The 57,671-nt window shown below is 45.9% G+C and carries 59 protein-coding genes and 1 riboswitch (2 of these 60 cut by a window edge); of the genes, 29 read left to right on the top strand and 30 right to left on the bottom strand.

Annotated elements, in window-relative coordinates; translation table 11 throughout:
• A protein-coding gene (locus B5F53_RS04735; protein WP_087220525.1) for an ATPase crosses the window boundary here: on the top strand, positions 1 to 385 show its 3' portion. It extends 236 nt beyond the left edge of the window; only the last 385 of its 621 coding nucleotides appear in the window; the start codon falls outside the window, past its left edge; the stop codon is at positions 383 to 385.
• Here the strand turns inward: B5F53_RS04735 and B5F53_RS04730 are convergent.
• Positions 371 to 1,309: a hypothetical protein gene (locus B5F53_RS04730; protein WP_087220522.1), complete on the bottom strand. Its 939-nt coding sequence runs from the start codon at positions 1,307 to 1,309 to the stop codon at positions 371 to 373. The genes B5F53_RS04735 and B5F53_RS04730 overlap by 15 nt on opposite strands.
• Positions 1,310 to 1,418: 109 nt before the next feature.
• Between B5F53_RS04730 and B5F53_RS04725 the strand changes: the two genes are divergently transcribed.
• The 25 genes from B5F53_RS04725 (at position 1,419) to rsfS (ending at position 23,601) form a co-directional block, all read left to right on the top strand.
• Positions 1,419 to 2,876: an aminoacyl-histidine dipeptidase gene (locus B5F53_RS04725; protein ID WP_087220519.1), complete on the top strand. Its 1,458-nt coding sequence runs from the start codon at positions 1,419 to 1,421 to the stop codon at positions 2,874 to 2,876.
• 74 nt (positions 2,877 to 2,950) lie between these two features.
• On the top strand, positions 2,951 to 3,772 hold the full coding sequence (locus B5F53_RS04720) for a M23 family metallopeptidase (protein ID WP_242970245.1): 822 nt from the start codon (positions 2,951 to 2,953) through the stop codon (positions 3,770 to 3,772).
• 65 nt (positions 3,773 to 3,837) lie between these two features.
• Positions 3,838 to 4,650, top strand: coding sequence for a GTP pyrophosphokinase (locus B5F53_RS04715; protein WP_087220516.1), 813 nt, complete (start codon positions 3,838 to 3,840; stop codon positions 4,648 to 4,650).
• A 13-nt stretch (positions 4,651 to 4,663) separates the two neighbouring features.
• Entirely contained in the window at positions 4,664 to 5,332 is a 669-nt protein-coding gene (locus B5F53_RS04710) for an HAD family hydrolase (RefSeq protein ID WP_087220513.1), read from the top strand.
• Complete coding sequence (locus B5F53_RS04705) at positions 5,329 to 7,227, top strand: YgiQ family radical SAM protein (protein ID WP_087220510.1); 1,899 nt, start codon at positions 5,329 to 5,331, stop codon at positions 7,225 to 7,227. Before B5F53_RS04710 ends, B5F53_RS04705 begins: the two co-directional genes overlap by 4 nt.
• Positions 7,228 to 7,235: 8 nt before the next feature.
• Positions 7,236 to 7,841 carry a hypothetical protein gene (locus tag B5F53_RS04700; protein WP_087220507.1) on the top strand — a complete coding sequence of 202 codons (606 nt, stop codon included), beginning with the start codon at positions 7,236 to 7,238 and terminating at the stop codon, positions 7,839 to 7,841.
• A gap of 9 nt (positions 7,842 to 7,850) precedes the next feature.
• Positions 7,851 to 8,921, top strand: coding sequence for an RluA family pseudouridine synthase (locus B5F53_RS04695; RefSeq protein ID WP_087220505.1), 1,071 nt, complete (start codon positions 7,851 to 7,853; stop codon positions 8,919 to 8,921).
• Positions 8,830 to 9,387: a signal peptidase I gene (lepB, locus tag B5F53_RS04690; RefSeq protein WP_087220502.1), complete on the top strand. Its 558-nt coding sequence runs from the start codon at positions 8,830 to 8,832 to the stop codon at positions 9,385 to 9,387. Before B5F53_RS04695 ends, lepB begins: the two co-directional genes overlap by 92 nt.
• 21 nt (positions 9,388 to 9,408) lie before the next feature.
• Entirely contained in the window at positions 9,409 to 9,942 is a 534-nt protein-coding gene (locus tag B5F53_RS04685) for a Holliday junction resolvase RecU (RefSeq protein ID WP_087220499.1), read from the top strand.
• Between the two features lie 71 nt (positions 9,943 to 10,013).
• Complete coding sequence (gene hisZ / locus B5F53_RS04680) at positions 10,014 to 11,126, top strand: ATP phosphoribosyltransferase regulatory subunit (RefSeq protein WP_087220496.1); 1,113 nt, start codon at positions 10,014 to 10,016, stop codon at positions 11,124 to 11,126.
• Positions 11,127 to 11,765, top strand: a complete 639-nt coding sequence (gene hisG / locus B5F53_RS04675; RefSeq protein ID WP_087220493.1) for an ATP phosphoribosyltransferase — start codon at positions 11,127 to 11,129, stop codon at positions 11,763 to 11,765.
• A gap of 1 nt (position 11,766) precedes the next feature.
• On the top strand, positions 11,767 to 13,065 hold the full coding sequence (gene hisD / locus B5F53_RS04670; RefSeq protein ID WP_087220490.1) for a histidinol dehydrogenase: 1,299 nt from the start codon (positions 11,767 to 11,769) through the stop codon (positions 13,063 to 13,065).
• A gap of 1 nt (position 13,066) precedes the next feature.
• Positions 13,067 to 13,651 (top strand): imidazoleglycerol-phosphate dehydratase HisB, encoded by a 585-nt coding sequence (gene hisB / locus B5F53_RS04665; RefSeq protein WP_087220487.1) that lies wholly within the window; start codon positions 13,067 to 13,069, stop codon positions 13,649 to 13,651.
• A gap of 23 nt (positions 13,652 to 13,674) precedes the next feature.
• A complete protein-coding gene (hisIE, locus tag B5F53_RS04660) occupies positions 13,675 to 14,958 on the top strand; it encodes a bifunctional phosphoribosyl-AMP cyclohydrolase/phosphoribosyl-ATP diphosphatase HisIE (protein WP_087220484.1) in 1,284 nt (427 codons plus the stop codon).
• A gap of 26 nt (positions 14,959 to 14,984) precedes the next feature.
• Positions 14,985 to 16,850 (top strand): TIGR03960 family B12-binding radical SAM protein, encoded by a 1,866-nt coding sequence (locus B5F53_RS04655; protein ID WP_087220481.1) that lies wholly within the window; start codon positions 14,985 to 14,987, stop codon positions 16,848 to 16,850.
• Positions 16,834 to 17,541, top strand: coding sequence for a TIGR03936 family radical SAM-associated protein (locus tag B5F53_RS04650; RefSeq protein ID WP_087220478.1), 708 nt, complete (start codon positions 16,834 to 16,836; stop codon positions 17,539 to 17,541). The genes B5F53_RS04655 and B5F53_RS04650 overlap by 17 nt, the downstream gene beginning before the upstream one ends.
• Entirely contained in the window at positions 17,534 to 18,754 is a 1,221-nt protein-coding gene (locus tag B5F53_RS04645) for a ribonuclease E/G (RefSeq protein WP_242970244.1), read from the top strand. The genes B5F53_RS04650 and B5F53_RS04645 overlap by 8 nt, the downstream gene beginning before the upstream one ends.
• Entirely contained in the window at positions 18,747 to 19,112 is a 366-nt protein-coding gene (locus tag B5F53_RS04640; RefSeq protein WP_087220476.1) for a VOC family protein, read from the top strand. Before B5F53_RS04645 ends, B5F53_RS04640 begins: the two co-directional genes overlap by 8 nt.
• A gap of 183 nt (positions 19,113 to 19,295) precedes the next feature.
• Entirely contained in the window at positions 19,296 to 19,601 is a 306-nt protein-coding gene (rplU, locus tag B5F53_RS04635; protein ID WP_087220474.1) for a 50S ribosomal protein L21, read from the top strand.
• A gap of 16 nt (positions 19,602 to 19,617) precedes the next feature.
• The gene (locus B5F53_RS04630; RefSeq protein ID WP_087220471.1) at positions 19,618 to 19,938 is read left to right on the top strand and encodes a ribosomal-processing cysteine protease Prp; all 321 of its coding nucleotides are present in this window, start codon (positions 19,618 to 19,620) and stop codon (positions 19,936 to 19,938) included.
• Positions 19,939 to 19,942: 4 nt separating this feature from the next.
• On the top strand, positions 19,943 to 20,233 hold the full coding sequence (gene rpmA, locus B5F53_RS04625) for a 50S ribosomal protein L27 (protein ID WP_087220468.1): 291 nt from the start codon (positions 19,943 to 19,945) through the stop codon (positions 20,231 to 20,233).
• Between the two features lie 120 nt (positions 20,234 to 20,353).
• The gene (obgE, locus tag B5F53_RS04620) at positions 20,354 to 21,643 is read left to right on the top strand and encodes a GTPase ObgE (RefSeq protein WP_087220465.1); all 1,290 of its coding nucleotides are present in this window, start codon (positions 20,354 to 20,356) and stop codon (positions 21,641 to 21,643) included.
• A gap of 14 nt (positions 21,644 to 21,657) precedes the next feature.
• Positions 21,658 to 21,948, top strand: a complete 291-nt coding sequence (gene yhbY, locus B5F53_RS04615) for a ribosome assembly RNA-binding protein YhbY (protein WP_087220462.1) — start codon at positions 21,658 to 21,660, stop codon at positions 21,946 to 21,948.
• 19 nt (positions 21,949 to 21,967) lie between these two features.
• Positions 21,968 to 23,233, top strand: coding sequence for a nicotinate-nucleotide adenylyltransferase (nadD, locus tag B5F53_RS20675; protein ID WP_330396156.1), 1,266 nt, complete (start codon positions 21,968 to 21,970; stop codon positions 23,231 to 23,233).
• Between the two features lie 5 nt (positions 23,234 to 23,238).
• A complete protein-coding gene (gene rsfS / locus B5F53_RS04600) occupies positions 23,239 to 23,601 on the top strand; it encodes a ribosome silencing factor (RefSeq protein ID WP_087220460.1) in 363 nt (120 codons plus the stop codon).
• A 241-nt stretch (positions 23,602 to 23,842) separates the two neighbouring features.
• Here the strand turns inward: rsfS and lexA are convergent, their stop codons facing one another.
• Positions 23,843 to 24,478, bottom strand: a complete 636-nt coding sequence (gene lexA / locus B5F53_RS04595) for a transcriptional repressor LexA (RefSeq protein ID WP_087220457.1) — start codon at positions 24,476 to 24,478, stop codon at positions 23,843 to 23,845.
• A 276-nt stretch (positions 24,479 to 24,754) separates the two neighbouring features.
• A complete protein-coding gene (gene glyA, locus B5F53_RS04590; protein ID WP_087220455.1) occupies positions 24,755 to 25,993 on the bottom strand; it encodes a serine hydroxymethyltransferase in 1,239 nt (412 codons plus the stop codon).
• A gap of 173 nt (positions 25,994 to 26,166) precedes the next feature.
• Here glyA and rbr point away from each other — a divergent pair, with 173 nt between their 5' ends.
• Together rbr and B5F53_RS04580 are read left to right on the top strand one after the other, a co-directional pair.
• Positions 26,167 to 26,772, top strand: coding sequence for a rubrerythrin (gene rbr / locus B5F53_RS04585; RefSeq protein ID WP_087220452.1), 606 nt, complete (start codon positions 26,167 to 26,169; stop codon positions 26,770 to 26,772).
• Positions 26,773 to 26,854: 82 nt separating this feature from the next.
• On the top strand, positions 26,855 to 27,910 hold the full coding sequence (locus B5F53_RS04580; protein WP_087220449.1) for a tyrosine-type recombinase/integrase: 1,056 nt from the start codon (positions 26,855 to 26,857) through the stop codon (positions 27,908 to 27,910).
• A gap of 52 nt (positions 27,911 to 27,962) precedes the next feature.
• On the opposite strand, the gene B5F53_RS04575 is transcribed toward B5F53_RS04580, so the two are convergent.
• From B5F53_RS04575 to B5F53_RS04560, 4 genes are all read right to left on the bottom strand, one after another.
• Positions 27,963 to 29,309 carry an alanine/glycine:cation symporter family protein gene (locus B5F53_RS04575; RefSeq protein ID WP_087220756.1) on the bottom strand — a complete coding sequence of 449 codons (1,347 nt, stop codon included), beginning with the start codon at positions 29,307 to 29,309 and terminating at the stop codon, positions 27,963 to 27,965.
• A 162-nt stretch (positions 29,310 to 29,471) separates the two neighbouring features.
• A riboswitch (glycine riboswitch) is annotated at positions 29,472 to 29,575 on the bottom strand.
• Between the two features lie 201 nt (positions 29,576 to 29,776).
• The gene (locus B5F53_RS04570) at positions 29,777 to 32,371 is read right to left on the bottom strand and encodes a peptidoglycan DD-metalloendopeptidase family protein (protein ID WP_162610525.1); all 2,595 of its coding nucleotides are present in this window, start codon (positions 32,369 to 32,371) and stop codon (positions 29,777 to 29,779) included.
• 31 nt (positions 32,372 to 32,402) lie between these two features.
• Entirely contained in the window at positions 32,403 to 32,852 is a 450-nt protein-coding gene (gene dtd, locus B5F53_RS04565) for a D-aminoacyl-tRNA deacylase (protein WP_087220443.1), read from the bottom strand.
• Positions 32,849 to 34,144 carry an AI-2E family transporter gene (locus B5F53_RS04560; protein WP_087220440.1) on the bottom strand — a complete coding sequence of 432 codons (1,296 nt, stop codon included), beginning with the start codon at positions 34,142 to 34,144 and terminating at the stop codon, positions 32,849 to 32,851. The genes dtd and B5F53_RS04560 overlap by 4 nt, the downstream gene beginning before the upstream one ends.
• A 185-nt stretch (positions 34,145 to 34,329) precedes the next feature.
• On the opposite strand from B5F53_RS04560, the gene B5F53_RS04555 reads away from it, so the two are divergent.
• Positions 34,330 to 35,064 carry a tRNA lysidine(34) synthetase gene (locus B5F53_RS04555; RefSeq protein WP_087220437.1) on the top strand — a complete coding sequence of 245 codons (735 nt, stop codon included), beginning with the start codon at positions 34,330 to 34,332 and terminating at the stop codon, positions 35,062 to 35,064.
• On the opposite strand, the gene B5F53_RS04550 is transcribed toward B5F53_RS04555, so the two are convergent.
• The 23 genes from B5F53_RS04550 to mutL form a co-directional block, all read right to left on the bottom strand.
• On the bottom strand, positions 35,039 to 35,671 hold the full coding sequence (locus B5F53_RS04550; RefSeq protein ID WP_087220434.1) for a cytidylate kinase-like family protein: 633 nt from the start codon (positions 35,669 to 35,671) through the stop codon (positions 35,039 to 35,041). The two genes, B5F53_RS04555 and B5F53_RS04550, sit on opposite strands and share 26 nt — an antisense overlap.
• A gap of 64 nt (positions 35,672 to 35,735) precedes the next feature.
• Positions 35,736 to 36,656 (bottom strand): RluA family pseudouridine synthase, encoded by a 921-nt coding sequence (locus B5F53_RS04545; protein ID WP_087220431.1) that lies wholly within the window; start codon positions 36,654 to 36,656, stop codon positions 35,736 to 35,738.
• 12 nt (positions 36,657 to 36,668) lie between these two features.
• Entirely contained in the window at positions 36,669 to 37,175 is a 507-nt protein-coding gene (gene lspA, locus B5F53_RS04540) for a signal peptidase II (protein ID WP_087220428.1), read from the bottom strand.
• A 1-nt stretch (position 37,176) separates the two neighbouring features.
• Positions 37,177 to 38,277 carry a 3-dehydroquinate synthase gene (aroB, locus tag B5F53_RS04535; protein WP_087220426.1) on the bottom strand — a complete coding sequence of 367 codons (1,101 nt, stop codon included), beginning with the start codon at positions 38,275 to 38,277 and terminating at the stop codon, positions 37,177 to 37,179.
• A 1-nt stretch (position 38,278) separates the two neighbouring features.
• A complete protein-coding gene (locus tag B5F53_RS04530) occupies positions 38,279 to 39,031 on the bottom strand; it encodes a YlmH family RNA-binding protein (protein ID WP_087220423.1) in 753 nt (250 codons plus the stop codon).
• Positions 39,032 to 39,036: 5 nt separating this feature from the next.
• Positions 39,037 to 39,669, bottom strand: coding sequence for a cell division protein SepF (locus tag B5F53_RS04525; protein ID WP_087220420.1), 633 nt, complete (start codon positions 39,667 to 39,669; stop codon positions 39,037 to 39,039).
• A gap of 2 nt (positions 39,670 to 39,671) precedes the next feature.
• On the bottom strand, positions 39,672 to 40,385 hold the full coding sequence (locus B5F53_RS04520; RefSeq protein WP_087220417.1) for a YggS family pyridoxal phosphate-dependent enzyme: 714 nt from the start codon (positions 40,383 to 40,385) through the stop codon (positions 39,672 to 39,674).
• A gap of 23 nt (positions 40,386 to 40,408) precedes the next feature.
• A complete protein-coding gene (locus B5F53_RS04515; protein ID WP_087220414.1) occupies positions 40,409 to 41,893 on the bottom strand; it encodes an HlyD family efflux transporter periplasmic adaptor subunit in 1,485 nt (494 codons plus the stop codon).
• Between the two features lie 155 nt (positions 41,894 to 42,048).
• Positions 42,049 to 42,468: a twitching motility protein PilT gene (locus tag B5F53_RS04510; RefSeq protein ID WP_087220411.1), complete on the bottom strand. Its 420-nt coding sequence runs from the start codon at positions 42,466 to 42,468 to the stop codon at positions 42,049 to 42,051.
• Between the two features lie 158 nt (positions 42,469 to 42,626).
• Entirely contained in the window at positions 42,627 to 43,724 is a 1,098-nt protein-coding gene (locus B5F53_RS04505) for a D-alanyl-D-alanine carboxypeptidase family protein (protein WP_242970243.1), read from the bottom strand.
• Positions 43,721 to 44,869 (bottom strand): FtsW/RodA/SpoVE family cell cycle protein, encoded by a 1,149-nt coding sequence (locus tag B5F53_RS04500; RefSeq protein ID WP_087220408.1) that lies wholly within the window; start codon positions 44,867 to 44,869, stop codon positions 43,721 to 43,723. Before B5F53_RS04500 ends, B5F53_RS04505 begins: the two co-directional genes overlap by 4 nt.
• An 8-nt stretch (positions 44,870 to 44,877) precedes the next feature.
• Entirely contained in the window at positions 44,878 to 45,123 is a 246-nt protein-coding gene (gene minE / locus B5F53_RS04495; protein ID WP_087220405.1) for a cell division topological specificity factor MinE, read from the bottom strand.
• A gap of 14 nt (positions 45,124 to 45,137) precedes the next feature.
• Positions 45,138 to 45,926 (bottom strand): septum site-determining protein MinD, encoded by a 789-nt coding sequence (gene minD / locus B5F53_RS04490; RefSeq protein ID WP_087220402.1) that lies wholly within the window; start codon positions 45,924 to 45,926, stop codon positions 45,138 to 45,140.
• Positions 45,927 to 45,982: 56 nt separating this feature from the next.
• Positions 45,983 to 48,880 carry a penicillin-binding transpeptidase domain-containing protein gene (locus tag B5F53_RS04485; protein ID WP_087220399.1) on the bottom strand — a complete coding sequence of 966 codons (2,898 nt, stop codon included), beginning with the start codon at positions 48,878 to 48,880 and terminating at the stop codon, positions 45,983 to 45,985.
• Positions 48,865 to 49,392, bottom strand: coding sequence for a rod shape-determining protein MreD (gene mreD, locus B5F53_RS04480; RefSeq protein ID WP_087220397.1), 528 nt, complete (start codon positions 49,390 to 49,392; stop codon positions 48,865 to 48,867). The genes B5F53_RS04485 and mreD overlap by 16 nt, the downstream gene beginning before the upstream one ends.
• The gene (gene mreC, locus B5F53_RS04475; RefSeq protein WP_087220394.1) at positions 49,382 to 50,269 is read right to left on the bottom strand and encodes a rod shape-determining protein MreC; all 888 of its coding nucleotides are present in this window, start codon (positions 50,267 to 50,269) and stop codon (positions 49,382 to 49,384) included. The genes mreD and mreC overlap by 11 nt, the downstream gene beginning before the upstream one ends.
• A 26-nt stretch (positions 50,270 to 50,295) precedes the next feature.
• Entirely contained in the window at positions 50,296 to 51,309 is a 1,014-nt protein-coding gene (locus B5F53_RS04470) for a rod shape-determining protein (protein ID WP_087220392.1), read from the bottom strand.
• A gap of 36 nt (positions 51,310 to 51,345) precedes the next feature.
• Positions 51,346 to 52,044, bottom strand: coding sequence for a RadC family protein (gene radC, locus B5F53_RS04465; RefSeq protein WP_087220390.1), 699 nt, complete (start codon positions 52,042 to 52,044; stop codon positions 51,346 to 51,348).
• An 89-nt stretch (positions 52,045 to 52,133) separates the two neighbouring features.
• Entirely contained in the window at positions 52,134 to 53,723 is a 1,590-nt protein-coding gene (locus B5F53_RS04460; protein ID WP_087220386.1) for an NAD(P)/FAD-dependent oxidoreductase, read from the bottom strand.
• Positions 53,720 to 54,910, bottom strand: coding sequence for an NAD(P)/FAD-dependent oxidoreductase (locus tag B5F53_RS04455; RefSeq protein WP_087220383.1), 1,191 nt, complete (start codon positions 54,908 to 54,910; stop codon positions 53,720 to 53,722). Before B5F53_RS04455 ends, B5F53_RS04460 begins: the two co-directional genes overlap by 4 nt.
• A 12-nt stretch (positions 54,911 to 54,922) precedes the next feature.
• Positions 54,923 to 56,215, bottom strand: a complete 1,293-nt coding sequence (locus B5F53_RS04450) for a methionine gamma-lyase family protein (RefSeq protein ID WP_087220380.1) — start codon at positions 56,213 to 56,215, stop codon at positions 54,923 to 54,925.
• Positions 56,212 to 57,162, bottom strand: a complete 951-nt coding sequence (gene miaA / locus B5F53_RS04445) for a tRNA (adenosine(37)-N6)-dimethylallyltransferase MiaA (protein ID WP_087220377.1) — start codon at positions 57,160 to 57,162, stop codon at positions 56,212 to 56,214. The genes B5F53_RS04450 and miaA overlap by 4 nt, the downstream gene beginning before the upstream one ends.
• Positions 57,163 to 57,179: 17 nt before the next feature.
• Positions 57,180 to 57,671 carry the 3' portion of a DNA mismatch repair endonuclease MutL gene (gene mutL / locus B5F53_RS04440; protein ID WP_087220374.1) on the bottom strand. It continues 1,377 nt past the right edge of the window, so 492 of the gene's 1,869 nt are visible here — the last part of the coding sequence; the start codon falls outside the window, past its right edge; the stop codon is at positions 57,180 to 57,182.

Raw genomic sequence — 57,671 nt, 5'->3', positions numbered from 1 at the left:
GCAGGCCAAAGCGCAGCAGCTGGTAACGGAACATGAAGTTATGCAGAAAGCTTATGCACAGGCCAACGAAACCATTAACTCTGCCAATAAACAGGCGCAGGAAATTCTGGATTCTGCAACTTCTGACGCCAACAGTATCCGCTTAAGTGCGATTACGTATACCGACGATATGATGGCGAATATCGGCAATTTAGTAAGCAATACCCTGGAAGACGCCGGAGAAAAATATAAAGTATTCATTGATTCTCTTCAGTCCTGTCTGGATGTAGTGAACCAGAACCGCCGTGAGCTGGCGCCTCAGACTGCACAGGCAGCCGCAATTTCCGGAAATCTTCAGGAAGACGACGACACCGACGATCTTCTGGACTCTTTAGAGGATGAATAAAGCAAGAATGAACGTAAGGATTCCGTTTAAGCATTTCCCTGCCAGACAGGGCAGAATGCTGAGATGGTTTTCATAGAGCACTCCTTTGGTCTGCGCCAGAATACATAAGCCCCCAAAGGAGGTAAAAGCCAGGGCAAGGGGGCCCAGAAGCTGACTGGAAAATCCGGACTGCCCCAGGAAAGAAAGGCCGGTGGAAATCTCGGTAAGTCCAAGTACCAGATATTTTCCTGTCAGAGAAAAGGGCCAGAATTTGGAAAGGAAGGCGGCTAAAACAGAAAATAGAAGAATATAACCGCCCAGCCTTGTAATGGTTTCAAATCCGTTCATGATGGAGGCATCTGCAAGTGCAGTCAGAGACTGTACGGAAGATGTCTCTTTTTCTTTTGGGAAAATCTCCGGACTCTGCATGGATTTTTTCTTTCTCCGGGAAAAGTAAACGCGGAAGATGAGGGAACATAAAAAGTCGGAGAGATAGATAATTCCCAGACTGCGTCCAATCAGATCCTCACGGTTCAGACAGTTTACAGCTACATAAGTGGAAATGAAAACAGGGCTGGCATTGTTGGCAAAGGTCAGAAGATATTTGGCCTCTGTTTTAGACAGTTTCCGGTTCCGGTAAAGATCTCCCGCCAGTTTGGCTCCCATGGGATAACCGCACAGCATTCCCAGAAGAAAGACATAGGCGCCATAAGGAGACAGACCCAGAAGGAATTTCCAGAGAAATCCCAGAGGTGATAAAATCTTCTCGATAAAATCGCTGTGTATTAAAAAATTAGACAGGATCATAAAGGGGAGCAAAGTGGGAAGAAGGGTAAAGAGCCAGAGATTTAAGCCCTGCCTGGACGCGGCCAGGGCCTCCCGGGGATATAAAAATAAAAACAAAAGCAAGAAAATAATACATGCAAGACTAACCTTTCGACCCATGGCGTTCTCCCTCCTTTCTATTCATTATATGAACCTTGAATTTATACATGAGTTGTGACATAATATTTTTTACTGTCATGTACATTTTATAGAAAAGATGGAGGAAATTATGTCAATCGCAGAAAAATATCAGCCAAACAGAGTTTTTCACTATTTTGAAGAAATTTGTAAAATCCCGCATGGTTCCGGAAATACGAAAGAAATCAGCGACTATCTGGTAAATTTCGCAAAAGAGCAGGGACTTTCTTATTATCAGGACGAGGCAAATAATGTGATTATCTATAAACCGGGAAGAAACGGGGGAGAAAATGCTCCCGTGGTTATCCTTCAGGGACATATGGACATGGTATGTGAAAAAGAGCCGGAGACAGAGCATGATTTCACAAAGGATCCCCTGGAATGTTATGTGGAAGACGGACGTATCCGGGCCAGAGGAACCACTCTTGGAGGAGACGATGGGATTGCCCTGGCGTACTGTCTTGCTCTCCTGGAGAGTGATCAGCTTGTACATCCTCCTTTGGAGGCGGTATTTACCACGGACGAAGAAATCGGTCTTCTGGGGGCTGACTTCCTGGACTGCAGCCTCTTAAAAGGGAAAACCATGATTAATCTGGATATGGAAGAAGAGGGTTCTATTTATACCGGCTGCGCCGGAGGTGTGACCGGAATCAGCGAAATTCCGGTTCGAAGAGTTAAAGCAGAAGGAATGAAAATTTCTATTACCATCGGAAACCTTACAGGGGGACATTCCGGATCGGAAATAGATAAAAACCGGGCAAACGCTAACATTCTTATGGGGCGTCTTCTGTATGAGCTCTCCAGAGAAATTCCGGTTGGAGTAGAAGAATTATCCGGAGGGCAAAAAGATAATGTAATTCCCCGCCAGTGCCGTGCAGTCTGCTGTATTGCGCCGGAAGATAAGGAGGCTCTGGAAGAGTTTCTGAAAAACTCCTGCAGGACCTTTAGGAGAGAATATGCGGGCAGCGATGAGAATATAGAAATTCAGTGTACGGTTCTTCAGGAACTGGAAGAGGGAGAAATTCTTCATCCTTCCAGTCAGGAGAAAATTCTGTTCTATCTGAGAAATCTTCCCTGGGGTGTGCAGAAAATGAGCGGCCTTATGGAAGGGCTGGTGGAGACTTCCACAAATCCCGGGGTTGTGTCCCTGAAAAAAGAGACGTTTTGTGTCATTTCCGGCGTCCGCAGTTCGGTTCTCAGCCAGAAAGAAGAGCTGTCGGGACGGATACAGTATCTCACAGAATTTCTGGGAGGGGACTATACGGAAACCGGAAAGTATCCGGCCTGGGAATATAAACCGGAGTCTCCTTTAAGAGAACGTATGGTTTCCATCTTTGAGAAGGAAAACGGATATGCGCCCCGGGTGGGGGTTATCCATGCAGGACTGGAGTGCGGAATTTTTTATAACCGGATTGAAGATCTGGACTGCGTGTCCATCGGTCCGGATATTTATGATATTCATACTCCAAAGGAGGCTCTTGACATTGCATCTGCCAACCGGGTCTGGGAGTATCTGCTGAAAGTTCTGGAAAATCTTTCACTGGAATAAAACAACAGAGGAGTTCTTTTTTCCTCTTCTTATGCATATCCTTTATAGGTACGGATTAGAAGGTGGGATCCACAATGAGTCGTCGCAAGAGTATCTGCCTGCAGATTTTTCTCCTGTGTTTGCTTCTCGTTTTTCTTACACCCATACGGCTGTATTTAAAGGAGCGGAGTAAGGTATCCGGATTCGAGGCGACATCCAATGAGACAGATTCCTTTCGCAGACAGGAAATCTCCCTTTCCCTGCTGGAAAAAATTGACCGGGAGTGTCAGAAAGAAGGACTTGACTTTTCAGAAGGAATTACGCTGACCATGCTTCACGGGGACTTTGAACCGGATACTGTATTTCTGCAGGATGAACTGTATCTGAAATATAAGGAAGAAGCCTATCTGTCCATGCTGAACAGTTACCAGGGAATCTGGGAAGACGTTCAGTGTTTCCCGGTACTTATGGAAGAGGGCTATTATGAGGATACCTGGATGGCGCCCAGGAATTATCGGGGCGAACGGACCCATGAAGGCACAGATATATTCGGCGATGTGGAACTTGCAGGGTATTATCCGGTCGTGAGCATGACGGACGGTATTGTGGAGAAAGTTGGCTGGCTGCCTCTGGGCGGATACCGCATCGGGATTCGGAGCCCTTCGGGAGGCTACTATTATTATGCCCACCTGGATTCCTATGAAAAAAATTTTCAGGAAGGGGAGGCGGTAACGGCAGGACAGATTCTTGGATTTATGGGAGACAGCGGTTATGGAACCGAAGGTACCAAAGGGAAGTTTGCAGTTCATCTGCATTTGGGAATCTACATCCGGACAAAGCACCATAAGGAATTAAGTGTAAATCCTTATCCGGTTTTAAAGTACACAGAAAAAAATATACAAAACAGTAAATTTTGAAGATTTTTTTTACTATCTATGATATACTAAATCTTAATGTATGGAAATGGTAAGGAGAGAGTTACATGGAAATACAATTATGGCGAAATATTTTATGCCCATATGAATTGGCAGTAAAAGAATTAATTCTGAAATTTGAACATCTGATTATTGAGCATAAAGAAAACGATTTGTATTCCCCTATTGAACAGGTGACGGGAAGAGTAAAAAGTGTATCCAGTATCCTGGAGAAAATACACCGTAAAAATATTCCCATGGAAAAACTGGAGCAGGAAGTAGAGGACATTGCAGGAATCCGTATTATCTGTCAGTTTGAAGAAGACATTGACGCAGTAGCTTCCATGATTCAGAAGCGTTCCGATATGGAAATCAAAAGTGAAAAAAATTATCTGAAACATATTAAACAGAGCGGTTACCGCAGCTACCATCTGATTATCTATTATACGGTGGAAACCGTGCACGGGCCGAAAAAACTGCAGGTGGAAATTCAGATTCGGACGCTGGCCATGAATTTCTGGGCCACCATCGAACATTCCCTGCAGTATAAGTATAAGGGGGATATGCCTCCTCATGTGACCGAACGCCTGGCAAAGGCGGCGGATGCGATTGTATCACTGGATCGGGAAATGTCTTCTGTCAGAAGCGAGATTATGGACGCCCAGATTTCTTCCCAGATTCAGTCTAATTTAGTGGCGGATATTCTCAATAACATTGAGAATTTATATAAGGTATCCAATCAGCGGGAAGTGATGAAAATCCAGGATGAATTTTTAAGAGTGTTTCAGACCAAGGATATTCGTCAGCTGGAACGGTTCCACAGACAGCTGGATATTATTGCGGAAGGATACCGGGCGCAGTCTGTATCTTCCAAACTTTAACACAGGAGAAAATATGTTAGAAAACAAGAAAGCGGTTATATTTGATTTAGACGGAACTTTAGCGGACTCTATGTGGGTATGGCCGGAAGTGGATCTGGAGTTTCTGGGAAAGCGAAATCTTACCGTGCCGGAGGATCTTGCCGACGCCGTGGAGGGGATGGGATATACCGAGGTTGCGGTCTATTTTAAGGAGCGGTTTAACCTGGAAGAGTCTGTAGAGGAAATAAAGGAGATATGGACGGCGATGGCTCTGGACTGTTACCGCAGACGGGTGCCCCTGAAACCGGGAGTAAAGGAATTTCTGGCCTGGTTAAAAGAGCGGGAATTTCAAATCGGGGTGGCCTCCAGCAATTACATCGGTCTGATTGAGGCAGTTTTGGAAAGTCATCAGATTTGTTCTTATTTTGATGTAATTCTGACAGCCTGCGATGTAAAAAAAGGAAAGCCTGCGCCGGATGTGTACCTGGAAACAGCCAGACAGCTTGGGGTACAGCCGGAGGAATGCCTCGTTTTTGAGGACATCTGCGCCGGAATCCGGGCAGGGAAGGCAGCAGGAATGGACGTATGCGCTGTCCATGATTCTTTCAGTGTATACCAGGAAAAAGAGAAACGAAGCCTTGCGGACTATTACATACATTCCTATTTGGAAGTAATCAGCCATCAGTATGAGGAATTAAGATGAAACAGGAATTTTTACCAATCAGCCGGAAAGAAATGGAAGCTCAGGGTCTGTCTCAGATGGACTTTGTCTATATCACCGGGGATGCCTATGTGGATCATCCCTCTTTTGGTGCGGCCATTATCAGCCGTCTTCTTCAGAGCAGGGGATATTCCGTGGGAATCATCCCTCAGCCCGACTGGAAAAATCCTGAGAGTATCCGGGTGTTCGGCGAGCCTCGCCTGGCTTTTCTGGTTACGGCAGGAAATATGGATTCCATGGTTAATCATTATACGGTTTCTAAAAAACACCGCCAGAAAGACGCCTATTCTCCCGGGGGAAAGATGGGTCTTCGACCTGACAGGGCAGTTACCGTTTATGGAAATCTGATTCGTCAGGTCTATAAGCACACCCCTGTGATTCTGGGCGGAATAGAAGCCAGTCTTCGGAGACTGGCTCATTATGATTATTGGGAAGATAAACTGAAACGCTCTGTTTTGCTGGACAGCGGGGCGGATCTGATTTCCTATGGAATGGGGGAACATTCCATTATAGAAATTGCAGAGGCTCTGGACAGCGGGCTTTCGGTGAAGGATTTAACTTATATTCCGGGAACCGTCTGCCGCTGCCGGAACCTGGACCATATTTACGATCCCCTTCTTTTGCCTTCTTTTGAGGAGATGAAAAAAGAAAAAAAGATCTATGCTGAAAGTTTCCGTATTCAATATGAAAACACAGATTCCATAACCGGAAAAATTCTGGCGGAGTATTATGAAGGGCAGGGTTATATTGTACAGAATCCCCCGGCGCGTCCCTTAACTACCCGGGAAATGGATGATATTTATGAGCTGCCCTATACCAGAACCTGGCATCCCGTTTATGAGAAGGACGGAGGTATTCCGGCTCTGGAGGAAGTAAAGTTCAGCCTGACCAGCAACCGGGGATGTTTCGGAGGCTGTTCTTTCTGCGCACTGACTTTTCACCAGGGAAGAATTCTGCAGATAAGAAGTCAGGAATCTCTGGTAAAAGAAGCGGAAAGCTTTGTGAGAGATCCGGATTTCAAGGGGTACATCCATGATGTGGGCGGGCCTACGGCGGACTTTCGTATCCCATCCTGTAAAAAACAGCTGACCAAGGGCGTCTGCAAAAACCGGCAGTGTCTCTTTCCGTCTCCCTGTCCCAACCTGGAGGCGGATCATGAGGATTATCTGCAGCTTCTGGAGAAACTGCGTCAGATTCCGGGGGTGAAGAAAGTCTTTATCCGATCCGGAATCCGGTTTGACTATGTAATGGAAGATAAAAACAGAAAATTCCTAAAGGCCCTGGTGGAACATCACATCAGCGGACAGCTTCGGGTGGCTCCGGAGCATGTGTCGGACTCGGTTTTATATTATATGGGAAAGCCCAGGCATCAGGTTTATCAGAAATTTATAAAGGCCTATGAAAATGAGAACCGGAAAACAGGAAAGAAACAGTATGCACTTCCGTACTTTATGTCTTCCCATCCCGGCAGTACGGTCCGGGACGCGGTGATACTGGCAGAATACATCAGAGATATGGGATTTACCCCGGAACAGGCTCAGGATTTCTACCCGACTCCTTCCACACTGTCTACCTGTATGTATTATACCGGTCTGGATCCCCGTACGATGGAACCGGTTTATGTTCCCCGTTCCCCAAAGGAAAAAGCCATTCAGAGGGCTTTTATTCAGTATCGGAAACCGGAAAACCGGAAACTGGTTACAGAAGGGCTGAAAATGGCTAAAAGAGAAGATTTGATTGGCTTTGACAGCCGCTGTCTGATCCGCCCTTCAAAAGAGGAGAGGGGCCTGACAAAGGAAGCAGGGAAAAGAGAACGAAAAAAGAAAACCATACGAAACATACATAAGAAATCCCAGAAAAACACCAGAAAGAAGTGAGGAAACCCATGCAGAAAGTACACAAAGGCGATTATGGATATTTTCAAAGTGAGAAAAAGAGACGACTTATCATTACGGCAGTTCTGTTTGCAGTTCCCCTGCTTATATTTTTTACGGGTTGGATTTATTTTCAGTCCCGGGCCAGTATCTGTACAGTTATCGCAGTGGTGGGCTGCCTTCCGGCCTGCAAATCTCTGGTTGGCCTGATTATGATTTTCCGGTGCGCCAACATGGATCCCAAACGATATGAAACCATTCGGAACCGGGCCAAAAATCTGACCATGAGTTATGAAATGTACGTTACTTTTTATGAAAAAAGCGGGTACATCGACGCTTTTGCCATCTGCGGAAATGTGGTTGCCGGATACAGCAGCAGCAAGAAAATTGACGCGGCGTTTATGGAAAAGGAAATTGAGAAAATTTTAAGAAAAAACGGATATGCAGTTACTGTTAAAATATTTACCGGCTTAAATTCTTATCTGGAACGGTTGGATTCCCTGGTGGAACATAAGGATTCTCTGGAAAGCAAAATCGAATTTAAGCCCAATGAGCAATATCCGGATTTGTCCCGAAACGAGCTGATTAAACATACGATTCTGGCTATCAGTCTGTAAGGAGTTTTCATGAAGGAATTTATCATAAAAGAAAACGAGGCAGGACAGCGGTTCGACAAATACCTGGCCAAGCTTCTTTCAAAAGCCCCCAAAGGGTTTGTCTATAAAATGCTTCGCAAAAAGAATATTAAATTAAATGATAAAAAAGCATCCGGAGGAGAAAAGCTTCAGCCCCGGGACAGAGTATCCGTTTATTTAAGCGATGAAACCTTTGCAAAATTCAGCCCCTCCCGGGAAGTTTCTTATGAATCAGGAGAAAAGCTGAACATCCTTTATGAGGACGCTCACATTCTTCTGGTAAATAAACCGGCGGGGATGCTCTCTCAGAGGGCATCGGGCAAAGAGCCCTCTCTGGTAGAATATCTCATCGGCTATCTGGTTGAGAGCGGACAGCTTACCAGGGAAGAGATGGCGACCTTTCACCCCTCTGTCTGCAATCGTCTGGACAGAAATACCAGCGGAATCATAGCCTGCGGGAAAAGCCTGACCGGTCTGCAGGAATTGGCCCGTCTGTTTTCCGGGCGGCTTCTGCATAAAAAATACCTTTGTATTGTGAAAGGGGTTATTAAAAAAGAAAAATTTATCAAAGGATATTTGCATAAAGATGAAAAATGTAATAAAGTAAGAGTGTATCTTCAGGAAAGGGAGGATGCAGTTCCCATTGAAACCCAATACACACCGTTAGGGGACAATGGATCTGTCACCCTTCTTTGCGTTACCTTATTTACGGGACGCTCTCACCAGATTCGTGCCCATCTGGCAAGTACGGGCCATCCGCTTCTGGGGGACAGGAAGTATGGAGATACGGCAGTGAATGAAAAAATGTATCGAAAATATTCGTTAAAGCATCAGCTTCTGCATTCTTTTCTTTTAGAGATGCCCAGGCTGGACGGAGCCCTCGGGCCGGTTTCCCAAAAGGTTTTCTGCGCCCCGGTTCCTGCTTTATTTCAAAATATATTGAAGGGCGAAAGCCTGGAGGAGAGTTATTATGAAATTCTGGAAAGAAATATGGGAATTTGCGCAGCTGATTCTGTTTGTACTCATCTTCGTTGTGATTGTGGATCAGGTAGTATTAATTAATGCGAAAATTCCCTCTGAATCTATGGAAAAAACCATTATGACCGGCGACCGGATCTTCGGATTTCGGATGGCTTACGGGCCGAATCTGCAGTTTTTCGGCAAACATGCGGGCTATAAGATGAAAGATCCGGAACGTTTCGACGTGGTAATCTTTAAATATCCGGATGACGAATCCCAGCTTTTTATTAAAAGAATTATCGGCCTTCCGGGAGAAACGGTAAATATTGTGGACGGAAAAGTTTACATTAATGATTCCAAAGAGCCTCTGGACGACAGCTTCGTACCGGAAGAGCCGGTGGGAAGTTTCGGCCCTTATGAAGTTCCGGAGGATTCCTACTTTATGCTGGGGGACAACCGGAACTATTCCAAAGACTCCCGGTTCTGGGAGAACACCTATGTTACCTTTGATCAGATTGTGGGGAAGGCGCTGTTTCGTTATTACCCGTCTCTGAAGATTATCGGATAAGAGACAGGGCAGGAGGAGCTTATGGGAACCTGGAATACGCGGGGACTTCGGGGGTCTACCCTGGAAGATATGGTAAACCGCACCAATGAACAATATCAGGAAAAAGGCCTGGCCCTTATACAGAAAATACCGACGCCGATTACTCCTGTTAAGATCGACCAGGCACACCGCCACATTACGCTGGCATATTTTGAACAGCGCAGTACGGTGGACTATATTGGGGCTGTGCAGGGAATTCCCGTCTGCTTCGACGCAAAGGAATGCTGCACAGATACCTTTCCGTTGGCGAATATCCATCCCCATCAGATGGAGTTCATGAAAAAGTTTGAAAAGCAGGGAGGAATATCCTTCCTTCTTCTTTTTTTCAGTCACAGAGATGCATTTTATTATATGCCTCTGCGACAGTTGGAAATTTTCTGGGAGAGAAGGGAACAGGGCGGCAGGAAAAGCTTTAAACTGGAAGAACTTTCCCCGGGGTTTTATCTGAAGAAACACGGAGGATTTCTGGTTCCGTATTTGGATGGGATTCAGGAGGATCTGAAAATGCGGGATTGACAGAAAATAGTCAATGTGCTATCGTAGTATCGAATTAGCACTTTAGCAAAATAAAGAATCAGGAGGAAGTTATGAACCGGACTTTACATACACCGGAGGGTGTCCGCGATGTTTACGGAAAAGAATGCGCACAGAAACTGGAGTTAAACCAACGGCTGCATCAGGTACTGCTTAATTACGGATACGAAGACATCGAGACCCCGACCTTTGAATATTTTGAAGTTTTCAGCCAGAAGGTAGGAACCATACCTTCGAAAGATTTGTATAAGTTTTTCGACCGGGAGGGAAATACTTTGGTTTTAAGACCGGATTTTACCCCCTCTGTAGCCAGGGCCGCATCCACCCACAGCGAGGGGGAACTCTGCAGGAAACTCTGTTATACAGGGAAAACTTTTATTAACCACGGCGATCACAGAGGGATGCTTAAGGAAGTCACCCAGATTGGGGCGGAGTCCATTGGGGATGCCACGGCAGAGGCAGACGGTGAAATTCTGGCCATGATAGTGGATTTGCTTTTGCAGGCAGGCCTGGAGGAATTTCAGATCAGCGTGGGTCAGGTAGATTTTTTCAAATCTCTGCTGGAAGAGGCGGGGATGACCCAGGAGATGGAGGAAGAACTTCGCTCTTTGATTTCCAGCAAAAACTTCTTCGGTGTGGAAGAACTTCTTCGTCAGCAGAATCTTTCCCAGGAGCTGCAGCAGTCCTTTTTAAAACTGCCTCAGTTATTCGGAGGCGCCGAAGTACTGGATGAGGCAAGGCAGATTACTTCCAACGAAAAGGCTCTTGCCGCCATTGACCGGCTGGAAGAAATCTATCAGGTTCTCTCCTGTTACGGATACGAGAAATACATCAGCTTTGATCTGGGAATGTTAAGTAAATATCAGTATTATACGGGAATTATTTTCCAGGCGTTTACCTACGGTACCGGGGAGCCCATTGCCAAGGGCGGCCGCTATAACCACCTGCTGGAACAGTTTGGAACTCCTGCGGCGGCCATTGGATTTGCCGTTACCCTGGAACTGCTGCTGAACGCCATTTCCAGACAGAATCTTCCTCTTCCGGAGGAAAGGGAGCTTCTCGTGATGTCTTACGGTCCATCAGACAGAAAAGAAGTCATTGAAAATGCCCAGAAGCTGAGAAAAAAAGGCATACGGGTACTGCTTAAAAGACGGGAGGACGTATAGATGAAATATTTAACCATTGCTTTGACGAAAGGACGCCTGGCAAGCAAAACACTGGAATGTCTGGAGAAAATCGGAATTACCTGCGAGGAAATGAAAGATAAAAGTTCCAGAAAATTAATCTTTGTAAACGAGGAGCTGAAGCTGCGCTTTTTCCTGGCCAAAGGACCCGATGTTCCCACTTACGTGGAATACGGCGCAGCGGATATTGGCGTTGTGGGTAAGGATACCATTGTGGAAGAGGGTCGCAAGCTGTTCGAGGTGCTGGATCTGGGATTCGGAAACTGCCGGATGTGCGTCTGCGGACCTGCCTCTGCCAGAGAGTTTCTGGATGGCAGCCGCCAAATCCGGGTAGCCACCAAATATCCCAATATCGCCAAAGATTATTTTTATAATAAAAAACATCAGACCGTGGAAATTATTAAGTTAAACGGCTCCATTGAGCTGGCTCCCATTGTGGGACTTTCAGAAGTCATCGTGGATATTGTAGAAACCGGAAGTACTTTAAAAGAAAACGGACTGGAAGTCCTGGAAGAAATCTGTCCTCTGTCTGCACGTATGGTAGTTAACCAGGTCAGCATGAGGATGGAAGGAGAACGCATCAAAAAATTAATCAATCAGTTAAGAGAAAAGAGTGAATAAAATGAAAATCATCCCATTAACCCCGGAAACAAAAGAGAACATCCTGGAAAATCTGTTAAAAAGAAGTCCCAGTCAGTATGGGGAATACGAAGAGAGAGTAAACCAGATTCTGGCTAAAATAAAAGAAGAAAAAGATCAGGCTCTCTTTGCCTATACAGAGGCTTTTGATAAAGTCAGGATTACCAAAGACACTATCCGTGTATCTGATGAAGAAATCGAAGAGGCTTATGGCCTGGTGGATCCGGCGCTGATACAGGTTATTCGGAAATCCCTGGAAAATATCCGCGCTTACCATGAACGTCAGCGGCAGAACAGCTGGTTTACCAGCAGTGAGAAGGGAACCATGCTGGGACAGAAAGTGATCCCCATGGAAAAAGTCGGCGTTTATGTCCCCGGGGGAAAGGCTGTCTATCCCTCTTCTGTGTTAATGAATATTGTACCGGCCAAAACGGCCGGGGTTTCCCGTATTATTATGACCACGCCGCCGGGAAAAGACGGAAAGGTCAATCCCTCCACCCTGGTTGCGGCAAAGGAGGCCGGAGCGGATGAAATTTACAAGGCAGGAGGCGCCCAGGCCATCGCCGCTTTGGCTTACGGGACAGAGAGTATCCCTAAAGTGGATAAAATCGTAGGCCCGGGAAACATTTATGTGGCCCTGGCCAAAAAGGCCGTTTACGGTCATGTAAGTATTGATTCTGTGGCCGGCCCCAGTGAAATCTTAGTGCTGGCAGATGAAACGGCCAATCCCCGTTATGTGGCAGCTGATCTGCTTTCACAGGCAGAACACGATGAAATGGCTTCTGCCATTTTAATTACTACCAGCAGGGCTTTGGCTGAAAAAGTGGAAAAAGAAATACAGGGATTCCTTCAGGTTCTCTCCAGAAGAGAAATTATTGAGAAATCTCTGGAACAGTTTGGGTATCTGCTGGTGGCACAGACCCTGGATGAAGCCATTGAAACTGCCAATGCCATTGCCTCAGAACATCTGGAAATTGTAACGGAAAATCCTTTTGAAGTAATGATGAAAATCCGCAATGCGGGAGCTATTTTTATCGGGGAGAACAGCTCTGAGCCTCTGGGAGATTATTTCGCAGGCCCCAACCATGTGCTTCCCACCAATGGAACAGCCAAATTCTTCTCCCCTCTTTCGGTAGATGATTTTGTAAAAAAATCCAGTATTATTTACTACTCCAGAGAAGCTCTGGAAGAAATTCACAAGGATATTATGCAGTTTGCCCAGTCGGAACAACTGACTGCCCATGCCAATTCCATTGGGGTGCGGTTTGAAAAGGAGGATTAAGATGAGAGAGGCTTCTGTGGAACGAAATACAAAAGAAACGCAGATTAAATTAAAGCTGAACCTGGACGGTACGGGCCTTTCCGATATTACCACGGGAGTGGGATTCTTTGATCATATGCTGGACGGATTTACCCGTCACGGCCTGTTTGATCTGGCCCTTCGTGTGTCCGGAGATTTGCAGGTGGACGATCACCATACCATTGAGGATACGGGGATTGTTCTGGGAACGGCAATTGCGGAAACTGCAGGAGACAAGAAGGGAATCCGCCGCTATGGAAGCTGTATTTTGCCCATGGACGAGGCTTTGGTGCTCTGTGCGGTGGATTTGTCAGGAAGACCTTATCTCTCCTTTGACGGGGCGTTTACCGCCGATAAAATCGGAGATATGGCGTCAGAGATGGTTCGGGAATTCTTTTACGCCGTTTCTTATTCGGCGAAAATGAATCTCCATCTGAAGGTGTTAACCCCGGGCAATAATCACCATGTGGCAGAAGCCATGTTCAAGAGTTTCGCCAAGGCGCTGGATATGGCGGTGTCTTATGATTCCAGAATTACCGATGTTCTCTCCACCAAGGGAACATTATAAGAAAAATCAGGAAAGGATACATTATGAGAAAGAAAGAATTCATCCCCTGTCTGTATCTTCTCAACGGGAAGGCCGTGGCAGGATGGGGACAGAAAAATCTGTTTTCTTCCGGAGACGTGGAGGAACTGACACGATATTATAACGATCACGGAGCAGACAAGCTTCTGATCTTCGACTTTTCTTCCAGTGATGCAGAACATGAAGCCGCTATCGGGAAAATAAAGGACATCTGCAGCATTTCAGAGATTCCGGTGATTGGAGCCGGAAATATTAAACGGATGGAAGATGTTAAGAAACTGATTTATGCCGGATGCCAGAAAACCGTTTTAAACTTTTCCAAAGAAAGCAACATTGAACTTCTGGAAGAAGTCTCGAAACGGTTTGGAAAAGAAAAAATGGTAGTAAGCATTTCTTCTCTGGAAGAGTTTACCGGGAACAGAGAGCGGATTGAAACTTATGCGGACTCCATTCTTTCCCTGGATAATTTTTCCAAAGAGCTGCTGGAATCCACCAGCCTTCCGGTTATCTTCCATACGGAAGAGGAAAACCAGGAACGTCTTAAAGGATTTTTAAAGGAAGACAACATCTGGGCATTGAGCGGCAGCTTTGTAAGCAGTCCTTCTGCGAATCTGATGGAATTTAAGACGGTGTGCAAAGAGGCGGGGATTTCTGTCAATACTTTTGAGAGCAGGATTTCCTGGCAGGAGTTTAAACTCAACAAAGACGGCATGATTCCGGTTATTGTGCAGGATTACCGTACGGAAGAAGTTCTGATGCTGGCTTATATGAATGAAGAGGCCTTTTCCAATACCCTGAGAACCGGAAAAATGACTTACTACAGCCGCAGCCGGAATCAGCTCTGGCTGAAAGGGGAAACTTCCGGTCATTTCCAGTATGTAAAATCTCTGCATCTGGACTGCGACAACGATACCATCCTGGCAAAGGTGGATCAGATAGGAGCCGCCTGCCATACAGGAAATAAAACCTGTTTCTTCCAGGAATTAATGAAGAAAGAATACGAGGATACCAATCCATTAAAAGTTTTCCAGAGTGTCTACGATGTAATTCTGGACAGAAAGGAACATCCAAAAGAAGGTTCCTATACCAATTATCTCTTTGACAAAGGAATTGATAAAATCCTGAAAAAGGTGGGCGAAGAGTGTACGGAGATTGTCATTGCGGCTAAAAATCCGGACAAAGAAGAGATAAAATATGAGATTTCCGATTTTCTTTACCATGTAATGGTCTTAATGGCACAAAAAGGCGTGACCTGGGAGGATATTACCAGGGAGCTGGCCCGCCGGTAATTACTGCGATACAGAAAGGAACAATTATGCGAAAATTAGCGTTAAGTGATGAGATTCTTCTGTCGGTGGACAAGGCCGCCCGCTATATCGGCGGTGAAATCAATTCCGTGATGAAGGATCCGGACAAGGTGGACATCCGGTTTGCCATGGCCTTTCCCGATGTGTTTGAAATCGGCAGCTCTCATCTGGGAATGCAGATTTTATACCATATGTTTAATCAGAGGGAAGACACCTGGTGTGAGCGTGTTTTTTCTCCCTGGTTGGATCTGGATCAGATTATGCGCAGGGAGAAAATCCCCCTCTTTGCCCTGGAATCTCAGGATCCGGTCAGAGAGTTTGATTTTCTGGGGATTACTATCCAGTATGAGATGTGCTATACCAACATCCTGCAGCTTCTGGATCTGAGCCGGATTCCCCTTTATGCCAGAGAACGGACCCAGGAGGATCCCATTGTAATCGGAGGAGGCCCCTGCGTGTTTAATCCGGAGCCTATTGCGCCATTTTTTGATCTTTTCTATATCGGAGAAGGGGAGACGGTCTATCACCAGCTTCTCGATCTCTATAAAGAAAATAAAAGGAAGGGTGGCCGACGGGAGGACTTCCTCTTACAGGCCGCTCAGGTACCGGGCATTTATGTACCGGCTTTCTATGACGTTACTTACCATGCGGACGGTACCATCGCTTCCTTTGGGCCTAACCGTCCTCAGGTTCCCGAAAAAATTCAGAAACAGGTCATGATGGATATGACAGAAGCTTATCACATGCCGGATCCGGTGGTACCGTTTATTAAAGCCACCCAGGATCGGGTGACTCTGGAAATTCAGAGGGGCTGCATCCGGGGCTGCCGTTTCTGTCAGGCGGGAATGATTTACCGTCCCACCCGGGAAAGAGACGTAGAGGCTTTAAAAGCCGAAGCCAGAAGAATGTTAAAGTCCACCGGGCATGAGGAAATTTCTTTAAGTTCCTTAAGCTCCAGCGACTATTCCCAATTGGAAGAACTGGTTACGTATCTGATTGATGAATTCAAGAGTCAGGGGGTAAATATTTCCCTTCCCTCCCTTCGAATTGATGCATTTGCCCTGGATGTGATGAGTAAGGTACAGGACATCCGCAAAAGCAGTCTGACCTTTGCTCCGGAGGCCGGTTCTCAGAGACTGCGGGATGTGATCAATAAAGGGCTGACGGAAGAAGTGATTTTAAAAGGCGCCATGGATGCGTTCCGGGGCGGCTGGAACCGGGTGAAGCTTTATTTCATGCTGGGTCTTCCCACAGAAACCCAGGAGGATATGAGGGGAATCGCCCATCTGGCAGAGAAGATTGCCGAAGAATATTATACCATTCCCAAAGAACAGAGAAAGGGAAAAGTACAGATTAACGTAAGCACTTCCTTCTTTGTTCCCAAGCCCTTTACACCGTTCCAGTGGGCGCCTATGTTCCGGGAAGAGGAATTTTTAGAAAAAGCGAAAGTAGTAAAAGAAGAGATTCGGGCCCAGTTAAACCAGAAAAGTATCCACTATAACTGGCATGAAGCCAACGTGACCATTCTGGAAGGTTTCCTGGCAAGAGGAGACCGCCGGTGTGCCTCTGTAATTGAGGCGGCCTATAAAAAAGGCGCTCTTTATGACGCCTGGTCGGAGTCTTTCCGTCCAAAAATCTGGAGAGAGGCTTTCGATGAGACAGGAATAAATCCGGATTTTTATACCCTTCGGGAGCGTTCTCTGGAGGAAATCCTCCCCTGGGATTTCATTGACGCGGGGGTTACAAAATCCTTCTTAAAAAGAGAATGGGAGCAGGCGAAAAAGGAAACTGTTACTCCCAACTGCCGCGAGAAATGTTCCGGATGCGGCGTAAAACAATATGGAGGAGGTGTCTGCTATGAACGTCAGAGTTAAATTTTCCAAACAGGGTCCGGTGAAATTCATCGGCCATCTGGATACCATGCGCTACTTTCAGAAAGCGATCCGAAGAGCAGAACTTCCCATTGCCTATTCCGGTGGATTCAGTCCCCATATGATTCTCTCCTTTGCCGCTCCTCTGGGGGTGGGTGTGACCAGTCAGGGAGAATATTTCGATATGCAGCTTACCCATACGGTACCTACAAAGCATATTGAGGAAGCATTAAATCAGACTATGGCAGAGGGATTTCAGGTATTAAGCGCCAGAAAGGTAGAAGACGGAAAGGCCAGCAAGGCCATGTCTTTGGTGGCAGCCGCGGATTACTGCGTTACTTTCCGGCAGGGCCATGTGATTCCTGATAACTGGGAAGAGAAGATTCTGGATTTCTATGGCCAGCCCTCCATTGTCACCTGGAAAAAGACGAAACGAAGCGAAAAAGAAGTCGATATTAAACCATCCATCTACCGTCTGGAAGTAAAGGAGAACCGGATATATCTTCGTCTGGCTGCCTTAAGCGGTTATTATACCAAACCGGATCTGGTGCTGTCCGCCTTTTTCCAGTCTCAGAAAATGGAGTTTGATCCTCTCTGTATTCAGGTGGAACGGCTGGAAGTTTATGCAGATAAAGGAACCGAAGACGTTCATCATTTTATTTCTCTGGAAGAACTGGGGGAAGAAGTTGAGTAAATTAGTCATTACCCGGATGGAACTGAAAAACGTTCCCGTATATGCGGCGGCCGTGGAAGATAACGGAAAGATTCTGGAACTTCGCATGGAACCGGTAAAGAAAGATTCCATTCTGGGAAACATTTATGTGGGGCAGGTAAAAGAGCTGGCAGAGAACATTCAGGCGGCGTTTGTACAGATTGGAGACGGACAGATCTGTTATTACCCCTTAAGTGAACAAAAGGACGCCCTCTTTTCCAATGGTTTTCACAGAGGAGAAAATCAGAAGCTGCGGCCAGGAGATCAGTTCCTGGTACAGGTTTCCCGGGAGGCCATTAAACAGAAACTTCCTTCGGTGACTTCTAATTTAAACTTTACGGGCAAATATCTGGTATTAACTACCGCCAACAAAAAGCTGGGACTCTCCGGGAAACTCTCAAAGGAAGATCGGGCCAAATGGCGGCACTGGCTGGAAGCCGAAACCGGCAGAGAGTACGGAATCATCGTGCGTACCAATGCCAAAGAAGCCAGGAAAGAAGAAGTGTTCAGGGAACTGGAGTATTTAAAGAAGCGGTATCACAAGGCAGCCGTTCTGGGGAAAAGCCGTACCTGCTTCAGTCTGCTGGAAAAGGCCGAACCCTTTTACCTGTCCATGATCCGGGATTTTTATCAGGAAAGTCTCACAGAAATTGTCACGGATCAGCCCGGACTGCTGGAAGAGATCCGAACTTATCTGATGGAATACGAACCGGAAAATGCAGAAAAACTCCGCTTCTACGAAGATAAACTGCTGCCTCTGTATAAGCTTTACAGCCTGCAGAGCGCTTTCGAGGAAGCTCTTAAAGAGAGAATCTGGCTGAAAAGCGGCGGCTTTCTGGTGATTCAGCAGACGGAGGCCTTTGTCTCCATAGATGTAAACAGCGGAAAATATACGGGAAAAAAGAAGGTACAGGAAACTTACCGGAAGATTAATCTGGAAGCGGCAGCGGAAATCGCCCGGCAGCTTCGGCTCAGAAATCTGTCCGGAATTATACTGATTGACTTTATTAATCTGGAAAAAGAAGATCACCGTCAGGAGCTCTTTCATGTTCTGCAGAAGCATCTGAAAAAAGATCCGGTGAAGGCTTCGGCCGTTGATATGACGGCTTTACAGATTACAGAAGTCACAAGGAAGAAAATACGCCGGTCTCTGGCGGAAGATTTTAAGGCATTGGAGGAAGAGAACTGTGATTGAATTTGCACATTTTAATTTTAATGTATTAGATTTGGAGAAAAGTCTGAAATTTTATAAAGATGCTCTGGGACTGGAACCTGTCAGGGAAAAAGAAGCGTCTGACGGATCCTTTAAACTGGTTTATCTGGGAGATAAAAGAACAGCCTTCCAACTGGAGCTGACCTGGCTTCGTGACAGAAAAGAGCCCTACAATCTGGGAGACGAAGAATTCCATCTGGCCTTTGTAACCGACGAATACGACGCCTTTTACGAAAGACATAAAGAGATGGGATGCATCGTTTTTGAGAATCCGTCCATGGGGATTTATTTTATTACGGATCCGGACGGCTACTGGATTGAAATTGTTCCGGCAAAATAAGCGTAACTATTCAGCCGTACAGCCCTATGGCTGAATAGTTACAAATGAGCAAAATAATTTCCACGAAATCTTGACGAAACCTGTTGTATGTGCTATCATAACGGAGTATGCCGCACAAAGAGGTTGACAAGCGCCCCAAAGGGCCACCGTATTTGGCGAGTAATGTATATAGGAGGTGCCATTATGTACGCAATTATTGCAACAGGTGGTAAACAGTACAAAGTAGCCGAAGGAGACGTTGTTAAGGTTGAGAAGCTCGGCGTGGAAGCTGGAGAAACCGTAACTTTTGATCAGGTTATCGCTATCAGCGACAACGGATTAAAAGTAGGAGATGATGTGAAAGCTGCCAGTGTTACTGCATCTGTAGTTGAAAACGGAAAAGACAAAAAAGTCATCGTTTACAAATACAAGAGAAAAACTGGTTATCACAAGAAAAACGGTCATAGACAGCAGTACACAAAGGTTAAAATCGAGAAGATCAACGGCTAATCTGGTGTAATGTCTTATGATTAAGATTACAGTGAACAAGAAGGAAAATGCATATATCGGTTTTGTTTCAGAGGGTCATGCAGGATATGCCCGGGAAGGACAGGATATTGTCTGCGCGGCAGTTTCTGCTTTGATTATCACTACAGTAAATGCTATGGAAACACTGACCGGGGACAGGCCAGAGGTAAAAGAAGGAGACGGTTACGTGTCCATGACTTTTGCGGAAACCCTTTCCAAAGAGGGAACCCTGTTAATGGATGCATTGATTCTTGGTCTGACACAAATTCAGGATAGTTACGGAAAGAAATTTTTAAACATCAGATTCAAGGAGGTGTAACAACATGATGAAAATGAACCTTCAGTTATTCGCACATAAAAAGGGAGTTGGTTCCACAAAGAACGGACGTGACTCTGAGTCCAAAAGACTTGGTGCGAAAAGAGCAGACGGACAGTTTGTAAAAGCTGGCAACATTCTTTACAGACAGCGCGGTACAAGAATTCATCCGGGTGTAAATGTAGGATGCGGTAAGGATTATACATTATTTGCACTGACAGATGGTATCGTTCGATATACAAGAAAAGGAAGAGATAAGAAACAGGTTTCTATCGTTCCTGTATCTGTGGAAGAGTAATGAATGACACTGGGGAGGCTTCAAATCTATAGGGTTTGGGGCCTTTTCTTATATCATAGGAAGGTACTCCGTCTTATACGGAGTTCAAATCCATTTTAGAATTGGAAAAGTGAGGAAATTATGTTTGCAGACAGAGCGAAAATTATGATCCGTTCCGGTAAGGGCGGCGACGGCCATGTGAGCTTCCGCCGGGAACTTTATGTCCCTAACGGCGGTCCTGACGGCGGCGACGGCGGCCGGGGCGGAGATATTATTTTTGAAGTAGATGAAGGGTTAAATACTTTATACGATTATCGTCATAAAAGGAAATTTAAGGCGGAAAGCGGACAGGAAGGCGGAAAACGCCGCTGCCACGGCAAAGACGGAAACGATCTGGTATTAAAAGTGCCGGAGGGAACCGTTATTACAGAGGCTTTAAGCGGTAAGGTCATTGCCGATATGTCCGGGGAAAATAAACGCCAGGTTGTATTAAAAGGCGGCCGGGGCGGTAAAGGCAACCAGCACTACGCCACTGCTACCATGCAGGCGCCCAAATATGCCCAGCCGGGACAGCCGGCTCAGGAACTGGAAGTATGCCTGGAACTGAAAGTGATTGCCGATGTAGGACTTGTGGGATTCCCCAATGTGGGAAAATCCACCTTCCTTTCAAGAGTAACCAACGCCCAGCCGAAAATCGCCAACTACCATTTTACTACTCTGAATCCCAATCTGGGCGTGGTGGATATGGAAGGGGCCGGATTTGTAATCGCAGATATTCCCGGACTTATTGAAGGGGCTTCTCAGGGAGTCGGCCTGGGACACGAATTCCTCCGTCATATTGAACGGACGAAGGTGATTATTCATATTGTGGACGCCGCTTCTGTAGAAGGACGGGATCCCATTGAGGATATTTATAAAATCAACAAAGAACTGGAGGCTTATAATCCGGAAATTGCAACACGCCCTCAGGTTATTGCAGCCAATAAGATGGATGCCGTTTACGATCCGGAAAATTCTCCTTTAGAGAAACTGAAAGAAGAATTTGAGCCGAAGGGAATCCGGGTATTCCCCATTTCCGCCATCAGCGGACAGGGGCTAAAGGAACTGTTATATTATGTCCAGGAACTGTTAAATAAGACCGACCAGAAACCGGTTGTCTTCCAGCAGGAATTCTTCCCCGAAGACGTTCTGGTGGTTGAGAACCTTCCCTATACCGTGGAGAAATCCGAGGAAGAAGAAGGGGTATATATCCTGGAAGGACCCAAAATCGAAAAAATGCTGGGTTATACCAATCTGGATTCCGAAAAGGGCTTTGCCTTCTTCCAGAAGTTCTTAAAGGATACGAAAATCCTGGATGAGCTGGAAAAAGCGGGAATCCAGGATGGGGATACCGTTCGCATGTACGGGTTTGATTTTGAATACTACAAATAATTTCAGGAGGAATTATGACCAGCAAACAACGAGCATATTTAAAAAGTCTTGCAATGAAGACGGAGCCCATTCTGCAGCTTGGAAAAGGCGGCGTGACTCCGGAGAACACCAGGTCTGTGGATGAAGCCCTGGAAGCAAGAGAATTAATTAAAATCAGCGTTCTGCAGAACTGTCTTTACGATCCAAAAGAGATGGCGTCTGTTCTGGCAGAACGTACCCATTCCCAGGTCGTACAGGTCATTGGAAAGAAAATCGTCCTGTACCGGGAAGGAAAAAAAGAGAAAAAGAAAATTATCCTACCTTAGGAAAAGAGAGAGGGTTGCTATGCAGAAGGAACAACGAAAGAAAATTGGAATTATGGGAGGCACTTTCGATCCTATCCATGTGGGGCACTTAATCCTTGGCGAAAAGGCCTATGAACAACTGGGGCTTTCAAAAGTGCTGTTTATGCCTTCTGGAAATCCTCCTCATAAAAGAGATCGTCAGGGGAGAGCAGAAGATGACCAGCGTGTGGAAATGGTACGCCTTGCAATTAAGGACAATCCCCATTTCCAGCTGTCTCTGGCAGAGATGCATGACAAAGGGTATACCTATACCTACCGTACCCTGGAAAATCTGAAAAGGGAAAACCCGGATACGGATTATTACTTTATCATCGGCGCGGATTCCCTCTATGACTTTGATAAATGGAGAGAACCGGCGCGGATTCTGGCCTGCTGTCATATGGTAGTAGCTACCAGAAATCATACCTCCATCCGGGAACTGGAGGAGCAGATTGACTATATCTCCCATAAGTATTCCGGTCATCTTATCCGCCTGGATACCCTGAATATTGATATTTCTTCCAATCTCATCCGACAGTGGTTAAAAGAGGGGAAGAGCATTCAGTATTATGTGAAAAACGACGTTCTGGAATATATTTATGAGCACCGTATATATGATGCAAAAAAGGCGGAAGAAGAGGAGAAGGAGGAAGATACCATGGAGACAATAAACGCCCAGACCTTATCCAAAATGCAGAAGAAACTTCATAAATATCTGGATGAAGATCGGTTTATGCATACTTTGGGAGTCATGTATACCAGCGCTTCTCTGGCTATGGCTCACGGAGAAAATATAAACAGCGCCCAGGTGGCAGGACTTTTGCATGACTGTGCCAAATGTATCCCCAACAAGAAAAAGCTGAAAATGTGCAGTCAGAATCATCTTCCTGTCTCTGAGTTTGAGAAGAATCACCCGTTCCTTCTGCATGCAAAATTAGGGGCATACCTTGCGGAAAAGAAATATGGAATAACGGACAGCAAGATCCTTAATGCCATTACGTATCATACCACAGGAAGACCCAGCATGACCAAGCTGGAAAAGATTGTCTATATTGCGGATTATATCGAACCTCTGCGGGAAAAGGCTCCCCGCCTGGAATTTGTCAGGAAACTGGCATTTCAGGATCTGGACGAGTGTATCTATGAAATTCTGAAGGATACGCTGAATTATCTGGGGGATCAGCCGGATAAAGTAGAGAAAACCACCCGGGAGGCTTACCAGTATTACAGAAGCATTCATCGGCAGCGAATGGAAGAAGGAGAGTAGAGACTATGGAAAAATCTTTTGAGATGACAAAATTAGCCTGCGAGGCTTTAGATGAAAAAAAGGCGCTGGATATCCAGGTAATTGATATTCACGAAATATCAACCATTGCGGATTACTTTGTAATCGCAAGCGGCAGCAACCCCAATCAGGTACAGGCTATGGTTGATAACGTAGATGAGAAACTGGGAAGAGCAGGGCATGAGAGAAAGCAGATCGAAGGATCCAAAAACTCCAGTTGGATTTTAATGGATTACGGCGATGTGATTGTACATCTTTTCGACGAAGAAAATCGTCTGTTTTATGATCTGGAACGTATCTGGAGAGACGGAAAACAGATAGACACAGAGGACTTTCTTTCTGCAAAATAACAGATTAGATTAACTACGATTCGGGTGTCAAAAGCCGCTCTTTTTTTCTATACTTGGCAAAATGCACAAAATATCCTTCCGCGCGAAGCGCACAAAATTCCAGAAGAGACTTTTGACACCTTAATCCTATTACATAAGAAAAACGCACTCCAGAAGTCAGACAGGATAAGAATTCCGACGAATGGATGTGCGTTTTTTATTTTGAATAATAAGTTTACATAATGTATTTACAGTAAACCGATTAAAATCCGGAAAAAATACGGAAAACACCGAAAACCTTGCCTAAGATCTGAAGTTCTCCCTCCGGAACGTAAATGGGTTCCATGGTATCGTTTTCCGGCTGCAGCTTATGACATTTTTTTTCTTTATCATAGTAATATGTCTTGACTGTGGCAGAATCCTCAATAAGTGCAACCACAATGTCGCCGTTTTCTGCAGTGGTCTGTTGTTTTACCAACACTTTGTCCCCGTCCAGAATTCCTTCGTTAATCATGCTTTCACCTTTTACCGTAAGCATAAAGGAATTGGCGTTTGGCATAACTTCCACGGGAACCGGGAAATAATTCTCAATGTTTTCCACGGCTAAAATGGGCTGTCCGGCAGTGACGGTTCCAATCAGAGGTACATTGACCACCTCGCGGCGGGACAGATTAAAATTGTCATCCAGAATTTCAATGGCGCGGGGTTTGGTGGGATCCCGGTGAATGTAGCCGTTTTTTTCCAGGGATTCCAGATGGGCATGTACGGAAGACGTGGATTTCAAATGAACGGCCTCGCAGATTTCCCGAACTGCCGGAGGGAATCCCCGGTTTAAAATTTCGCTTTTGATAAATTCCAGTATTTCTTGCTGTTTCTTAGTAATTTTTCCATAGGACATAACTGTGTTTCCTCCACCTGTGATACGAAAAATGATCGATCTATTTGTATCTATCATAGCATAGGAAAAAGGGAATGTAAACATATATTCGGAATATATGTTCGAGTTTCTTCTGAAAGCAGTTCTATTTATATGAAAAACCTGAGTTTGTCGTATAGATTGAAATGAGTCTTCCTACATCTTTTCAGACAAAAAGATACTCATATAAATGCGAATGTCTGCGTTTATATGAGCATCTGCTGTTTCGTCTGTTGTTTGTTTATTTTATTTCTTATCTTATGCGTTTAACGGATATTTATCGGTTAACTGTTTTACTAAGGCCTTTGCCTGAGCTTCATTGGCTGTATCTTTTAACATCAGGGAAATGGCCTCTGCAATGGTTTCCATATCCTCTGGCTGCATGCCTCTGGAGGTAACTGCCGCCGTTCCAAGACGAACGCCGCTGGTTACAAAGGGTGACTGGGGATCGTTTGGAATCGCGTTCTTATTGCAGGTGATGTTGGCTGCATCCAGACGGTTTTCCATCTCTTTTCCCGTAATGCCCAGGGGAACTAAATCCACTAGCATTAAGTGATTGTCCGTGCCTCCGGATACAATGTTTACGCCCCGTTTCATTAATCCCCGGCAAAGAGCCTGGGCGTTTTCTACTACCCGCTTTCCATACTCCTGGAACTCCGGTTGAAGAGCCTCTTTAAAGCACACGGCCTTGGCTGCAATCACATGCATCAGAGGTCCGCCCTGGATTCCCGGGAAAACTGCCTTATTAAAGTTAAATTTCTTCGCGTTTTCAGCGCTGCTTAAAATTAAGCCGCCTCTTGGTCCGCGCAGCGTTTTATGGGTGGTTGTGGTTACCACGTCCGCATAGGGAATGGGGCTTTCGTGCATTCCGGTAGCTACCAGACCGGCAATGTGAGCCATATCCACCATCAGGTACGCTCCCACTTCATCTGCAATCTCCCGGAACTTCCTGAAATCAATTTTTCTGGCATAAGCGCTTGCGCCTGCCACGATTAACTTAGGTCTGCACTCTCTCGCTGTTTTCAGAACCTGGTCATAATCAATAAAGCCGTCGTCATTTACCTGATAAGAAACTGCATGGAAATAGGAACCGGACATATTCGCCGGGCTTCCGTGGGTCAGATGGCCACCATGGTTTAAGCTCATTCCCAGGATGGTATCTCCCGGTTTCAGCATAGCATAAAAAACGGCCATATTCGCCTGGGCGCCCGAATGTGGCTGTACATTTGCATATTCACAATGGAATAATTCTTTGGCTCTCTCAATGGCCAGAGTTTCTACTTCATCCACGCATTCGCATCCGCCGTAGAAACGTTTTCCCGGATACCCTTCTGCGTATTTGTTGGTCAGAGGACTTCCCATAGATGCCATCACGGCTTTGCTTACCCAGTTTTCTGAAGCAATCAGCTCAATATGGGAATTCTGACGCTGAATTTCTTTCTCAATACAGGAAGCGATTTCCGGATCTGTATTTCGAATTTCTTCTAATGAGTACATGTTTCGTTTTCCTCCTTGACTAATCCATTCCGTCCTATATTATAACGTTCTTCCCTATGTTTGTCAATTACAGAAAAACAGATGTCCGTACATGGGAGTACAAATTGCAATGTATAAAATTACCAGTTTTGGATCATACTAAAGAAAAGTTCAGGAAGAAAAGGAGAATGCATATGAGTACAAATTTTAAAGAAAGTGAAACAAGTAAAAACCTTATGAGAGCTTTTGCGGGAGAAAGTCAGGCCAGAAACCGCTACACCTTCAGCGCTTCCCAGGCGAAAAAAGAAGGGCTGGCTGTCATTGAGGCAGTCTTTCGCTTTACCGCAGATCAGGAGAAAGAACATGCGGAAATCTTTTATCAGCATCTGAAAGAACTGGCCGGGGAAACGATTCATATTGACGGAGGTTATCCGGTGGATCTTTCTTCCGATGTAAAAGAGCTGCTTCGCATGGCTCAGCACAATGAATATGAGGAACATGACAGTGTTTATAAAACCTTTGGAGATGTGGCAAAGGAGGAAGGGTTTGACAAAGTAGCCTATTCCTTTTATAACATCGCTAAAATCGAGAAGATTCACGGAGACCGTTTCGGAAAATTCGCCCAGCTTCTGGAAGAAAACAAGCTGTTTGTCTCCGATGTCCAGCAGCATTGGATTTGTTTAAACTGCGGACACATTTATGAAGGAACGAAAGTTCCTAAAGAATGCCCGGTCTGCCACCACGATCAGGGATATTTTATCCGTCTGGAGCTCTCTCCTTTCACAGACGGCCAGATGTAAAGGAAGGCGGTTCTTCTATACGAAAAAGCCCGGATATGATATAATAAGGACAGTTGAAACCGATAAGGAAAGGATGTATTTTATGGAAAAGCGCACCACTTACCGGGAACAGTCGGACATTCAGAACGTATTGAAGCTGCGGGAAGTCCTTGCTACCCTTCCGCCCTTCTGCCGCGATTATTTCCGGGCCATTGAACCAACTACAACCACGAAAACACGAATTTCCTATGCCTACGACATCCGGGTATTTTTCCAGTTTCTTCTGGAGGAAAATCCTTCCTGCAAAGCCTGTGAAATGAAGGATTTCACCGTAGAGGTATTGGATAAAATTACAGCGGTGGATCTGGAAGAATACCAGGAATATTTAAAGGTTTATAAATCTTCGGATAAACTTACCACCAACGGGGAACGGGGACTGAAACGGAAGATGGCCTCTCTGAGAAGCTTTTATTCTTATTATTACAAACGGGAACTTATCCATTCCAATCCCACCCTTTTAGTAGATATGCCGAAAATTCACCAGAAAAGCATTATCCGTCTGGATGCGGATGAGGTAGCCCTTCTGCTGGATTATATCGAACACTGCGGAGATACCTTAAGCGGCCAGAAAAAAGCCTATTATGAGAAGACGAAGGAGCGGGATCTGGCTTTGGTAACTCTCCTGCTTGGCACCGGTCTTCGGGTATCTGAATGTGTGGGACTTGATCTGGAAGATATAGATTTTAAAAATAACGGCCTGAAAGTTACCAGGAAAGGCGGAAATGAAATGATTGTTTATTTCGGTCCTGAAGTCCGCAAAGCCCTGGAAAACTATCTTGAAGTCCGTAAAACCATTGAGCCCGCCGCCGGCCATGAACACGCCCTCTTCTACTCTACCCGGCACAAACGGATCGGCGTGCAGGCAGTGGAAAATCTGGTGAAGAAATATGCCTCCCAGATTACCACGGCAAAGAAAATAACCCCCCACAAGCTTCGGAGTACCTATGGCACTGCTTTATACCAGGAAACGGGAGATATTTATCTGGTGGCGGATGTTCTGGGTCACAGCGATGTAAATACAACCAAAAAGCATTACGCCGCTATCGACGACACACGGAGACGCCAGGCCGCTTCCGCTGTGAAATTAAGAGATCTCTAAAACAAAAATGCAGCCCCGAAGAACCGGACGGCTGCATTTTTCATGAATTCCTCTATTTTTTCTGTTCAAAGTTTCTGGTAAGACGGTAAACCACACCGCTGCAGGCCAGAAGGCCGATTAAGTTGGGAAGTACCATCAGACCGTTAAACATATCGGCCATATTCCATACCAGATCCACTTTTAAAGTAGAACCGATGATAACAAAGATCACAACCAGCAGAGCATATACCTTAACCGCTTTTTTGCCGAATAAATGGCGGACATTGACCTCTCCGAAATAATACCATCCGATAATGGTGGTAAAGGCAAAAAACAGCATACAAATGGCGATAAAGATTTTTCCGAAGGAGCCAAAGGCAGAATCAAAGGCAAGCTGTGCCAGTGTGGAGCCGGTTTCTCCGGAAGATAACGCGCCTGTAGATAAGATTACAAGAGCGGTCAGTGTAAGAATAATAAAGGTATCAATAAATACGCCCATCATGGCGATAATTCCCTGTTCACTGGGATGGTTTACCTGTGCGGTGGCATGAGCGTGAGGAGTGGAACCCATACCGGCCTCGTTGGAGAATAAACCTCTGGCAACGCCAAAACGCATGGCTTTCTGTACAGTAATACCCAGGGCGCCTCCGGCCACAGACTGGGGAGCAAAGGCCATAACAAAAATATCATGAAAAGCTTTCCCCACTCCTGCGCCGTTCATGAATAAAATCACCAGACAGCCCACAATGTAAAATACAGCCATAAGAGGCACAATCTTTTCCGTAAACCAGGCAATTCGCTTCACTCCGCCCAGGAAGATAAACGCGGCAACCACTGCCACAAAAACGCCCACCACCAGACGGTTAATTCCGAAGGCGTTCTGGAACGAATCTCCGATGGAGTTGGACTGTACCATATTTCCCATAAAGCCAAGAGCTAAAATAATTGCCACAGAAAAGAATCCTGCCAGGAAAGTACCGAATTTTCCCTTAAAAGCAGATTTAATATAATAGACAGGTCCTCCGGTAACGGTTCCGTCTTCGGTTTTTCTTGTGTGCTGAGCCATAACTGCCTCAGAGTAAATAGTCGCCATTCCGAAAAAAGCGCTCAGCCACATCCAGAAAATGGCTCCGGGTCCTCCGGAAGCAATTGCGGTGGCTGCGCCTGCAATATTTCCCGTGCCCACCTGTGCGGCGATGGCAGTAGTCAGAGCCTGAAAAGAACTTAATCCGTTTCCTTCAGATTTTCCATTCAGACTGAAATTACCGAATAACGCCTTCATTCCTGCCTTAAACTTGCGAATCTGAATGAAGCGCAGACGAAACGTGAAGAAAATTCCCGTTGCCACCAGCAGAAACATCAGCAGGTAATCCCACAAAAACCGATTTACCACATCCACAACCTGTTCCAAATAGTCCATAAACATTTTCTCTTTCTCCTATCCTTTCCGGTATTTTCTGTCAGTATCCTCCAAATGATTCCCCGGTAAGGCCAAAATGCGCACAAAAAAGGGACAGATGCAAAAACTCTTATCTGCAGCAATCCCTGAATACAGCACGAAAAAACGGGCTTCAGCCCCTGTTCTTGTATCCCTGTCCTTTTGCCTGAGAGATTCACCATCCCGGATTTCCGGGCGGCTTTCACCTTCGGCACTCACCTTTCGTAAGCTTCTCCAGAGAGTCATCCAACAGCAGTCCCACTTTATATAGAAAAGTACCTGAGATTGTTATTCCTTCGGCGAGTCTGAGCGACTACTTTCCTGCTGCCTTCTTCTGACAATTTTTATAATATGTAATTCAGCTTTTCTATTATATCCGTCTGAGGATTTTCTGTCAAGAAAAAAGAAGACATATTCCGCCTTTTAGGTGAAATATGTCTTCAAAATAATTATTCAGGTACATTTACGTAATCCAGAGGATCTTCGTACTCTCCATTGATTTGAACACCGAAGTGCAGATGGTTTCCGGTGGATGCGCCGGTGGAACCTACATAGCCGATTACCTGGCCTTTCTTTACCCGATCTCCCACATACACATCGGCAAACCGGCTCATATGCATGTAAATGGTGCTTGTCCCGCTGCTGATGCTGGTGTGGTTAATCATGATATAATATCCGGCTCCTCCCTCCTGATAAGAGCGAACCGTACAGATTCCGTCTTCTGCAGCATAGATCGGAGTTCCGTAATCTGCCGGAATATCAATTCCCTGGTGGTTTGTAGAACCGATTCCTCCCGGAGATTCTCTTCCTCCGAAATAACTGGATATGTAATTCCAGTTGGAAGTCAGAGGCCAGCGGAATAACTTCTCTACGTATCCGGGGATATAAGCGCCGTCTGCACCTACATAATGGTCATCGTCTACCCAGATGCTGGTAGCCATATATCCTTTTGTCTTACTGAAGTAATACTGCTTTCCATTGATGGTCTGCCAGCCGGTTTTCTGAGCGCCGTCGTTTCCGAAGTAATACTTCTTTCCTCCGATAGTGGTCAGCCCCACTGCCAGAGTACCGTCTGCCTTGGCATAATATTTATTGGAATCGCTTCCATTAATCCAGGTACTCTCATATCTTTTACCGTCTGAAGCACAGTAATAGAGACTTCCGCCCAACTGGAACTTGCCGCTGCATCTTGCGCCGTCGCTCTTTCTCAGATAGTAATAGCTGTCGCCGATTTTATGCCATCCGGTAGCCATCAGACCGTCAGAACTGCGGAAATAGCGGTAATATTTATCCGGTTTATACCACTGGGTAGCCAGCTGGCCGTTGGCCTTGGCATAATACCATTTCGTATTATTATCTTCTTTGTACCAGTCAGAGGTTACCATATCGTAATCGGTTTTACTGAAGGCGTACCAGTATCCGCCCACCTTATAACGTCCGGAGCAGAGCTTGCCGTTGCTGGTGAGATAATAGGTATGGGTTCCTACCTTCTTCATCCCGCCGCTTACAGCTCCGTCTCCCAGGTAATATTTATTTCCTGAGGAAGTGGTAATCATTCCGGTACACAGATAGTACTGGGTGGTATTGAACAGATACAGCTTTCCTCCGATGGTCTGCCAGCCCTTCACAGCTCGTCCATTGGCGTCAAAGTAATATTTCTTGCCGGAAATGGTCTGCCACTGACTGCGGACAGATACTCCGTCAGAACCGAAATAATATTTGTTTCCTGCAGAAGTGGTAAACCAGTTGGTATAGGCCTTTCCATTGGTATTCAGCAGATAGTTTTTCCCACTGACCGTCACCCAGCCGCTTTTTACCACGCCGTCGGTACCGAAGTAATAGCGGCCTCCTGCAGAGGTGATAAACCAGCCCGTCCGCAGATAGGCGTTTACCGGATCAAAGAAATATTTCTTCCCGCTGATGGTGGCATATCCCATAGCAGCCCGTCCGCTTGCAGTAAAATAATATTTTTTGCCGGAAATGGTTTTCCACTGATTTTTAACGGAAGTACCGTCGCTGTTAAAATAATATTTATTGCCTGCTGAGGTGGTATACCAGGTTGTATAAGCTTTTCCATTGCTGTTCAGCAGATATTCTTTGCCGCCTACAGTCACCCAGCCGCTTTTTACCACACCGTCGGTACCGAAGTAATAGCGGCCTCCTGCAGAGGTGATAAACCAGCCCGTCCGCAGATAGGCGCCTACAGAATCAAAATAATACTTCTTACCGCCAATGGTATAAAAAGCCATGGCGGCCCGGCCGTTTTCTGTGAAATAATATTTCTTACCGGAGATCGTCTTCCACTGGCTGCGGACAGATACCCCGTCAGAACCGAAATAATATTTGTTTCCTGCAGAAGTGGTAAACCAGTTGGTATAGGCCTTTCCATTGGTATTCAGCAGATAGTTTTTCCCACTGACCGTCACCCAGCCGCTTTTTACCACGCCGTCGGTACCAAAGTAATAACGGCCCCCGGCCGAAGTAATAAACCAGCCTGTCCGCAGATAAGCGCCTACAGAATCAAAATAATACTTCTTGCCGTCGATGGTGTAAAAAGCCATGGCGGCCCGGCCGTTTTCCGTAAAATAATATTTCTTGCCGGAAATAGTTTTCCACTGACTGCGGACAGATACCCCGTCAGAACCAAAGTAGTATTTGTTTCCCGCAGAGGTGGTAAACCAGTTGGTATAGGCCTTTCCGTTGGTATTGAGCAGATAGTTTTTTCCGTCTACGGTCACCCAGCCGCTCTTTACCACACCGTCAGTACCGAAGTAATAACGGCCTCCCGCACTGGTAATATACCATCCGGTCTCTTTATACCCATGGACAATATTAAAATAATATTTCTTCCCGTCAATGGTCTGAAAACCGGTCAGAGCCTCCCCGTCCTTGTAATAATAAGATTTCCCGTCTTCTTCTACCCAGCCGTCCTGCTGTGTGGGGGCGGCCAGAACCGTTTCTCTTCCCTGCAGAACTGTAACAGAGACAGCCAGGAAAAAGAACAGCATAACCCATTTGCAGATACTTATAGCTCCCTTTCTCATTTTCCTTCCTTCACCCTTTTCTTCTCTGAATTTATAATAACTGACTGTCTTCCAACAAGATGGTAAACGGTCCGTCATTTTCCAAAAGTACTTTCATCTCTGCGCCAAACTCACCCTGTTCCACAACGGGAACCTGTTCTTTTGTTTTCTTTATAATGTATTCGTAAAGCGCTCTGGCTTCTTTTGGATCTCCGGCTTCTATGAAACTGGGCCGGTTTCCCTTTCTGCAGTTGGCGTAAAGAGTAAACTGGGAAACCAGAAGAATTTCTCCTCCCACATCTTTCAATGACAGATTGGTTTTCCCCTCGCTGTCTTCAAAGATTCTAAGCTGTATCATTTTTTTAATAAATTTATCGGCGATGGCCGGCGTATCGTCTTTCCCGATTCCTATCAGGACCAGGAATCCTTTCCCGATTTTTCCTAAAATCCGGTCCCCGGAAGAAACCTGGGCATAATTAACTCTCTGAATTACAAATTTCATTTCTTATGGTTCTCTCCTTTCACAGGCGTCTCTTTTTCTTCTTTTTCTTTAAAAAGGATTGGTTCTTTTGTCTGTTCATTCAGACAGTCGATATGATAATAAACCTCCGCTTCCGGGGGCATATCCTTCTTTTTCAGGGAACGGCGGATAGCGCTCCAGATAATGGCATAGATGACTGCGCAGACGGGAACGCCCACAAACATTCCAAGGACACCGAAGAGATCTCCGCCCACTAAAATGGCCACAATAACCATCAGACTGGAAAGCCCGGTGGATTCTCCCAGAATCTTCGGTCCCAGGAAATTTCCGTCAAACTGCTGAAGAACCAGAATAAAAATGACGAAATACAGACACTGCCAGGGATCCACCATTAACACAAGAAAAGCCGAGGGGACGGCGCCGATATAAGGGCCGAAAAAGGGAATCACATTAGTTACTCCCACAATGACGCTGATTAATACAGCATAGGGCGTTCCGATGATGGAGGTTCCGATATAACAGAGTACTCCGATAATGGCGGAATCCACAATTTTTCCGTTAATAAAGCCGCCGAAAGTCTTGTGGACAAAGCGCATGCCATGAATCATGGTATTTGCCGTATCCGTTTCAAAAAGGGCATAGGCAATCATCTTGCTTTTGGCCACAAAGCCCTCCTTGTCTGCCAGAATATAGATGGAAACAATACTTCCAATCAGGAAGTTCTTCAGGAAATTGAGAATATCAAACACCCCGGAAGAAACCTGCCGCAGCATAAGCTGCATCTGAGGAAGAAAATTATCTGTCAGATACGTCTCTGCTTTTTCTGAATACTGGTTCAGAAAAGTAATCAGCATTTTAGAATCAAAATGTTCATTCTTTCCCAGAGTTTCTGTAATCCAGACCTGGATGCTGGTAATATACCGGGGAAAGTCATTTACAATATTAATGACGCTTCGGATCAGCTCCGGCAGAATCATCATAATCAGGGCATAAATCAGCAGCAGGAATAAAAACAAAGACAAAAGCACGCAGAAATAACGGATAACTTTTTTTATCCGTTTCGAAGGCTGATAACGGTTCCGTCTGCATAGAGGGTAAATAACCTTCCCCTCTATAAAATTTACCACAGAACTTAACAGATAAGCGATCACCGCTCCGTAAATAATCGGTGTCCAGATAGATAAAAAGGCCTTAATGCCCCCAATCAGATTTCCCATGCGGAAAATCCCGTAATAAAAAAGCATACTGGCCGCCGCCACAAGGAACAGGGTCAGTCCCCATCGAAAATAGCGGTTATTCCATTTCAGTTTCATAAATTCTCCTCACTCCCGTAATCACGAAAGAATTATAACATGTTTTCAATATTTTGTCATAATTTTTTAAAAAAATATTTAACAAATTCCTGTTTTTCCATGATGGAAAAAGAAATCTTGTCAACAGACTGAGAATCCTTTATAATACCTGCATGTGTCTGCATAATCGGAGAAAGGAGAAAGCCATGAAACTGCAGAAAATGTTAAGTATTACGAGAAAAGCCATTGATGAATTTCAGATGATAGAAACAGGAGATAAAATTGCCGTGGGCGTATCCGGAGGAAAAGACAGTCTGGCACTGCTGTATGCCCTCCATGGCCTGTCCCGGTTTTATCCGAAGACGTTTACCCTCCATGCCCTGACCGTGGATCTGGGATTTCCGGATACTTCCATGGAACCTGTAGGGAAACTGTGTGAAGAGTTGGGGGTTCCCTATACCAGGATTCCCACAGAGATTTATAAGATTATTTTCCAAGACCGTAAAGAAAGTAACCCCTGTTCCCTTTGTTCCAAGATGAGAAAAGGGGCTCTCAATGAATATGCTAAGAAACTGGGCTGTAATAAAGTGGCTTACGCCCACCACAAAGACGATGTGGTGGAAACAATGCTGATGTCCCTGATCTTTGAAGGCAGATTTCATACCTTCTCTCCGGTTACTTACTGGGATCGGATGGATCTCACTTTAATCCGCCCTCTTCTCTACATGGAAGAAGCTGATATTATCGGCTTTCGCAATAAATATCAGCTTCCTGTGGTTAAAAGCAATTGTCCCGCCGACGGCAACACCAAACGGGAATATGTAAAAGATTTACTTAAACAGTTAAATCGTGAAAATCCCGGCGTCAAAGAGCGCATGTTTACCGCTGTACTGAACGGGAATCTGAAAGGATGGTCTACAGGGTTTCCTCAAAAATCCTGATGGCCTCCACAATGGTTTTTACAGCGCCTTCAATTCCAAACTTGCTGCTGTCAATGCATAAATCGTATCCGGCAGCAGCGCCCCATTTTTTATTGGTATAATAATTATAGTAGCTGGAGCGGCTCTTATCTGTCTTTAAAATCATATCTTTGGCAGCGGCCGGTTTTTTGTTGTGTTTCTGGGCGATTCTGGTGATTCTCCAGTCCAGATCCGCATGGATGAAGACACTGAAACAGTTTTTAAAATCTGCCAGAGCATAATCTGCACAGCGTCCCACCATTACGCATGGTCCCTGTCCCGCCAGTTTTTTAATGGCGTCAAACTGAGCCAGAAATATCTTGTGATTCATGGGCATATCCGTAAAAGCGGCGGAAGAATATCCGAAGGAATACGTATCCATTACAAGAGAGTATAAAAAGCTATTGGTTGGTTTCTCATCCTGATTTTCAAATAATTCTTTGCAAATCCCGCTGTCATTTGCTGCATGTTCCAACAATTCCTTATCGTAGCACTTGATTCCGAAATAATTTGCCACTTCCTGGCCAATCTGGCGTCCTGCGCTTCCATACTGTCTTCCAATGGTGATAATCGTTTTTGTTCTGTTCATACGTTCCAACCCCTTTCACATTTGCTCTAATCATATCTATTATATCTCAATTTCAGAAAATTTTCTATCGGTTTCTGAGGTTTTTCAAAAGTTTTACGAAATAATCCGGTAAAGGCGCTTCAAATTCCATATATTTTTTTTGTACCGGATGATAAAAGCCCAGTATCTGAGCGTGGAGCGTCTGCCCTTGCAGATGGAAACCGTTTTTCTGGGAAGGGGCATACACCAGATCTCCCAGCAGCGGATGACCGATACTGGTCATATGGACACGGATCTGATGGGTCCGTCCTGTCTCCAGCCGGCATTCAATATAACTGTAATTGCCGAACCGTTCCAGTACCCGGTAATGGGTAACCGCGTCTTTTCCGTTTTTATAGTTGATGGCCATTTTTTTCCGATCTACCGGATGGCGGCCGATGGGACCCTCTACCGTTCCTTCCTCTTCTTTGAAATTTCCCAGGACAATGGCGCGGTACCGGCGTTTAATGGTGTGCTCTTTCAATTGTTCTGCAAGTTCTCTGTGAACCAGATCGTTTTTGCAGATAACCAAAGCTCCGGTGGTATCCTTATCAATCCGATGGACAATCCCCGGCCGCAGAACACCGTTAATCCCGGATAAATTCCCCTGACAGTGATATAAAACCCCGTTGACCAGAGTATGGCTGGTATGTCCTGCGCTGGGATGAACCACCATTCCCTTAGGTTTATTTATCACCAGCAAGTCCTCGTCTTCGTAGAGAATATCCAGGGGAATATTTTCAGGCTCAATATTCAGTTCCTCGCAGGGAGGCACACAAACGCGGATCCTGTCTCCTGTCCTTAACCGGTAGTTTGCCTTAACCGGTTTTTCATTTACCATCACCTGCTGTTCCTTTAACAGTTTCTGAAGAAAAGACCGGGATAAGTCCCCAATTGCCTCTGAAAGAAATTTATCAATGCGTTCGGCCTCTTTTTCTTCTTTTATTAAAAATTCATATTCGTTCATAGATAATTCCTGTCATGGTTTTAAAAATTCAAAATCATCATCTCTGTACTTTGTCAGAATAAGAAGAATTAATACGGCAGCGCTTACAGTTACATAAATATCTGCCACGTTAAACACCGGAAAATCAATCAGTGAGAAATAAACAAAGTCTACCACATAGCCCCGGAAAATCCGATCCAGTCCGTTTCCGACGGCTCCCCCAGTCAGAAAAAGCAGAATCAGATGCAGGGGAAAATAGTATTTTGTTTTTGGCATTTTGGTCCAGACGTAAAATGCTGCTCCAAGAAAAAGCAGGGCAATCAGAAGGAAGATCCAAATCCGATCCTGAAAAATCCCAAAAGCGGCTCCCCGGTTCTCCACGTATTCCAACTGCAGGATGCCCGGAATCAGAATCTCAGGACTCTGATCTTTCAGATGACGGACCGCCAGAAGCTTCGTCCACTGATCCAGCCCGATTAAAAGAAGAAAAATCAAAATCCCTGTAATAATATAAGTTATGCACGGTTGTTTCTTTTTCATACTATTTTTCAGCGTCCAATACATCTGCGATTCCGTCCAGCAATTCCTGATCGGTTACGGTCTTGTCTATCAATGTATGTCCGAGCCCTTTCATAAGAATAAATTTTATTTTTCCATGTTCCATTTTTTTATCTTTTTTGGAAGCGGCCAGTACATCCCGGGGCTGAAGTCCTTTCACCTTTACCGGAAGATGGAAAGACTGGCAGCAGCGGATAATCTCTGCCTCTTCCTGAGGAGTAAGAAGCCCCCGTCTTCTGGAAATCCCTGCGGCTGCAAGAAGCCCCAGTCCCACGCACTGTCCGTGATGAAGCTGGAAATTCATCTGTTTTTCGATAGCATGCCCGATGGTATGGCCCAGATTTAAAAGAGCCCGCTCGCCCTTTTCCGTTGGATCCCGTTCCACAATCCCCCGTTTGATGTCACAGCAGCGATAAACCATCTCCTCCAGAATATCCAGCTCTTTCCTCTCAATGGAGTCTGCATTTTCCGAAAGCCAGTCATAGAATTTCCGGTCACAGATCAGGGCAGATTTTATCACCTCTCCCATTCCGCAGGCAAATTCCACATCCGGAAGGCTGCGTAAAACGGATAAATTCATATAAACCAGACGGGGCTGGTGAAAGGCTCCTACCATATTTTTGTAGCACCTGAAATCTACGCCGGTTTTTCCTCCGATGCTGGAATCTACCTGGGCCAGTAAAGTGGTGGGAACCTGAATAAAGTCGATTCCCCTCAGATACGTAGCAGCGGCATAGCCGGCCATATCCCCGGTAACTCCGCCTCCCAGGGCCACAAGAAAATCTTTCCGGTCAAAAGATTCCTGAATCAGATGTTCGTAGAGATCTTCAATGGTATCCAGATTTTTATGTTCTTCTCCTGCAGGAAAGACGAAGGACGTTACCTTACTGCAGACCTGGCGGAGTTTTTCACAGATTTCTTCCCCGTAGAGTTCAAAGACACGGCTGTCTGACACCACACAGGCTTTCCTTCCCAAAAAACCTGTCTCTTCTGCTTTCGTGGCAAGGTCGTTAAAATTTTCTCTCAGACAAATGGGATAAGAGAAAGCTCCTTCTCTTTTAACAGTCAATTCCTGATTTTTCATATTAAATATACCGCTCCAGCGTTACGCTGAATCTCCCTTTCTTCGTTTCTCTGGAAATCCCGCTGTACCGGAATTTTCCTTTTTTTCGGACGGAAATAATGTCTCCCTCCCGCAGATGGTATCCGTTGGAGGTTATTAACTTCCCGTTTACAAACACCTGGCCTCCTTCAATAAGGCCTTTCAGGCTGCTTCTGGATTCCTGAAAGGCTGCGGCAATCAGACTGTCCAGACGCACAGAGGCAACTGTTTTTACTAATGTCTGTACCTTAGGAGACGGAAGCTCTTCCTGGTGCTCAATCTTCGTTACAGTTACAGAAGTCTTTTTCACCTGAATCAGATTTTCCAGCAGAAACGGGGCAATCCGCTCCAGGCAGAATACAAAGGCACCGTCCTCATCCACCAGAATATCACCGATGGTGGAGCGTTCAATTCCCAGTCCCAGAAGGGAACCGAGATAATCTCTGTGAGTAAGAGAGTCTCTGAATTTCTGGGATTTTGGTTGAATTTTCAGGCAGCAGATGGGATAGTTCCATTCAAAGAGAAGAGCATCAGAAAGAAAAGCTGCTATCTGACGCTCTGCAAACTCATAGCCGCCGAAGGTTTCCAGGGAAACTCCCAGCTCGCGGTAGTTCTGGCTATTAACGATATGCAATTCGTTTAAGTTCAAAAAATCGGTAAAAGTAACAATTCCTCTCTGATATGCTGCTTTCGCCAGCTCTTTTGCCCTTTTTATTAAAAATTCCTCTCGTTCCATACCGATTAATACCCGGATCGGATAGACGGTACGGAACCGCTGAGAATATTCTGTAAATCCCCGGTAATGTCCACATTGTAGGGTCCCAGAATGAAGATGTAGCTGGATACTTTCTGCAGGCTGCCGCCCAGAGAATAGCAGGCGCCGGATGTAAAGTCGATAATTCTCTGCGCTAATTCCACATCAATACCCTCCAGATTCAGGATAACCGTTGCGTTATCCAGCAGAGTATCCGCAATCTCTCTGGTATCTTCCATGGAGCTTGGTTTAATTACACATACTTCTGTATTCATTGCCTGACTTCCTCTCTTTGAGCCGCGCATAGGAGTAATTTTCGAGGACTGCGTACGAGCCGGCTTGGAGGTTGTCTTCGCTGCAGGCTTGGCTGCTGCCGCCTTGGACTCTACGGAAACTTTTCTGGCAGGCTTTACAGGTTCTTCCTCAAAGTCATCCTCAAAATCATCCACATCGTCTTTCTTCTTGCCAAATTTATCAAAAAATTTCTTTCGCGGTTTCTCTTCTGCTTCTTCTTCCTCATCGAAGTCGTCTTCCAGCAGATCGTCATCGTCGAAAAATTCATCATCGTCATAATCATCGTTTAATTTAATGGCATCCAAAAACTTATCAAAAACACCCATTATTAACTCTCCGTTTCTTTTTCTTGTCGTGAATAATTCCTCGCACCGAAGATGCCGGTTCCTACTCTTACCATGGTGGATCCTTCTTCAATGGCCACCTGATAATCCCCGGTCATTCCCATGCTGAGCACATTCATAGTAACATTATCAATGTTTTTCTTTGCAATGTCAACACTTAATTCTTTCAACTGACGAAAAACCATGCGGTTTTCTTCCGGATCTTCCACATAAGGAGCAATGGTCATCAGTCCACGGATCCGGATGTGAGACAATTTTGAAGCCTCCACAATAAAATTCAGAACCTCTTCCCGGTTAAAACCGAATTTACTCTCTTCCTCCGCTACGTTTACTTCAATCAGAACAGGCATGATAACCCCTTTTTTCTCTGCTTCATGGTCAATGGCCTCTGCCAGGCGCAGGGAATCTACGGAATGAATCATCTCCACTTTATCAATAATATACTTAATCTTATTTCTCTGCAGATGGCCGATCATCTGCCAGCGGATGTCCTTGGGAAGTTCCGGATATTTGGCGGTAATCTCCTGTACCTTATTTTCACCGAATACACGGATTCCCAGATCATAGGCTTCCTGCAGCATTTCTACAGGTTTCGTCTTGCTGACGGCAACCAGGGTAACTTCCTCCCGTTTTCGTCCGCTCTTTTGACATGCTTCCAGGATTTTCTCTTCTACATCTTTTAAATTCTCTGCTAACATAGTATCTGTGCCTCCCCTTTCTACTATCGGTATAAAATGTCTTCTTCATTTACCGTTGATGCGTCTAATACAATATGATCATAGCGAACCAAACCATAGGGGGTTCCCTTTTCCACAATGGCGTATTCCTCATTCTGATCGGATACGATGATGCGGCGAAATACTGCATATCCTTCATTAATGCAGTAAACTCCTTCCAGTACCTCGGTCTCTCCCATAATATAGGTATCGGAAGAATCCGGCTTCTGAATGGCGTCCCCCTCCTGGAAATTTTTCATATCCACGTAATACAGGGTCTGGGGATCTTCCCCGGAAGTTTCGTCTGTCTGGGTTTCCTCGGCCACTTCCGCATAGATAGTCGCGTCCACAAACTCAGTTGTGGTTTTCCCGCTCTTATCGGAAGTCACTCTGGTAAAGCCTACATTTCCGGACTCCTCATCCACATCTGCATATTCCGAAGGAATTACGTAAAATTCTTTGGTTACTACAGAAGAAAGAGGGATTTTCAGACCGCTTTGGGTATTGGTAACCAATTCAATATCTAAAAAGCGGTCGGATGCATACCGGATCAGTCCCTTGTTGAAATCCAGCTTGCCGTATTTCTTCCCGTCAATTTCGATGATGGAGAAATCTCCTAACTGGTCCATCCCGTCTTTTAAAAACTTCACACGGATACTGGTACGATCCACCAGTCTTGCCGCCTGCTTTTCGCTTAAAGGAATCAGAAGACTCCATCGTTCATCGGAGATAATGGAATAGACCGGGTCGCCGGCAGAGATTTCTCCATCCGTTTTTAAATCTTCCCGGTGGTAAGAATTCTGATTAAAGTCTTCTTCGGTAACCGTCTCTACCGTCTTGCCCTCATATCCGTCCTGGGAATACAGTATAATTCCGTCGGACGGAGCATAACGAAGGGATTGTCCTGCGACTGTAACGACAGAGACATCCTCACTGCTGGGATCTTCTGGATCTTCCTCATCCTCTTCAGACTCTTCCGAATCCCCGGTGTCTGTGGTATTTATGGTACCTGCGCCGGCATACTGAAGAATGCTTCCTTCCAGATCATATTTAAAGTTATACGTGTCATTAAAATGACTGCTGTTAAACCCATAGGAAAAGTTGCTCATCTGATTCTGAATCTTAGCCAGATCCTCTGCGCCAAGCTGCTGGCTTCCGGTCTGGGTTTTGCCGGAACTCAGTCCGTAGACGATTCCGTTGGCATTAATTTTATTTCCTTCTCTTGCATAGTAGTTCACATATCCGCTTCCGTCTGCCTGTACCACCGTATCCTCCCGGATAACCAGACCCGTATAAGTCTCATTGCTTGAGAGGGGACCGGAAATCACCTGGTAAGTGGAAACATGACTGGAAGTCAGATATAAAATAGCGCTGAAGAGCATATACAGAAACAAAACTCCGAATAAAACCGTACCGATGTTCAGTGTGAAAATTTTTCTTATATTTATAAATAGGCTGTTTGATCTTGTCTTTTTTTTATTATCAGGCAATAAAGTGCCTCCTTTATCAGTTCATTCATTTCATTGTAGCACTATCTCAAATAATTGACAAGACAGATTCCGCAGGAATCAACAATCGGGGCGTATCTCCAGGATAGAAAACTATCCTGGAGATACGCCCCGAAATAAATGTTTATGTATTTAAATTATAACGCAACTTTGATACAAGACTGGAAACTCTCAGGGATTTCCTCCTGGTCCAGAGAAATACTAATGACAAACTTCACATCCTGATTCTTTCCGATTCCATCTAATTTGGACAAAGTCTCTTCCACCTGCTCTTTTTCCAACTGTGCAATCTGTAAGAAACTGTCCAGATAAATTTCTTCCAGGTCGTGGTCCTGAGAAATGATACCACTGATAAAACCTACAAATTCATCGCCATTTCCAACCTGATATTTGGATACGTCAATCAGACGAACTTTGTTGTTTAATTCATACATGTGCTTGCCGCTCTTGTCAAGATAAACAATGTTTCCATTCACCTGTTTGATGGATTTGTTTACCTCATCCAGAAGTACTTTTGTTTTTCCCTTGCCTTTCTTTCCTACAATCAGTTCAACCATGTTGTATTCCTCCTTAGACACGTATAATATAAATTTTAACCAAAAACCTGATTTAATATGATTCAATTATAGTGTATTTCAACAATAAATTCAATCCTTAATTTGTGAAAATTTTGAGATAATCTGGTTTCTCTCAAAAAATTTGGTTTCCGGGTGTCTCAGGAATTAATATTTTCTAAAAGAGAATTCATCTGCTGGTATAAAGTCTCCTTGGTATCTGCGCCCATTACAATGGAAATAAAGGGTTTTCCATAGGCATTCTGCGTAATTAAGGCAAGACAGTTCCCGGCCAGACTGGTGGTTCCCGTCTTTCCGCCCAGTACGGTAACATCCTTAGGCGGCGTTGACTCTCCTGTCAGATAATGATCCGTAGATTCCAGTGGAGTGGCAACCTCTGTTCCGTCTGCCCGTTCATAAGTGATCGTATAGGAGCTTAATTCCGTGATTTCCGTAAATTCTTCATAAGTAAGAGCCTCATTTAGCATCAGATAGATGTCGTAGGGGGTGGTATAGTGCTCCTCATCCTGCAGACCATGGGGGTTGCTGAAATGGGTGCCTGTCATCCCCAGCTTTTTGGCATAGGCATTCATCTGCTCTACGAAAGCGGCCTCAGAACCGCCAACATGTTCGGCAATGGCGGAAGCCGCATCATTTCCGGAATATACCAGCAGGCCGTGAACCAGTTCGTCCAGAGTTACCTTGTCTCCCGCCTGAAAGCCGCAGACCTGGGAGCCGGATTCCAGCGTTACATTTTCCTGAGAAATGGTTACGATTTCATCCATATTTCCATACTGAAGAGCCAGCATTCCCGTCATAATCTTCGTAATGCTGGCCGGATAGACTTTGTCATAAAGGCCCTGGCCAAACAGTACTTTCTGATTATCCAGATCAAAAAGTGCTCCCTGCTGCTGAGGCAGTAAATCTGCTGACTCCAGCGTCACGTCTTCCTCTGTCACACAGAGATCAGCCGCAAGAGAACCGGCTTTCTGATGGTCGTTTAAAGAGATGCCGGAAAATTCCCGGGCAGCCTGATAGGAAAGAGTCTCCCGGGAGAGCTGTCCTCCCTTTAAAAGATAAATAGCTCCAAGTCCCGCAGACAGAAGCAGAATCAGGCATCCCATCAGAATCAGCGTGTTGCGTATCTTGCGCTTTCTCATCTGTCTCATTCTTCTGGCGTTTGCCCTTTTGGCCTGAGACCTCCTCTGACGGGGGCTGACAGTGGTGTTTCGGCGTCTGTTTCCTCTTTCTCTACTCATAGCGTTTCCTCTTTCCAAGTGTTTTTCTGCAGCTCTTTATAAGCGCTGTTTTGAAGTCCTACGTTTATTACAATTCCCATACCGATGTAAAAGCTGACCAGAGAGGTGAGCCCGTAACTTACAAAGGGAAGGGGAGTTCCCGTATTGGGAGTCAGTCCCGTGGCCACGCAGATATTAATAAAAGACTGAAAAGCGATGATGGTGGCCATCCCGCAGCAGATAATCTTTCCGGAAAGATCTTTCGCGCGGTTTCCCATCCGGACGGATTCAATGCAAATCAGCAATTCCAGAAGAACGATGGCACAGCAGCCTAAAAATCCGAACTCCTCTCCTACAACTGCGAAAATAAAGTCTGTCTGGTTTTCCGATACAAAGTTACTTTTGTTTACAGAAGATACTTCATTGGTATTCAGTCCTTTTCCTGTAAGCTGTCCGGACCCAATAGCTGTCATGGAATTTCGCTGCTGCTCAATATCGTCCGCGTAAGTTTCGTCTTCCGGATAGAGAAAGGACATAATACGGTCTCTCTGATAATCTTTAATCAGATGCTGATCCGGCTGGATAATAATAAACAGAAAGATAATCAGCACCGGTACAATCAGAAGAACGGCGCCTCCGATAATTTTATAGCTGATTCCGGCAACATAGATCAAAACACAAAACAGCACCAGAACGGTAATCGTATTTTTCAGGTCCGGCTGTTCGTAAATTAAAATCAGCGGTACCAGAAGCAAAAGCAGCGATTTGCCGATGGTCTTTATGGTATTTAAGTCCTCTTCATGATCCATAAAAAAACGGGCAAAGAAAAGGATAATAATAATCTTTGATAACTCCGTGGGCTGGAAACGGATAAATCCCAAATCTACCCATCTGGTGGCGCCGCCGGCTGTGGAACCGAACAGACGCACCGCCAGCAGCAGGATAATATTGGCCACATACATGATCCAGTAAAAATTCAGAATCCAGGAAAAATCCATCAGCGAGAGGATCAGCATAATCACAAAACCTAATATAACCCCGGCCATCTGTTTGGACTGTAAAGTGGGATCTGCACTCCCCACCAGCAGAATTCCGAAACAACTGAGGGCCAGCAGCATAATAACTAATCTAAAATTGTAAAATCGCAGTTTATATTGCTTAATCATAAAAACACCTAACTTATTGTTCTGCTTCTCTGCAGCGGCAGGGAAGCGATTAATCTGGGCGGCGACTGCCGGAAAGTAATATGTACATTGTCAGAATCAATACGGATATACTTTCCCGCAGCCAGTATCAAATCGTTTTGTAATCGGTTTATCATTTGCGGAGAACATTCCATCCGTTCCGAGAGAAGGAGCAGTTTCATTCTATCTTTCGCATATTGCCCGGAATTCCGTTTGCGTTTCAGGAACGATTTCATAGTCTCCTCCCTCCCTATTTTTTAAACATACCTTTAAATCTGGAAAATACGCCTTTTTTCTGCTGAAAAGAAAGGAAGGGAATCTCTTCTCCCAGAAGACGTCTGCAAATGTTCCGGTATTCTTCCTCGGCGGGAGAATTTTTTCCGGAAAGGGGAGTCCCCTGATTGGTGGCAATGACAATCTGTTCATCGTCTAAAATCGTACCTATCAGATCCACGGCCAGAATATCCACCACATCATCCACGGACATCATATCTCCTTTGCGGATCATATCCGGCCGGAGCCGGTTGATAATAAGATGAATCTTCCGGATTTCATTGGCCTCTAAAAGGCCGATGATTCGATCCGCGTCCCGGATGGCGGAAACCTCAGGGGTTGTTACCACCAACGCCCGGTCTGCCCCTGCGATGGCATTTTTAAATCCCTGTTCGATTCCGGCCGGACAATCCAGGAGAATGTAATCAAACTCTTCTCTTAATTCCTCTGTAAGCTTAATCATCTGTTCCGGTGTGACAGCCGATTTATCCTTGGTCTGTGCAGACGGAAGCAGACAAAGCTGCGGAAGATGCTTGTCTTTAATCAATGCCTGTCTCAGACGGCAGTTCCCGTTTACCACGTCTACCAGATTATAAACAATCCGGTTTTCCAACCCTAATACTACATCCAGATTCCGAAGGCCGATGTCCGTATCCACAACAACCACATTCTTTCCCAGCGCAGCAAGCCCGGTGCCGATATTGGCCACGGTTGTGGTTTTGCCCACGCCTCCCTTTCCGGATGTAATAACAATGGTTTCGCTCATTTTTCTAGTTCCTCCTCACCTGATTTTCCAAACTTCTGGTTTTCTCCTGCCGTATTTTAATCGTTGGACGTATCACTGGAATTTGCGGAAGCATATCCCGTCAGAATTTCATCTTCATCTGCCAGCCGGAAAATATATTTCAGGATGTCATTGGCAGCAAGACAGGCGTTACCGGAAGAATATCCATTGGGAATACGTACAGCTAACGCCACTTCCGGACTGTCATAGGGCGCATAGCCGATGAAAAGTCCGTGGTCCGGGCGGTCTTCTGCTTCCTGTGCAGTACCGGTCTTTCCGGCAACTGCCAGTCCCAGTCCGGAGAATTCCGCATGGGTCTGCACCACCCGGTACATTCCGTCGTGAATATCCTCCCACTGACTTTTATTCATTTCCACCTGCCCGATTGCTTCCGTTTCATTTTCCTGTGTGGTTTCTCCCTGGGGATTCGTCACTTTATCTAATAATGTCAGCTTATAGCTGGTGCCCGAATTTGCCAGTGTGGCTGCGTAGCGGGCAAGCTGGCTTGTGGTATACAAATGCGTACCCTGCCCCATATAAGAAGGGATGGCCATCTGGTCAGACACATGAGGTTCTGACTCGGTAAGTTCAATTCCTGTCTTCTTATCCAGATTCACCATTTCCGAGTATTTCTGAAGCATATTGATACTCTGGGTCTCGGAATAAGTATCTTCTCCTGTCATTCCCAGGTTAAAACCAATGGTATCAAAGAAGACGTTGCAGGACTGTTCAATGGCGCCCCGGATTTCCAGAGAGCCGTGGCCGCTTTTGTTCCAGCAGTTAATATGGTAACCGGCCAGATCGAAAAGGCCGTCGCAGTCAATATAGGTTCCGTCTGTAACAATCCCCTCTTTAAAGCCTGCAATGGCGGATACCAGCTTAAAGGTAGAACCGGGAGCCGTCCGCTGCTGAGTTGCCTTATTAAAGAAGGGCGACGATAAATCTGTGGAAAGCTTGCTGTAATAATCCGTATCCATTTTATTTGCCAGGCGGTTATTATCGTACCCGGGATAAGTTACACAGGCCAGAACATCACCGCTGTTTACATCGGTAATCACTGCAGAGGCGGAACAGGGATCCAGGGCAAGCTGAGCCGGGGTGATTTCCAGGGAATTAATCTTGGAAATCATGAAATCATAGGCGGCAGTGCTTCCCTGTGCAAGTCCCTCGTACATTCCGTCGTCCTTGGAGAGGATGCCCTGATCATATAATACAAGACACAGCTCACTGCCGGATATGGTATCGTTTAAAAGCATATATTTATAAAGAAGTTTGCTGAAATCCGTATCTGTCTGCAGATATTCGATCATGTAATCGGCCAGGGCCAGATAGATTTCCTGAGAATCCAGGTAATCTCCCTCCGGCGAAAATTTGGAGATGTCAATCCAGTTCTGGCCTGTGGCATAAGTTAAATACTGCTTCAGACTGATATTCTTTTCTTCTGTCCATGCCAGATAGGTTTCATCCGAAGTATCAATCACGTTAGAAGGAAGAATTTCCAGTTTATCCTGCAGCAGTTCCTCCGTGATATAAGAAAGATACTCCTGCATCTCCTCGTCCTGATCCTTATAGGCCGTATTTCCGTCTCCGGTCAGCTCTTCTGATATTCTACCAAAAACTTCCTGCTGCTTTTGCTGAAATTTGGCATATAAATTTTTTTCTGTGGAAGAAGCGTCTGTCTGTTCAAAATGAGAAATATCAATGACACTGTTCTGAATCAGCGCATTGTAAACGTCATAAATGGGAATCCGAATCTGGCTGGCGTCGGTGATGGCTGTTTTATCGAAGGTTTTGGCATTGTCAATTTTAGAAATCAAAATACCGGCCACCCGCTGTTCCAGAATCTGATAAATGGCTTCCTGCCAGTTTTTGTCGATGGTCAGATACACATCGTCTCCGGCCACAGGATCCACTTTGCTGCTTTCATCAATCTGAAGAACCTTCCCCAGGTTATCTACGTAAACCGTTTCTTCTCCGTCTGTTCCCTGGAGGGTGGTCTCCATATACTGTTCAATTCCTGCCTTTCCGATAATGGAGTCCGAAGCATAGTCAGGATTTTCCTTCTTGAGATTTTCCAGCTCTTCCGAGGAGGCCCGGCCTGTGTATCCCAGGATCGGCCCCAGACTTTCATGTTCTTCATAGTGACGGATGGAATCCTCAATTACGTCAATTCCCTGTAGTTCGTTCTGATTTTCCATAATAGCAGCTACGGATTCGTCACTGACATTGGTGGCAATGGTCACTGGCATGTACTTCTGGAAACTGTTGGTGGACAGCATATAGCGGATAATGGAAATGTTCAGAACGTCCTCTCTGGAAAGTTCCAGGGGAAGTCCGTGTCCGGACAGTTCCTGCTCTGTATAGGCATTGTCTCCGTATAAGACAATGGAAAAGCGTTCATCTCCGCTTAAATACGCCATCATTTCCTCCGCAGTGGCAGTGGCTTCGTCTTTTTCCATATCCTCCACCAGCGCCCGGCCGTAAATATCCGCCCGGAAACGATCCAGGGTAACCCCTTCCTCCACATCAAAGGCGTAATTTCCGGTTTCATCCATTTTAATATGAAAGGAAGTATCCAGGGAGTCTCCGTTGCTCTCCAGAATCTGCATTAACCGATAGGCCGTTCCGTTTATTACCAGATTTTTCTCCCGGGTAGTATCATAGGTCCCGTTATCTTCAATGGTCACCGAATACGAGAGCTCATTGTAAGCCAGGGTCTCTCCGTTTCGATCGAAAATATTTCCTCTGGTGCTTTTTACGGTACGGGTTTTGGTCGTCCGCAGGCTGAAATTATTCACATAATTTTCGCCCTGGATAATCTGAAGATAGAACAGACGGTTAATTAAAATACAGGACATGACGATAAAAGCGATTATAAGAACCGTTGTCCGTCTGATTCGTATTTTCTTTAGAACGTGTTTTATTTTAGTACCCAATATGAATCCCTTTCCTTCATCGCTGTGTTCATAAAGCGATAGTTTATTGCATAAAAAATTCTATAAAACAGCAGTGTAATAATCACCGTATACAGCATTTCCGGAATCATAATTCTGTACAGATAGGTGAAAAAGCCAAGACGTCCCCGAAGCAGAAACTGCAGGGCGTAAATTCCGACTCCATAAAGGAAATCCCCTCCTGCAGCCATCAGAAGAGGGACTTTTATATCATCATCGTAATAAATCTTGCAGAAACATCCGCTGAAATATCCCAGATACATGTACAAAAGGGCGTTAAAGCCAAAAAGGGGATCGAAAAACAAATCAATCAGAAGCCCCGAAAAAAAGCCTGTAAACATTCCGCTTTTTCTGCCCCTCATCAGACCTATGGAAACACACAGCACCAACAGCAGATTCGGCGTGATTCCCGCAATGGAAATCACATCGAATACGGTACACTGGAGAAGGAAACACACGATAATCAAAATGCCCATAATAACTTTACTCCGCATTTTCTCCTCCTTCTTCTGTCTGTCCTTCTTTTAGCTGGGTAATGACAAACACCTTATCCAGATGTCTGAAATCCACAGGGGTTACAATGGTACCTGTTTTCGTCAGGTTATTGGAATCCTGTTCAATCTCACTTACATAGCCAATCAACAGCCCTTTTACATATTTATCGCTGATATTGGAAGTAACAATTCTCTCCCCGGCGGTAATTTCGTTATTTTCGTCGTAAAGCTGGGTAAACCTGAGCTTTCCTGAGTTAATCAGTTCCAAATCCCCTTCCACAATACAGGTATCGGAAGTACTGACCGTCTGACCGCTCACATTGCTGCTGTCGTCAATGATGGATCGGACAGTGGCCCAGGTCGGCCCGGCCTCTGTGACAATTCCAACCAGGCCCTTTCCGGAAATCACATTCATATCCACCGCGATTCCGTCGTTGGTTCCCTTATCAATGACAAAGCTGTTATACCAGTTTCCTGCGTCTTTGGATATGATCTCCGCCATAACTTTGGGATACTGGGCATATTCCTGATCCAGATCATACATCTCTCTGAGTTCTGCCAGTTCACTCTGGGACTGAATCAAATTGTTATTTTCCGTTGTCAGAGTATCGATTTTCTCCTGAAGCTGCTGATTCTCCTCCACCAGCGCCTCTTTCTCCTGAAAATTTTTATGAATGCCTGTCAGCCATTTTCCAATCCCATTGATGCTTTTTTCAAAAGGAACAATCACCGTCCCCGCCACTTCTCTCAATGGATCCACGGAAATCTTAGAAGCAAATGTGGCAATGATCATACTGATACACAACAGGGTCATTAAGACCAGAATGTGTTTATTTTTCAGATTAATCCGAAAATGAAAACGAAATTTTTTCTTCATATAGTTATACCCCTCTGGGAGTGTTTTTATAATTTTCTGGGTTTTAACTGGGCGGCCCACTTCCTGAGCTCAGGCTCCCTGATAATCCGTTCCAGTCCTTTGATAATGGATAATTCGTAAAGGCCGGAAAGTTTATATGTATATCCGGTTGCTTCCTCCAGATAGGTCTGAATGTCCGGAATACGTGAACTTCCGCCTGTAAGATAAATCCCTTTGTAAGCGATTCTGGCCGCAATCTGAGGAGGCGTACGCTCCAGGAAAGACTTCATCTCCCTTCCGATTTCCCGCAGGCAGTCTTCCAGCCCCTCCCCTACCACTTCTGAAGAAATGGCCTCCTCTCTCGGAAGTCCGGAAAGGCTGTCGATTCCCACGATTTTCCGGGCGGCGGGCTGATCCGAATGCATCCGTCCGATAGCGGTCTTTAAACGTTTGGCCGTTCTGGTGCCAATGGAAAGATTGTAATGCTTCCGAATCTCATTGCAGATAGCTTCATTCATCTGGCGTCCCCCAATGGGAACTTTCCGGCTGATGATCACCTTTCCCTCTGCAATTACAGAAAAGGAGGTACTCTGCGCCCCCAGGTTTACAATCATACTGCCCTTGTTCTTTTCCAGAGGGATACCAAGGGCAATGGCGTCCGCGATGGGTTCTTCCACCAGAAAGACCTTATTATTTCTCAGCCATTTTCCGTTTACACACCGGTAATAGGCGTTTTTTTCGATGGCAGTGGTATCCATGGGCACAGAAAAGAAGACTTCTCCTCCCCTGTGGCTTTTGGGATCTATCTGACGAAGCATCTGATACAGGCTGATTTCCTCCAGCTCCACATTGGCGATCATACCGAAGGTCATAGGCATTTCCACCTGAACGCTGGCCGGTGTTTTTTCAAACATTTCATAAGCCTCATTGCCGACGGCGATGATTTCCCTGCCTCTGTGGGCAATTAAATTCTTCGTCATATAACTTTTATTTTTCGTGGAAGAGTACACTTTAATGGTGCTGCTTCCCAAATCTATTCCATACGGTTTGCGAAATAACATGCTATGGCCCCTTCATTTAAAATCCTGTATCGCTTTTTAAGGCAGCAGGCCCTCTTTCAGAAAACTGACATACCGGCGATCTCCCACAATAATATGATCAAGCAAATGAATTCCCAGCAATTCTCCCGCCTGGTAAAGTTCCTTCGTTATCTGCCGGTCGTCTTTACTTGGTATGGGAACTCCGCTGGGATGATTGTGCACCAGAATAATATAAACTGCCCGAAACTGGAGAGCCTCCAGAAACAGCTCTCTGGCAGAGACTAAAGAACGGTTGACAGTTCCCCTGGAGATAATCTTCTCACCCAGAAAATGGTTCTTGGTATCCAGCATCATACAGATTAAAACTTCCTGTTCTTCATGCCGCAGCTTTTCCATATAATAAGCGGCAATGGTCTCCGGATTGGAAAGGGAAAGGCTCTCCTTTGCAGAGGTACTGGCAATCCGTCTGGACAGCTCGCCAATGCATTTTAACTGAACGGCTTTTACCTTTCCGATGCCGCGTATCTTCTGAAAGTCCGGGATGGACAGATGATAAATACCCAGAAGTCCGGGATAACGGCTGGAGGAAAGCTGCAGGATCTCGTCTGCTAAAACGAGAGAATTCTTCCCTGCGGTTCCTGTCCGCAGAATCACTGCCAGAAGTTCTCTCTCACTTAAAGACTGCACGCCCTGGCTCAGACATTTTTCATAGGGCTGGCTGTCTCTGGGCAGTTCTTTGGTCTTTATATGTTTCATTTGAAGGTTTCCTTTCTGCTCTCTTTCAGGCAACCGGAAAATCCAAATAAAATAGCAGAATATATTTTAACATAAAATCCCCGTTTTTTCTAGTGATAACCACGATATTTTCTGGCGATGGCCTCCGCTGTGCGGATTCCGTCCATGGCCGCGGAAGTAATTCCTCCCGCGTATCCGGCTCCTTCTCCGCAGGGATAAAGTCCCCTAAGGGCGCTTTCCAGTTCGGAATTTCTTAAAATCCTTACAGGGGAAGAGGTCCGGCTTTCAATGCCGCTTAACAGACAGTCCGGCCGGTCAAATCCCTGAATCTTCTTTCCGAAAGCCCGGATGCCTTCCTCAATGCCCTCTCCCACAAAACCGGGAAGGATCTGTCTGAGATTGGCAGGCTCCCATTCTCCCTTAATCTGAGGGCGTACCTCTCCCAGCTTACGGCTTGCCCGATTCCGACAGAAGTCCTCATACAGCTGCACCGGAATCTTTCCACTGGCAAGCTGATAAGCCTTTTCCTCCAGATCCCGCTGAAAGGCAACACCGCCTAAAGGGCCGCTCTGGGGATAGTCCTGCGGATTTACTGTGACAATGACGGCGCTGTTGGCATTTCTGGAATCTCTGGCCTGATAGCTCATTCCATTGACGGCCAGCCTTCCCGGTTCGGAAGAAGCGTTTACCACATAGCCGCCGGGACACATGCAGAAGCTGTAAACACCCCTGGTATTCTCACATTTATGGGTGACTTTATAGCTTGCCGCCCCAAGTGCGGGATTTTCCTCCTCTCCGTACAGAGCCAGATTTATCATGGTCTGGGGATGCTCCACGCGGACTCCCACGGCAAAGGACTTGGGCTCCATGGGAACTTTCTTCTCCTGCAGCATTTCAAAGGTATCCCTTGCACTGTGTCCGATGGCCAGAACCAGGATCTGGGTTTCCAGTCGTTTTTCCTGGTTGATAACCACCGCCTGTATCCTGCCGTCCTGAATTTCAATATCGGTAACCTGAGAGGAAAAATAAACCTGTCCGCCCATTTCCTCAATTTCTGCCCGCAGCTTTTCCACCAGACCGATTAAGGTATCCGTTCCCAGATGTGGCTTTTGCTGATATAAGATTTCTTCCGGCGCTCCTGCCGCTACGAAACGTCGCAGAACCTCCTGGTTGCGTCCACAGGGATCTTTTACCAGCGTGTTTAATTTTCCGTCAGAAAAAGTTCCGGCGCCCCCTTCCCCAAACTGCACGTTGGACTGGGGATCCAGTTTTCCCGTTTTCCAGAACTGCTCCACCTTCTCTTTGCGCAGCCCTGCCGGCTCACCCCGCTCCAGAAGAATGGGACAATACCCTGCACGGGCCAGATACCAGCCGCAGAAAAGTCCTGCCGGGCCGGTTCCCACAATGACGGGCCGCGCAGTCAAAGGCTCTGTACCGGAACAGGGAAAACGATAAGTTTCTTCTTTAGTTAACATAACGTTTTTATTGTGAACCTTTTTTAAAATCTGTTTTTCTTTTGTTACTGTGACATCAATGGTATATACGAATTTTTTATCCTTCTTTTTTCTGGCATCCAGAGACTGTCTGCGGATGACATAGGAAAACTCCCGGTCTTTTAACTGCAGTTCTCTGGAAATTTTCGCCTCTAGTTCTTCCCGCGTATGAGAAACGGGCAGTTTTAACTGACTGATCCGAATCATAATTCTCCTTCTTTCCGGGCCGCCATGGTTCCGGCCACCATACCGGAAGACCAGGCCCACTGCAGATTGTAGCCGCCGCAGGCTCCGTCAATATCTATCATCTCTCCGGCGAAATAGATGCCTTTGTGAAGTTTCGATTCCATGGTTTCCGGGGAAATCTCCGTAACATCCACACCTCCGGAACAAATCTGGGCACTTTCAAAGGAATGAGCCTTTGTCACTTCCAGGGAATATTCTTTGATTCCCTGAATCAGATCCTCTTCTTTTGCAAGAACTTCAATCAGCTTTGCAGGAAACATTCCCACCAATAACTCTTTCGTGGATTTATAGGGACAGTTTTTCCGGCGTTCTTCAAATAGCGCCGCCAGTCCTTCCGGGGTAAACTCCGGCATAAAGTCAAGAAGAACCTGTACCTGGCTGCCCTCCCAGAGAGCCCTTACTGCATATCGGCTTATCTGAAAAACAGGAATTCCGGAAATTCCGTATTCTGTAAGCTGAAGTTCCCCGGTCTCTTTCTTCAGGGGAATTCCATTGATACATAAAGTAACGCTGCCCTCGGTTCTTACGCCGGACCAGGAGGAGAAAGATTTTCCCTTACAGCACAAAGGCACCAGGGCCGGCAGGGGCTCTACAATATTATGGCCAAGCTGTCCGGCCAGACGATACCCCTCTTCTGAGGATCCGGGAATCTGAGAAGCTTTCGAACCGCAGGCCAGAATCACCGCATCCCCCTCGTAGGTCCAGGTATCTGTCTTTACCGCCCACTGCCCCGGATTCTTTCCGGGAAGGATTTCCGTCACATGTTCCCGGGTTTTCACCTTTACTTTCCGGTACTGCAGCTCTTTTAAGAGCACTTCAATCACACTTAAAGCCTGGCCGCTGCGGGGATAGATCCACCCGTCTTTATTGACGGTATAAATTCCCAGACGGGAGAAAAATCCAATGGTCTCCTGTACGTTGACCTTTTCCAGAGCCCCGTAGGCAAAATCCGGGGAAGTTCCCCGGTATGCGTCCCGGCGCATCTGGGTATTGGTAAAATTGCATCTGCCGTTTCCCGTAGCCGCCAGTTTCCTTCCCACTTTCTCATTTTGTTCAAGCAGGATTACACGCGCTTTGGATCTGGCCGCTGCCACTGCCGCCATCAGCCCTGCGGCTCCTCCTCCCACTACAATAACTGTTCTTTCCATCTGTCTGCCTCCTTACTTCAAAGAAACAAGATTCTGTTCCGCCAGTTTCTGTAAAGACATTAAGATTCCGTATTTTGCATGTTCCCAGGTGAGACCTCCCTGGAAATAGACCGCATACGGCGGTTTCATAGGTCCGTCTGCGGATAATTCAATGGAAGATCCCTGAACGAAAGCGCCGGCCGCCATGATGACCTCACTGTCGTATCCGGGCATATCCCAGGGCTCCGGAGCCACATAGCTGTCCACCGGAGAGCCGGCCTGGATTCCCTGGCAGAAAGCGATCACTCCTTCGGGAGTTCCCAGAGTGACTGCCTGGATAATATCCTGGCGCGGTTCCTTTCCATCGGGAATTACCGGAAATCCCAGACGTTCATAAATATTTGCCGCAAAAACAGCGGCCTTCAGAGCAGATTTCACCACTGTGGGCGCCAGGAAAAATCCCTGGAAGAAGGCCTGGTTGACCCCGAGGGTTGCTCCCACTTCTTTTCCCAGTCCCGGTGAAGTCAGACGGTAGGAAGCGTTTTCCACCAGATCCTTTTTCCCCACAATATAGCCGCCGATGGGAGCCAGTCCGCCGCCCGGATTCTTAATCAGGGATCCGGCCATCAGATCAGCGCCCACATCGGTAGGTTCGATCACATCCACGAATTCTCCGTAGCAGTTGTCTACCATACAGATTACATCCGGTTTGATGCTTTTTACAAAAGTAATTAACCGGCCGATTTGCTCCACAGAGAAAGAAGGCCGGGTCAGATAGCCCTTGGAACGCTGAATAGTTACCATTTTCGTTTTTTCATTGATGGCTTCTCTGATTTTCTCATAATCAAAGGTACCGTCTTTTAACAATTCCACCTGACGGTAGGTTACGCCATATTCCGCCAGAGAACCGCAGGAAGGCCGGATTCCAATTACCTCTTCCAGGGTGTCGTAAGGTTTTCCCACCGGGGAGAGAAGTTCGTCTCCCGGACGGAGGTTGCCGAATAAGGCCACTGCCAGGGCATGGGTCCCGCAGGTAATCTGAGGCCGGACCAGGGCGCTTTCCGTATGGAAGGTGTCTGCATAGACCTGTTCCAGAGTTTCCCTTCCCAGATCATTGTATCCGTATCCGCTGGATGGATAAAAGCAGGCTTCGCACACCCGGTTTTTCTGCATGGCCTGAACCACCTTTAACTGGTTGTATTCCGCCCGTTTATCAATTTCCTCAAAACGTTCTTTCAACTGTTTCTCAATGGATTCCCCAAAGCGGAAAACCTCCGGGGAAATCCCCATTTCCTGATACAAAGTTTCTATCTCTCCAACTTTCATTTGCAAGCTCCTTTATGTGTAATCCCTTTTTTCTGTAATATCTCATCCATAAATTCCAGAATCTTCTCTTCCTGATACCCGAAGTCTTCCTTTTCCACCCAGATGACCTCAGGCTCTCTGCGAAACCAGGTAAGCTGCCGTTTGGCAAAATGCCGGGTATCCCTCTTAATGATGCGTACAGCCTCTTCCAGAGAAGTTTCTCCCTCCAGATAAGCCAGCAGTTCCTTATAGCCCAGTCCCTGCATGGAGACCATTCCTTTATGGTACCCCATTTCCTTTAATTTCTTCACTTCCTCCAGCAGACCTTCTTCCATCATCTGATCCACTCTCTGATCAATCCGTTCATAGAGAAGGGGTCTGGGGGCGTTTAAGACGAAATAAGCCAGATTATAGGGAGATTCCTTCTCCTTTTGTTCCTGATTGTGAAGGGAGATGGGTCTGTGGTTCTCCCGGTAAAATTCCAGGGCCCGAATCACCCTCTTTTTATTGTTGGCGTGGATTTCAGAAGCGCTGACCGGATCCACTTCCATAAGCATCTCATGAAGCTCCTTAGCAGAAAGCTCTTCCAGCTCTTTTCGGTAGGCCGGATTCTCCCTTCCTTCTGTAAAATCAATGTCCCGGGTCACCGCCTGAATATAAAATCCCGTTCCCCCAACCAGAAGGGGAATCTTTCCTCGTGAATAAATGTCCTCCATGGCCTGACGGGCCATTTCCTGAAAGCGGACCACATGAAATTCCTCTTCTGGAAGCAGCGTATCCACCAGATAATGGGGAACCCCCTGCATCTGGGAGGGGGTGATTTTGGCTGAGCCGATGTCCATATATTTATAAACCTGCATGGAATCCGCCGAGATAATCTCCGCGCCCACCCGTTTGGCAAGGGCGATGGAAAGGGCGGTTTTCCCCACGGCAGTGGGGCCTGTCAATACGATTAATGGCTTCTTCAACTCTTTTCTCCCTTTCTCTAAACAATTCGTTTAAACTTCTTTTCCAGCTCTGTCTTTGTCATAGAAATAATCGTAGGTCTTCCGTGGGGACAGTGGTAAGGGTTTTCCAGACTTAACAGTTCGTCAATCAAAGCATTGGCCTCCTGCACGGACAATTGATGATTCCCTTTTACCGCCGCCTTACATGCCATGGTGGCCAGACGCCCGGTGAAAATCTCCAGGGCCCTGGGCTCCTCTTCGGCCGAAAGATGATCCAGCATCTCCAGGAAGATGTCCTGTTCGGTCAGGCCGTAAAGATTCACGGGAACCGCACAGATACGGTATTCTCTGCCGCCGAAGGGTTCAATCTCAAATCCGGATTCCTGAAAATAGGACAGATTTGCTTTCAGCCGTTCTTCTTCCTGCAGATTCAGGCTTACCACCAGAGGAGGATTTAAATACTGAGATTCCTGCTTCCGGCTGGCAAACTGTTTTACAAACCGCTCATAATAAACTTTTTCATGGGCGGC

This window comes from Blautia sp. An249 (assembly GCF_002159835.1).
Classification (GTDB): Bacteria; Bacillota; Clostridia; order Lachnospirales; family Lachnospiraceae; genus Blautia_A; species Blautia_A avistercoris.
This window is presented reverse-complemented; position numbering and strand designations above follow the sequence as displayed.

Coding starts and splice junctions, on each gene's coding strand:
- B5F53_RS04730 (WP_087220522.1), bottom strand. CDS start 1,309: ATGGGTCGAAAGGTTAGTCTTGCATGTATTATTTTCTTGCTTTTGTTT.
- B5F53_RS04725 (WP_087220519.1), top strand. CDS start 1,419: ATGTCAATCGCAGAAAAATATCAGCCAAACAGAGTTTTTCACTATTTT.
- B5F53_RS04720 (WP_242970245.1), top strand. CDS start 2,951: ATGAGTCGTCGCAAGAGTATCTGCCTGCAGATTTTTCTCCTGTGTTTG.
- B5F53_RS04715 (WP_087220516.1), top strand. CDS start 3,838: ATGGAAATACAATTATGGCGAAATATTTTATGCCCATATGAATTGGCA.
- B5F53_RS04710 (WP_087220513.1), top strand. CDS start 4,664: ATGTTAGAAAACAAGAAAGCGGTTATATTTGATTTAGACGGAACTTTA.
- B5F53_RS04705 (WP_087220510.1), top strand. CDS start 5,329: ATGAAACAGGAATTTTTACCAATCAGCCGGAAAGAAATGGAAGCTCAG.
- B5F53_RS04700 (WP_087220507.1), top strand. CDS start 7,236: ATGCAGAAAGTACACAAAGGCGATTATGGATATTTTCAAAGTGAGAAA.
- B5F53_RS04695 (WP_087220505.1), top strand. CDS start 7,851: ATGAAGGAATTTATCATAAAAGAAAACGAGGCAGGACAGCGGTTCGAC.
- lepB (WP_087220502.1), top strand. CDS start 8,830: ATGAAATTCTGGAAAGAAATATGGGAATTTGCGCAGCTGATTCTGTTT.
- B5F53_RS04685 (WP_087220499.1), top strand. CDS start 9,409: ATGGGAACCTGGAATACGCGGGGACTTCGGGGGTCTACCCTGGAAGAT.
- hisZ (WP_087220496.1), top strand. CDS start 10,014: ATGAACCGGACTTTACATACACCGGAGGGTGTCCGCGATGTTTACGGA.
- hisG (WP_087220493.1), top strand. CDS start 11,127: ATGAAATATTTAACCATTGCTTTGACGAAAGGACGCCTGGCAAGCAAA.
- hisD (WP_087220490.1), top strand. CDS start 11,767: ATGAAAATCATCCCATTAACCCCGGAAACAAAAGAGAACATCCTGGAA.
- hisB (WP_087220487.1), top strand. CDS start 13,067: ATGAGAGAGGCTTCTGTGGAACGAAATACAAAAGAAACGCAGATTAAA.
- hisIE (WP_087220484.1), top strand. CDS start 13,675: ATGAGAAAGAAAGAATTCATCCCCTGTCTGTATCTTCTCAACGGGAAG.
- B5F53_RS04655 (WP_087220481.1), top strand. CDS start 14,985: ATGCGAAAATTAGCGTTAAGTGATGAGATTCTTCTGTCGGTGGACAAG.
- B5F53_RS04650 (WP_087220478.1), top strand. CDS start 16,834: ATGAACGTCAGAGTTAAATTTTCCAAACAGGGTCCGGTGAAATTCATC.
- rplU (WP_087220474.1), top strand. CDS start 19,296: ATGTACGCAATTATTGCAACAGGTGGTAAACAGTACAAAGTAGCCGAA.
- B5F53_RS04630 (WP_087220471.1), top strand. CDS start 19,618: ATGATTAAGATTACAGTGAACAAGAAGGAAAATGCATATATCGGTTTT.
- rpmA (WP_087220468.1), top strand. CDS start 19,943: ATGATGAAAATGAACCTTCAGTTATTCGCACATAAAAAGGGAGTTGGT.
- obgE (WP_087220465.1), top strand. CDS start 20,354: ATGTTTGCAGACAGAGCGAAAATTATGATCCGTTCCGGTAAGGGCGGC.
- yhbY (WP_087220462.1), top strand. CDS start 21,658: ATGACCAGCAAACAACGAGCATATTTAAAAAGTCTTGCAATGAAGACG.
- nadD (WP_330396156.1), top strand. CDS start 21,968: ATGCAGAAGGAACAACGAAAGAAAATTGGAATTATGGGAGGCACTTTC.
- rsfS (WP_087220460.1), top strand. CDS start 23,239: ATGGAAAAATCTTTTGAGATGACAAAATTAGCCTGCGAGGCTTTAGAT.
- lexA (WP_087220457.1), bottom strand. CDS start 24,478: ATGTCCTATGGAAAAATTACTAAGAAACAGCAAGAAATACTGGAATTT.
- glyA (WP_087220455.1), bottom strand. CDS start 25,993: ATGTACTCATTAGAAGAAATTCGAAATACAGATCCGGAAATCGCTTCC.
- rbr (WP_087220452.1), top strand. CDS start 26,167: ATGAGTACAAATTTTAAAGAAAGTGAAACAAGTAAAAACCTTATGAGA.
- B5F53_RS04580 (WP_087220449.1), top strand. CDS start 26,855: ATGGAAAAGCGCACCACTTACCGGGAACAGTCGGACATTCAGAACGTA.
- B5F53_RS04575 (WP_087220756.1), bottom strand. CDS start 29,309: ATGGACTATTTGGAACAGGTTGTGGATGTGGTAAATCGGTTTTTGTGG.
- B5F53_RS04570 (WP_162610525.1), bottom strand. CDS start 32,371: ATGAGAAAGGGAGCTATAAGTATCTGCAAATGGGTTATGCTGTTCTTT.
- dtd (WP_087220443.1), bottom strand. CDS start 32,852: ATGAAATTTGTAATTCAGAGAGTTAATTATGCCCAGGTTTCTTCCGGG.
- B5F53_RS04560 (WP_087220440.1), bottom strand. CDS start 34,144: ATGAAACTGAAATGGAATAACCGCTATTTTCGATGGGGACTGACCCTG.
- B5F53_RS04555 (WP_087220437.1), top strand. CDS start 34,330: ATGAAACTGCAGAAAATGTTAAGTATTACGAGAAAAGCCATTGATGAA.
- B5F53_RS04550 (WP_087220434.1), bottom strand. CDS start 35,671: ATGAACAGAACAAAAACGATTATCACCATTGGAAGACAGTATGGAAGC.
- B5F53_RS04545 (WP_087220431.1), bottom strand. CDS start 36,656: ATGAACGAATATGAATTTTTAATAAAAGAAGAAAAAGAGGCCGAACGC.
- lspA (WP_087220428.1), bottom strand. CDS start 37,175: ATGAAAAAGAAACAACCGTGCATAACTTATATTATTACAGGGATTTTG.
- aroB (WP_087220426.1), bottom strand. CDS start 38,277: ATGAAAAATCAGGAATTGACTGTTAAAAGAGAAGGAGCTTTCTCTTAT.
- B5F53_RS04530 (WP_087220423.1), bottom strand. CDS start 39,031: ATGGAACGAGAGGAATTTTTAATAAAAAGGGCAAAAGAGCTGGCGAAA.
- B5F53_RS04525 (WP_087220420.1), bottom strand. CDS start 39,669: ATGGGTGTTTTTGATAAGTTTTTGGATGCCATTAAATTAAACGATGAT.
- B5F53_RS04520 (WP_087220417.1), bottom strand. CDS start 40,385: ATGTTAGCAGAGAATTTAAAAGATGTAGAAGAGAAAATCCTGGAAGCA.
- B5F53_RS04510 (WP_087220411.1), bottom strand. CDS start 42,468: ATGGTTGAACTGATTGTAGGAAAGAAAGGCAAGGGAAAAACAAAAGTA.
- B5F53_RS04505 (WP_242970243.1), bottom strand. CDS start 43,724: ATGAGTAGAGAAAGAGGAAACAGACGCCGAAACACCACTGTCAGCCCC.
- B5F53_RS04500 (WP_087220408.1), bottom strand. CDS start 44,869: ATGATTAAGCAATATAAACTGCGATTTTACAATTTTAGATTAGTTATT.
- minE (WP_087220405.1), bottom strand. CDS start 45,123: ATGAAATCGTTCCTGAAACGCAAACGGAATTCCGGGCAATATGCGAAA.
- minD (WP_087220402.1), bottom strand. CDS start 45,926: ATGAGCGAAACCATTGTTATTACATCCGGAAAGGGAGGCGTGGGCAAA.
- mreD (WP_087220397.1), bottom strand. CDS start 49,392: ATGCGGAGTAAAGTTATTATGGGCATTTTGATTATCGTGTGTTTCCTT.
- mreC (WP_087220394.1), bottom strand. CDS start 50,269: ATGAAGAAAAAATTTCGTTTTCATTTTCGGATTAATCTGAAAAATAAA.
- B5F53_RS04470 (WP_087220392.1), bottom strand. CDS start 51,309: ATGTTATTTCGCAAACCGTATGGAATAGATTTGGGAAGCAGCACCATT.
- radC (WP_087220390.1), bottom strand. CDS start 52,044: ATGAAACATATAAAGACCAAAGAACTGCCCAGAGACAGCCAGCCCTAT.
- B5F53_RS04460 (WP_087220386.1), bottom strand. CDS start 53,723: ATGATTCGGATCAGTCAGTTAAAACTGCCCGTTTCTCATACGCGGGAA.
- B5F53_RS04455 (WP_087220383.1), bottom strand. CDS start 54,910: ATGGAAAGAACAGTTATTGTAGTGGGAGGAGGAGCCGCAGGGCTGATG.
- B5F53_RS04450 (WP_087220380.1), bottom strand. CDS start 56,215: ATGAAAGTTGGAGAGATAGAAACTTTGTATCAGGAAATGGGGATTTCC.